We start from the raw sequence: 56,369 nt of genomic DNA on the forward strand, positions 1-56,369 counted from the left end.
CGGGTGCTGCGGGCCAGCTCGGTCTTCCACTCGCCCTTTTGATCTGCGAGCTCGATCCTGAACTCCGTGAGCTCGCCTCTGATCTCAGACTTGAACTCGGAGAACTCGGACTTGATGTCCGATTTGAACTCGGCGAACTCGCCTCTCAGTCCGGCGAGCTCGGACTTGAACTCGGCGAAGCGAGTGTTCATCTCAGCTCTCAGACGCTCTTCGAGAGCGGCAAGGTCATCTTTGGTGGCGATCTGGTGCCACACGACAGGAGGGAGGCTCTCCATCAGCGTCTCAGCCTCCTCCTCCCCCAGGACCTCAATCAGGCGCCTCATCAGCGCCCAACGCACCTTCTCATCAATCGGTTCGCTCGCCGGCACAACCAGCCTCCTGGCTCTTCGATCCTTGGAGGGGGAACGCTTCGCCATCCCCGAGCAATGGTCCTACCCTACCGGTACCCCAACCCCGCCTCAACCCCGTTGCTGAGGCGTGGGGTTCCGGCAAGTGCCGCGGTTTGCTAGGAGCCCGGCAGGGGCTGTCCGGTGCCGTTGGAACCCGTCTGGGTGGGCTGCGTTGAGGGCTCGGCGCAGGCGTCGTCGTCCAGGTCTTCGGCTTCGTCGCCGGGGAAGACCCGATTGGCCAGCTCCCTACAGGCCGCGGCAAGGGCGTTTCTGAACTGGGCTCCGCTGGCGAATGCTGCCAGGGCGGTTTGGCGGGCCACGGCCTCACGGCGGGTGTAGGGCAGCACGCAGATGTCGGCTATGCCGTCACGAGGGGGAATGTCGTAGGGATAGGTAACGGCCCCGCCCAGGCTGTGGTTGACGCAGAAGTCGGGGCCGGTGACCACCGGGCCAGAGAAGAAGTTTGGATAGGCCACCAGGTTGGCGGGGGGCGGCGGGGGCGAGACCTGCCCGGTGGTGCAGACGTCGGCGTCGAGGGCGGCCTGGTTGTCGCCGAAGTCGTCGCCCGCGATCTCCCGGCAGGCGGTGCGAACCTCGCGGGCGAACTTGGTGGGATCCAGGTTGGCCAGCTGGGCTAGGGCGCTTTGGCGGGCCACGGCCTCTCGGCGGGTGTAGGGCAGCGAGCAGATGTCGGCTATGCCGTCGCGGTCTTGGTCTAGGGGATAGGTGACCGGGCCGCCCAGGCTGTGGTTCACGCAGAAGTTGGGGCCGGTGACCACGCCGGAGAAGTAGCGGCCCACCACAGTGATGGTCACTTCATCCTCATCGGTGCGGCCCTCTCGGTCGGTGACGGTGAGGGTGAAGGTGAGCCGCACGCTGGTGAGGTCGATGAGGTTGGGGGCTTGGAAGCGGGGGCGGGCGGTGCGGCTGGCGGTGAGCGGGTTGGGGTATACGCCGGCGGTGGGCCAGAAATCGCCGAGCGCTCTCAGGTCGGCGGCACTCACCGGGGTGACCCGGGCCGGCGGGGTGACGGCGATGCTGGTGAGCGCCCAAGAGAAGGTGAACAGGTCGCCGGGATCGGGATCGAAGCTGGCGGTGCCGTCGAGCTCGACGCGGGATCGGGTCTGCGCCCGCTGGTCGGCGCCGGCGTTGGCCACCGGATCCTCGTTGCGGCCCAGCACGGTGATGGTGACGGAGTCGGTGTCGAACACGCCCCAGACGTCGGTGACGGTGAGATGGAGGATGATGTCGATCTGGCCACCCCGCAGCTCGGGGACCTCGAAGGAGACGATGGCCTGGTCGGGGTTGACGAGCTCCACGGTGGCCTCCTCCACCGGCTCGCCGTCGTCATCCACCTCGATCCACTGGAAGGTGATGGCGTCGCCGTCGTTGTCGAAGCCGGCGCCGTTTACCCTCATGACGCCGGTTCCGTCGGTGCCGCCTTCTTTGCCGTCCTCGCTTATGAGGTCGTCGGGGGCTACCGCCGAGGGGGCGGCGTTGTCCACCACCACGAAGGTGATGGTGGCGGTGGCGGTGCGGCGGGTGGAATCGGTGACGGTGACCGAGACGGTGTGGGTGGCGCCTACGGGACCGGTGCTGGGGGCGGTGAAGGTGGCCTGGGAGGTGGTGCCGGCCCGGTTGGAGGGGTTGGGGGTTATGTTGCCCCTCCACTGGTGGGTGAGGCTGCGGGCCTGGTTGCCGTCTTTGTCATCGGCGGTGGCGGTGAGCACCACGCTGTCGCCGGGGGCGACCACGAAGCGGGGGTCTTCGCCTTCTTGAAAGGCGACCTGGGCCGGTTGGCTGCTGTCGCGCAGCTCGACTTCAACGGTGGGGGCGGCGGGCTGGTCGTGGACGGTGATCTGCACGGTGGCGAAGTCGGTGGCGCCGTCGTTGTTGGTGATGGTGACGCGATAGTGGGCGACGGCGGTGCGGTTGTTGTCCAAGTTGTCGGGCAGCATGATGGTGACGGTCTCGCCGTACAGATCGCCGGGCTCGATGGTGAACGCCGGATAGTTGGGGCGGGCGGTTACCTTGCGCCACTCGTAGCTGAGCACCGATGAGCCGGCCCCGGTGCTGTTAGAGGCGTCGAGCACTAGACGGGCGCCTTCTTGCACGTCCCACTCGTCGTCTTGGTTGCCGCGTTGGCCGGGGCGGTCGATCACCGCTTCGATGGTGTACTTCTCGTCGGTCTGAATGCGGCCGTCGCCGTCGAGGTCGGTGGGATTGGGGTTGAGCAGCTTGGCGGAGACGTCGATCCTGGCCTCGGGCTGCTGGCTGAGGGTGACCCGCACGATGTCGCGGTCGCTGTCGCCGTCTCGGTCGGTGACGGTGAGCTCGAAGTCGATGTGATAGGTGCCGTATTGGTTGACGAGGTTGACCGGAGGCACCTCGAACTCGGCGGTGCGGCCTGAGGGGCTGCCCGTGGGGGTGAGCCTGATCCATTTGTAGTCGCTTGTGACCACTCTCCATCGGTAGGTGAGGGTGTTGGGCAAGTCGTCGAAGTCGAAGCTGCCGCTTCCGTTGAGCCTGCCCTCGCGGTCGACTCCGGGGATGACCGAGAAGTCGTTGCCGGCGTCGGCCACGGGGGGCCGGTTCTGGGCCTGGGCCGAGGGGGTGAGGACGGTGACCAGGAGGGTGGCGGCCAGGATGGCGCTGAGGGCGCGCTTGGTGAAGGTGGGGCAAGTGGGGAAACGGGGCATACGCCACGAGGATACTTGCGGGTGCCTTATATATAGGCGCGCTCGCTGGATTGGAATCTGCTGTTGCCGGACGGACTTTGGCTCAGCTGTTGGGTAGGGCGTCGCCGTGGGCCTCGCAGGAGGCGATGTAGTCCGCGGTCACGCCCTCGAGATTGAACAAGGCTTCTTCAGCAGTAGCACCCCAGGCCCGGCAACCCGGAAGTACCGGAACCTCGGCAAGGAACATGTCCTCAGTTTCTTCGGACGGTGCTCGCAAGGTGTAGGGCAGCTTGTACTGCTTGGCCATCTCTAACTCTCCGGCAATGCGGCAGAACTCACATCTTGAAGATACCGCGCCGAGCGGCAACTTAGAAGCGGCGGATCGGTGTTCTGGGGATTCTCAAGTCAGGAGGAACCAGCTTCTTGGGGAGAGGAGGAGGCGGGCACGCCGTCGGGGTAGGGGAGGGTGTTGTTGGGGGTGGCGGGGGTTCTTGGGCCGTCGAAGAGTATTCCGGTGAGGTTGAGGGGGTCGCAGGGAGCCCGTCGGTGAGCTATTCGGACTCACCTGCCTCGGCTAGTGCTCTCCGGGCAACTTCGGGGTTGCGGCGGACTGCGGCGCTCAGTTGAAGGTCGAACCAGCGCTGGCGATGTTCTTTAACAGCCTCCTGCCATCCGTCATGCGGGATTGCGAGTTCCTCGATGATCATGGATTCGATGAGGTCCTCCAAGGTCGGGCGGAATCGCCTGCCTCCGGTGGGCCAATGAAAATCTGGTAGCCGGCGCTCCACTCCCATGGCATCGGCAAGTGGGTTCACAGGGCTCTCCGTCCCGTGGATGTGGACATGAGCTGCTGGATATGCCAATTCGTTTTTCGCGAGCACAGGTTCGCGGTTGTAGTCGTACCGGATAATTGGGTTTTGTAGGTCATCGGTCAGATGAAGCTCGACACGGCTGCTGGTGGTTGCGATGTGGACTCTCTCAGGGTCCAATTCAAGACGGTGGAGAATCACCAAGAAGCACTTGGGATCGGCCTGGCTGATCGTGACTGGGATGGGTTTCGTCGCGTGGGGCGCCTGCTTATTGATTTGAAAGCCGACCCAACCCTGTCTTCCACCGGGATACAGCACAGCTGTGATGGGGATGCCGTTGGTAATCGTTCGGTTCAGCAGGTCTTGAATTTGGTCGGCAAATTCCCGGGCCAGCCGGGCAAGATCAGCAGTTTTCAATTTGCGGAGCGATCATGAACCAGGTGAGCCGAGCCTTGTGCGACGGAAAATCGTCGTCTCTTGCACAGGTCTCAAGCTCTTCGTAGCTCATCTGTAGCTCCGCAAGTGCCAAATCAGTCCCTTGCCGCAGGTCTTCCTCAGTTACAAAAACGACCGACTCGTCCCCAGGCGCGACCAGGTCTGTTGGAGTGCTCATCTAACCTTCCTCCATCTTTGGGACATCTCAAGCATACCGGCCATTCTAAAGAGAGGTGGTGACAGATTCTCTGTCGACTTGTTGGTTGGTTCTAGCCAGAAGATCCGGGCACGCCGTCGGTGTAGGGGAGGGTGTTGTTGGGGGTGGCGGGAGTGGGGCGCTCAGCCACCTAGTTGGAAGAGGGGGTGTGTTTTCGCAATCGGTGTGGCACAATTGTGGTCATGTCAAGCGAGTCGTTGCGCACAGTGCGAGATCGGTTCTCCGAGTTCATCGAACGGGTGAATACGCATCATGAACGGGTGGTAATCACCCGCAACGGCTCGCCAGCCGCGGTGCTTGTGAGTCCCGAGGATCTCGAGTCGCTTGAGGAGACCTTGGAGATACTGGGAGACGAAGAGGTGGTGGCGCAGCTTGCCGAAGCACACCGCGCTTATCTGGAGGGCGACGTTGTCCGCGGGGTTGAGGCCGTTAGGGCACTGCGCCCCTCGTGAGCGACTCTTCGTTTGAGCTGGTGGTGGCCCGGCCGGCGGCCAAGGCAATCGCCAACGAATTGCCCGAGTCGGTGGCCTCCGCCGTGATCGAGTTGATTACCGGGCCATTGCTGGAGAATCCCCGGCGAGTGGGCGTGGCGCTGAGGAACGAGCTTGAAGGGCTGTGGAGCGCCCGGCGGGGCACCTATCGAGTGCTATATCGGGTTGAAGAGACGAAACGAGAGATCGTGGTCTTGCGAGTGGGCCATCGTCGAGACGTGTACCGATAGAGCAGCTATCGCGACTCCTGGGGATCTCCCCTATTGGGGCGAAGGCACTCCATCTATGTAGGTGAGGGTGTTGTTGGGGGTGGCGGGGGTTCTTGGGCCTTCGAAGAGGAATCCGGTGAGATTGAGGGGGTCGCAGGCGGCGATGGTTGTTTGCTGGCCGGTGAGGGGGTGGCGGCGGACCTTTTGGAGTTGGTCGGCGGCGGCGGGGAGGGCGAACTGCTCGCCGCTTTGGCCAGCTACGAAGCGGCCGCCTCTGACGATGCCGCGGTCTTCGAAGCGGCGCAGGGCCTTGAGGATGTCTCGCCACGGGGTTGCGGTGGGGGTGGCGGGGTGGTGGGCGAGGCTGCGGAACACCACGCCCCAGCAGGCCAGCAGTTGCTGGGCGACGGCCTCGGCCAAGTCGTCGGCGGGGAGCTCTTCGGGTGGGGGAACCAGGGACCAGCGGCCGGGGGCGGCGTGGGTTTCGCGAGACGCGCCATTGTTAAAGGTGCGATTCATGCGCATGGCCCGAGTGCGAAGGGCTTGGGAGCGCAGGTTCTGGCCCGAGCGATGGCGGGTAGGTCGACGGCTGCTGCGGTTGAGCAGGGCCCGCACCGCGGCGAAGCCGTCGGCGGTGAACAGGCCGAGGGCGACGCCGTTCCACAGGGCTCTTTCGATGTCGTCGGGCAGGCGGTGGGTGGCGCCGGCCAGATCGGGCAGGAAACTGGCGCCTTGGGACTGGAGGATGTCGGCGATTTCTTGGACGGGGCCGGCTTCGGGGGGCTCGGGGCTGTTGGTGCGGGCGGCGGCCAGGAGCCAATGGAGGTCTTCTCGGAACACGAGGGTGATGGGGGTGGCTTTGCGGGGAGCCATTGAGTTGGCCTTGGCCGGCGTGTTGGGGGGCGTTAGGCGGAGCCAGGCCAGCTCGCCGCGGTAGCAGAGTTCGTCGAGCCACAGGGGGTCATAGTCGGGGAGTCGTTTGGCAATGATCTGCTTTTCCCAGGCGCCGGCGGGAAGGTCGAGGCCTTGGAGCTGCTCGAGGACTTTGGCGAGGCCGGGGCGGCCTCGGACTGTGCTGTCTGGAGTTAGGTGGTGGTAGTCGAGGAGGAAGCGCATGAAGTCTTGGGGGGAGGCGGCTTGTATAGAGGCGCGTTTTTGTCTTCGAGATAGATAAGACATTCGTTGGAGGAGTCTTCGGGAGCACCATGTTTCTGTTCCCCCGGTGTGCCGGCGGGTCCTGTCACCGGAAGCGGCCTGGCCGTCGGAGCGGCCAGGTCCGCCACCGGCGCCACCCCCCGTCACACCTTCGGTGGGAGCACCCCCCTTTTTTGTTGGAGAGGGGAGGTGGTCAGCGCGCATTGCCACCCCTTCGGATTCGAGGGCGGCCAGTGCTTGATTGACCGTCGGAAGGTCTAGGGCTGTTTTGTCTGCAAGTTGTTCGGGGGTGGTGGGGCCGGTGGCTTCTAGGTGGCCTCGGATGGTTTCGGTGGCTTTTTCGGGGGTTAGGGCGGTTTCGGCAAGTTCGGTGGTGGTCCAGAGGGGGTTTTCGTCTTGGTTCTTTAAGGTGCAGACCCGGTTTTTGGATTTCAGGGCTTCGTAGAGCTCTTGCCAGGTGGGGTTGGGGCGGGTGACTACTTGGGTGGTCAGCAGGTCGTGGAGCTCATCGGGGGTTCTGGGGTCGGGGGTTATCTCCTCGACTACTTGGGCGATGGCATCGGGGGCGATTTGAGAGAGGGTTGAGGCATCCAGGGTGGGGGGCTGTTGGTCGCTTCGGGGGCGCAGGCCTCGGGGGACGGTGACGGCGTTGGTGCGGCGGTCGACGATCTCGGCGTCGTCCAAAAAGGCGTAGGGGCGGGCGTTGACTATTTCGTGGCTGAGGGGGGAGGGCTCGGCGGTGTCGCAGAAGTGGGTGCGGACCGCGCCGGAGCGGATGTCGGTGAGGAGTTTCTTGAGGCCGTCAACGTCGAGGGCCTCATGGAGGGTGTCGTAGAGGGTTTGGCGCACCAGCAGGTGATCGGGGATCTCGATGGGGCCGGCCACGTTCTCCTGGCAGGCCGCCGCACCGGGGAACACGGCGGCCATGATGTCGTCGGCCTCCATGCGCTGGATGGGGGGCGGGTTGCGCTTTCCGCCCCGGCTGCGCAGCACCACCAGGGCCCGGTTGAGGTTCCACCGCCAGCGGGCGGCGAACATGGGCGAATCCAGCACGGCCTGGGTCAGCACCTCCTCCACCGAGTCAGGGTGCAGGAACTGGGGGACGTCGCTGAGGGGGAAGCTGTGGTGGGGGCCGAGCGACAAGATGATGGCGTTGTCGTTGGCCGCCGCCTGAAGCTCGAAGTCGAAGCGGCGGCAGAGGCGCTTGCGCAGCGCCAGCCCGAAAGCTCGATTGATGCGCCCCCCGTAGGGGCTGTGGACCACGAGCTGCTGGCCGCCGGTGTCGTCGAAGAAGCGCTCGAACACGATGTTTGTGTGGGTGGGGACGGTGCCTAGGGCGGCTTGGGCCGCGGCGATGTAGGCCACGGCCTGCTCGGCGATCTCGTTTGTCGTGTCGTGGGCTTGGGCGAATTGGGCGGCGGCTTCCAGGGCGCCAGCTTCGAAGGCTTCAGTGTCGAGGGGGTCGGCGTTCGGGGCTTGCGAGAGGAGGCTGTATATATAGGCGCGCAGATCGGACACCTGCTGGGACAGCTCGGCGGTGCGGGCGGGGGCCTCGCCCAGCCAGAAGGGGACGGTGGGCGGGGCGTCGCCGGCGTCGATCACCCGCACGGTGCCGGCGGCCACCTGCTTGATGCGCCAGGAGTGGGAGCCCAACAAGAAGATGTCGCCGGCCATCGACTCCACCGCCCAGTCTTCGTTGACCGTGCCGATGAAGGTGTCGTCGGGCTCGGCCACCACCCGGTAGTCGCCGTTCTCGCCGATGGCGCCCCCGGAGGTGAGAGCGGCCAGCCGGGCCCCCCGTTTGCCCCGCACCTCCTGGTTGATGGAGTCGTGGTGGAGGTAGGCGCCCCGGGGGCCTCGGCCGGTGACCACTCCTTTGGCGGCCTGCTCAATGGCCTCGTCGAACTGGTCTTTGGTGAGGCTGGCGTAGGGGGCGGCCTTGGTGAACATGTCGTAGAGGCCGCCGGTGGTGTGGTTGTCGTCGGCGGCGGCCTCGGCGATGAGCTGCTGCACCAGGATGTCGAGGGGGGCTTCAGGGGGGCGAACGGCGTCGAGCTGGCCCTGGTTCACGGCGTGGATGAGGGCGAGGCACTCGATGAGCTCGTCGCGGGTGAGGGGCCACAGGCGGCCCTTGGGGGTGCCGTGGCGGCTGTGGTTGGAGCGGCCCACCCGCTGGAGGAAGGTGGCGATGCTGCGAGGGGAGCCCACCTGGCATACCAGCTCCACGGGGCCGATGTCGATGCCCAGCTCCAGAGACGCGGTGGCCACCAGGGCTTTTAGGTCGCCAGCCCGGAGGCGGTGCTCGGTACGGATGCGACGCTCGGTTGACAGGGAGCCGTGGTGGGCGGCCACCGCGTCTTCGCCCAGGCGCTCGGCCAGCTGGTGGGCGATGCGCTCGGACATGCGGCGGGTGTTGACGAACACGATGGTGGTGTGGTGCTCGCCGACGAGGGTGGCCATGCGGTCGAGGATCTGGTCCATCTGGGCATGGGAGACCACGGCGTCGAGCTCGTCGTCGATCAGCTCCAAGGCGATGTCGAGGTTTCGCTGATGGCCGGTGTCGACGATGGTGCACTGGGTGGCGGGTTCGGCGGCGCCAGACTCGGTGGAGCCGGCGCCGTTGTCGGACCGGTTGGCGGGGACGCCGGTGAGCAGGTCGGCGATGGTGGCGATGGGGTGCTGGGTGGCCGACAGGCCGATTCGGGTGGGGCGGACGTCGGCGGCGTGCTCAAGGCGCTCGAGGGTGAGGGCCAGGTGGCTGCCCCGCTTGTCTCGGGCGGTGGCGTGGATCTCGTCGACGATCACCGTCTCCACGGTGCGCAGCACCTCACGGCTCTTGGCCGCGGTCACCAGCAGGTAGAGCGACTCGGGGGTGGTGACCACGAAGTTGGCCGGCTTTTTGATCATGGCGGCCCGGGTGTGGGCCGGGGTGTCGCCGGTGCGCACCGCCACCGTAAGCGGCGGGGGCTCATGGCCTTGTTCCCGGGCGATCTCGGCGATCTCTGCTAAGGGGCGCTCCAGGTTCTCGGCGATGTCGGTGGCCAGCGCCTTGAGCGGCGACACGTACACCACCTGGCTGGTCTTGGCCACCGTTTGGCCTTGGGCGTGGCGCTTGTAGAGGTTGTCGATGGCGATGAGGAACCCGGCCAGGGTCTTGCCCGACCCGGTGGGCGCGGCGATCAGCGTGTCTTGGCCCGAGGCGATGGCCAGCCACCCCTGGGCCTGGGCCTCCGTCGGCCCGTCCGGAAACCGCTGCTCAAACCATGCCGCCACCGCGGGGTGAAACTCAAAGCCGACGTCGGCCAACACACCGGCCTCGGCGTGGATCGGGGAAGCCACGGCGTCAGACTACCGGCAGCCTGTGACAGCGTTTATCGGGTGGTTCTCGTTACCACCATTGGTCGAAGTGGCGGAGTGATGTTTGGGCAGGTTGAGAATTGCGGGGGAACCAAGCCATCTCGCGGGTGCCGCCGGGGGTGGCTGAGCGGTAGTCGATGCCGTCGAGGTTGGCGTCGAAGGCGGCTTGGCCAATTTGTTGGCAGATCGCGTGGGAGATGACGGCTCCGTTGGCATCGTGGGGGTAGGTGGCGGGCAGGCCTAGGGCGGCGAGCCCGTGGGAGGTGTGGGCATCGGCGGCTTGTCCCGAGGGGACATTCACCTCGACAAGTTGAGGTGCAGTGGCCGGGTCAAGGGATTCAGGGCTGAAGGGCAAACCTTCGAATTGTCGGCGAACGTTGGCCCGGGCAGTGTCTACATCGTGGTTCAAATAGAGGCAGGAAAGACCCGGCGGGTTCCATCGCCGTCCAGGGGGACGTGACGAGAATGATGGGTCGAGCGGGTCGGCCCATTCTGGGTCGGCGACGCGGAAATATTGGCCACCTATTGGAGTGATTTGCACGGTCAGGCGACCCGGCTGAAGTCGAAGCTGTCTTTGGTGGATTGCAGCAGCCATTCGTGCTCGTCGTTGGCGATCAAATCGAGCATGGTGCGCCCTTCGTAGGCTTCGGCTGGCCGTCGCACAACTTCTTCGGGCAGGCCGGGGAGAAGGCGGTACCGAAGGATGTCGGCGAGTTCGGCGATTGCGCCGATCTTGGGGGCTCGATCAGCGGGAGGACCAGCGAGCAGCCACTTGTCGACCGCCTGGCGGCTGACTCCCATGAGGTGGCCGACGTCGCTCTTCGACAGATTGAGGATTTCCATAGTCCGCCGCAATGGCTCGCCGCCCTCTTGGTCCTGTTGCGCTTGGGCTAGGGCCTTGCAGAAGCGAGAGAAGAAATACTCGTCGATATCGTCGCGGGGCCGCACGCACTCCTGTCGCAGCCCTCCAGCGAGACCCCTCAACTTGTCGACCAGCGCAGTGGCCACACCGAGCCCGTCGTCTGATGGGATTGTCCACGGCAGCGTGTCTGTGGTTTTCCGAAGCTGCTCATACAGGAAAAAGAGAGGGGGATGAGCATCGGGCCGACGTGCCTGAAGGTTGGCCAGCCATTGCGCAGCCATGTCGATGTAGGAGTCGAAGCGTCGAACCGTGGCCAAGTCGTGCGAGCTCTGGACCCGGGGAACGAGTTGATCGAGTGCGGCGACGATGTCGGGTATCTCCTGGGCAGCTCTTTTTGATGCGGTGGAGAGATCCGCTTCCAGCAGATCTTCGAGGTAGAGCACATCGCCAGCGTATCGCAACCAAAACGCAACTACAATAGGATTCGGTTGCTACTGCGACATCTCAGCAGGGTGTGACATGCTCGGCGGGTGGGATCGACTTGGGGTGGACGGATGTTGGGGAAGCCAAGGAAGAAGCTCTCGCCGAACTGGAATCAGTTTTGCGCGACTGGGCTGCCATCAAACTCGCCGAAGGCGACGATGACATCCCCCCAATGAAAGGCATTCATCTCACCCCACTCCCATGACCGGCAGGCCGGTCCCGGTCAGCTTGGCGGGAAAACGAGAATCGACTAAACGGTGAATGTGTGTATAGTTAGGCGTATGCCAAGGATGCAGGTTTATTTGCCGGATGATCTACATGCGGCAGTCAAAGAACACGGTTTCCCCGCTTCTGAAATGTTGCAGAAGGCCGTACGGGATGAGATTCGACGGCTTGAGCTGATCAAGGCCGGGGAGGAGTACTTGGAGGAGCTGCGGGCCGAGGTGGGGCCATCTACCCCAGAAAGCGAGGCCTGGGCCAAGAACCTCATAGACCAGGCTTTAGGACACTCTGAGCAGACCGCCAGCTAGTGGCCCTCGTAGTCGATTCGGGCGGGGTCTCGTTTCTCGCCAGCACAACACTGCAAGCCGCTGATGTAATTGGAGGGTTCCAACGTGAAGGGCTATGGCCGCCGATGGTGCCGTCGCCGGTGTTGGTTGAGTGCTTGCAGGGCCACGCAGGAAGAGATGCAAGGGTGAATCTTCTGCTCAAGTCCTGCGATGTATTGGAAGTGATTGACGTAGGGCTAACCCGGCGGGCGGGCTGGTTGCGAACCCGGGCGCAGAAGGGGTCGGCGGTGGATGCTCTGGTGGTTGCTGCGGCAGAGCCGGGAGGCATGGTGCTGACCTCTGATTACGACGACCTGCGTGCATTGGCGGCATTCGCCCGAAACGTGCGCATTATTGGCATTTAGGAGACGACGCCGGTGGGGTCTGTTTGGGGTGGACGGATGTCGGGGCGTGACTATGACGCCCGGTGGGAGCGGCTGGAGGCTGAGGGGCACAATCCGCATGGGGAGGCTGATTTTGTGGACTTGCTGTTGGGGGGCTCTGGGCGGGTGTTGGACGCGGGCTGCGGGACGGGGCGGGTTGCCATTGAGCTGGCCCGGCGGGGGTATGACGTGGCCGGGGTGGACATCGACGACGAGATGATCTCGGGGGCTCGGGCCAAGACGCCGGAATTGGCATGGCACCAGTTGGATTTGGCCTCGTTTGATTTGGGCGAGTCGTTCGACGCGCTGGTGATGGCGGGGAACGTGCTGCTGTTCACCGGGCCGGGGACAGAGGCCGCGGTGGTGGGGCGCTGTGCCGCGCACCTCTCCCCCGGCGGTGCGTTCGTGGCAGGGTTCCAGCTGCGGGGCGGGGGCTACTCCCTGGCGCAGTACGACGCCGACTGCGCAGCGGCAGGCCTTGCCTTGGCGGAGCGGTACTCAACGTGGGAGCGAGGGCAGTGGGCGGGCGGCGACTACGCGGTCTCCGTGCATCGCCCCATATAAATATAAGAGGCGCGCGGCGCGGGGCGCGAGACTAGGAGGGTGCTGGGCGGGCCGGAGATCATCACCTTCTTGTTGTTGGCGCTGGGGGGTGCGCTGGCGGTGGGGAACATCGCCGCGCTGATCAATCCTGAGGGGCCCCGCAAGCGCCGGACGGGCCGGCCCGACATACCACCGCCGCCGGGCGCCCCTGATGAGCCTGCGACCCCGAAGGTGGGGCGCAGCGTGGTGATGATTGTGGTGGGCCTGGTGATCGTCATCTGGGCCATCGCCAGCCTTATCGGGGGGTGAGACTTCCCGGCCCTGTCACCCCGGCGAAGTAGGGTCGGGAGGGTTATGGCGTTGTTGGATGTGACGGGGGTCACGGTGCGGTTCGGGGGGGTCACCGCGCTGCGGGACCTGTCGTTCACCGTGGACGAAGGCAGCATCTGCGGGCTGATCGGGCCCAACGGGGCGGGCAAGACCACCTTGTTCAACGTGGTCAGCCGGGTGTACGACGCCCAAGAGGGCGCAGTGGCGTTTGAAGGCGCCGACCTGCTGGCCCGCCCGGCCCACGCCATCAGCGGTTTGGGCATCGGGCGTACCTTCCAGAACCTGGCCCTTTGGCCGGGCATGACCGTGATGCAGAACGTGATGGTGGGCGCCCACCACCGCTCCAGCATCGGCGCCCTGCGGGCCGCGCTGCGCTGGGGGTCGGGCCGGGAGGAGGCCTCGCTGGCCCAAACCGCGTGGGATGCGCTGGAGGAGCTGTCGCTCACCGACGTGGCCTTCCACCCCGCGGCGGGGCTGCCGTTCGGCACCCTGAAGCGGGTTGAGCTGGCCCGGGCGCTGATGGGCCGGCCCCGGCTGCTGATGCTGGACGAGCCGGCCACCGGCCTGACCCAGACCGAGGTGGGCGAACTGGCCGACCTGTTGGTGGCGCTGGCCCAGCGGCACTCGCTGACGCTGCTTTTGGTGGAGCACCACATGGGGATGGTTATGGGGGTGTCCAACAAAGTGGTGGTGTTGGACTTCGGGGCCAAGATCGCCGAGGGAACCCCCGCCCAGGTGCAGAACGACCCGGCGGTGGTGGAGGCCTACCTGGGGGCCGAGCAATGAGCAGGCCATATCTGGAGGTGTCTGGGCTGAAGGCGGCCTACGGCGACATCCAGGTGCTGCACGGCATCGACTTCTCGGTGGACGAGGGGCAGATCGCGGTGATCTTGGGGGCCAACGGGGCGGGCAAGACCACCACGCTGCGGGCGCTTTGCGCCATGGTGTCGACCGAGGGCTCGGTGCGGCTGGCCGGCGAGGAGCTGTCGGGGCGGCGCACCGCCGACATCGTGCGCCGGGGGGTGGCCCATGTGCCCCAGGGGCGGGGGACGTTCCCCGATCTCTCGGTGGAGGAGAACCTGATGGCGGGGGCGTTCGTGCGCACCGACGCGGAGGTGCGGGCCGATGTGGAGCAGTGGTTCCAGACCTTCCCGGTGCTGGGCGAGCGGCGCAATCAGGCCGCCGGCAGTCTGAGCGGGGGCGAGCAGCAGATGCTGGCCATCGCCCGGGCGCTGATGCTGCGGCCGTCGCTTTTGCTGTTGGACGAGCCGTCGCTGGGGTTGGCGCCGATGATCACCCGATCGCTGTTCGAGCAGCTCACCGCCATCAACGCCGCCGCCGGGACCACCATGCTGGTGGTGGAGCAGAACGCCAGCCTGGCCCTGGGGGTGGCCGATGTGGCCTATGTGCTGGAGGCCGGGGAGGTAGCCCTGTCGGGCCCCGCCGACGAGTTGGCCGCCGATGACAGTGTCCGCCGGGCGTACCTGGGGTATTAGCGATGCAGGTATTGGCCTCTGTGCTCGGAGTGTTCGACATCACCCTCGACAAGCTGTCCAACGGGGAGCTGTGGCTGGCCCAGTTCTTTAGGGGGCTGAGCGACGGGGCCACTTACGCCTCGGTGGCGCTGGCGCTGGTGATGATCTACAAGTCCACCGGGTTCATCAACTTCGCCCAGGGCTCGCTGGCCCTTCTGGGGGTGTACCTGGCCTACATCTTCAGCGTGGAACAGGGCTTGCCGGTGGCCGTGGCGGTGGTGTGCGCCATGGTGGCCAGCTCGGCGGTGGCGATGTTTGTTGAGCGGGTGTTCATCCGGCCGTTCCCGCCCGACCACGTGCTGCCCCTGGTGATCGTGACGCTGGGGCTTTTGTTGATCATCGACTCGGCGGTGGGGATCGTGTGGGGGTTCCGCACCCGAAGCCTGCCCAGCATGTTCCCCAGCGGCGCGCCCATCGAATGGGGCATCGCCCAGCTCACCTGGCGCACAATTGGCAACCTGGGCACGGTGTTCGCGGTGGTGGGGCTGCTGTATCTGCTGCTGTCGCGCACCAAGATCGGATTGGCGTTTCGGGCGGTGTCGTCGAACCTGGAATCGGCCCGGCTGGTGGGCATCCGAGTGGGGCCGACGCTGGGGTTCGGATGGGCGCTGGCCGCGTCCATCGGCACCCTGGGCGGGGCGCTGGTGGTGCCCGAACTGCTGCTCGAGCCCTCCATCATGCTGCGGGTGCTGATCTTCTCGCTGGCCGCCGCGGCCCTGGGCGGTTTGGACAGCTTGGTGGGGGCGGTGATCGGCGGACTGGTGGTGGGATTGGCCCGCAACCTGCTGGTGACGTTCTTGGACCTGAGTGAGCTGGCCCTGGCCACCGCGGTGGCGGTGATCTTGGTGGTGCTGCTGGTGCGGCCGACGGGGCTGTTCGGATCGACCCGGGTGGAGCGGGTGTGATGCGCGCCATGGGCTCGGTGGCCGCGGGCAGCCGCCAACACCGGCGACGCCAGATCATCGGCTGGGTGCTGTTTGCCCTGGTGGTGGCGCTGATTCCGTTTCTGATCGCCGAAACCTACAGCCCGACCATCTTCGGCAACCGCTACACGTTCGGGCTGGGCAACCTCAGCCAGGCCATCGCCTTGATGGTGGCCATATTGGGGTTGAACATCGCCACCGGCTACAGCGGGCAGCTCTCCTTGGGCCACAGCTTCTTCGTGGGGTCGGGGGCGTACCTGACCGCGGTGCTGGTGAACGAGTTCCACTGGTCGTATCTGTCGACCCTCGGGGTGGTGGTTCCGGGGCTCTTCGTGTTCGGCGTGCTGTTCGGGATCCCCGCCCTGCGCATCCAGGGGCTGTATCTGGGGCTGTTGACCTTTGCGGTGGCCGCGGTGTTCCCGTCGATCATCCGTCTTGATGAGATTAAGGACCGCACCGGGGGGAGCAACGGGCTTTTGATCGAGAGCGATTTGGAGCCGCCGACGTGGGCGCCGCTGGACACGGTGACCGGATGGCTCCATGCCATTCCGGGAGTGGGGTCGCGGGTGCCCGACGGGCTGACCGGCCGCCAGGAGGAGGCGGTGTACAAGTACTTCCTTTTGGTGATTGTGGCGCTGGTGTGCTTCTGGCTGGTGCGCAACATTCTGGCCAGCCGGGTGGGGCGGGCCCTGGTGGCTATTCGGGACAACCAGCTGGGTGCGGCGGCCAACGGCGTGAATCTGGCCGCCTACAAGACGCTGAGCTTCGGGATCAGCGCAGCGGTGGGCGGGGTGGCCGGGACCATGCTGGCCATGCATTCGGGGTTCGTGGGGCCCGACGAGTTCGGCTTCTCGATGGCCATTCTGCTGATCGTGGGACTGATCGTGGGCGGCGCGGGAACGCTGCACGGCGCGGTGGTGGGCGGTTTGGCCATCCAGTTCGTGCCGGTTTGGTCGAGTCAGACCCAGACCCTTCCCGGCACCGATGTGGCCTTGGAGGGGCCGTACGGCACGGCCATTCTGGGCGGGCTGCTGATCGCCATCATCTTTGCGCTGCCCGGTGGTGCGGCCCAGGGGTTCCGCCGCATCAAGTCCCGGCTTATGCCGGTGGCCCCCCAGCCCCCAACAGGATCGACTGGATGAGCTCTTCGGGGCTGTAATTGTCGCTATATCCGCGTAGGGTTACGGGGCTGCTCCAAACGGAGAACCCATCCAAGAAGGGACAACCCCATGACGAAGTCTTGGCGAATCTTGCTCGCGCTTTTTGCTGTGTTCGCGCTAGTGGCCAGTGCCTGCGGCAACGACGGCGATGACGCACCGGTGAGCGAGCCGGCGCCGGCCGCTCCCGAGGACGAGCCCGCGCCCGAGCCCGAGGACGAGGACGAGCCCGCGCCCGCGCCAGAGCCCGAGGACGAGGATGAGCCCGCGCCCGCTGCTGAGCCCGAGGACGAGGATGAGCCCGCGCCTGCGCCTGAGCCCGAGGAGCCGTCTGATCCCAACATCGTGGAGTTGGGCGGCGGCGCGATGATCGACATCACCGAGTGCCCCGACGAGTGGGACAACTATCAGGGTGTTACCGATACCGAGATCCGCTTCGGCAGCAGCCTGCCCCGTTCGGGCGCGCTGGCCGGGTTCGGCACCATCAGCGACGGTGTGCAGCTCTACTTCGACCACGTGGGCCCGATCGACGGCCGCAACGTGGTGATGGTGAGCCGAGACGACGGCTACGTCGCCGCCCGCACCAAGACCAACGTGGAAGAGATGATCGACGTTGAGAATCTGTTGGGATTTGCCGGGATTCTGGGCAGCCCCAACAACCTGGCCGTCCACGACCTGTTGAACGAGAACTGCATTCCCCAGCTGCTCAACCTGACCGGCCTGCCGGAGTGGGGCGACCCCAACAACTACCCGTGGACCACCGGGGCGCTGATGTCTTATGAGACCGAGGCCCGGATCTGGTGCCAGCACGTGGCCGATGAAATCGGCTCGGGGGCCACGGTGGCCATCTTGTCGCTAGACAACGACGCCGGGGAGGCCTGGCGGGTGGCCTTCAACGAGTGCGCTCCCGGCTTGGGCCTGGACGTGGTGGACGAGGTTCAGCACGACCCGCAGGCCGATTCCGTAGGCCCAGATGTGACCACCCTGGCGGCCAGCGATGCCGACGTGCTGCTGGTGGCCTCATCGGGGGCCTTCTGCGTCCAAGCGGTGCTCCAGACGGCCACCATTGCGTGGGAGCCGCTGGTGCTGGTGGCCAATGGGTGCCAGCGCATCGCCCTGTTCTGGGCGCCTATAGGGCCGCTGGCCAACGGGATCCGCTTGGTGAACACCCAAAAGGACCTATCTGATGCCTCGCTGGCCGACGACGAATGGGTGCAGTTTGTGCGGGGCGCACTGGAGAGCCAGGGTGTTGACCCCGATGCTGAATCCCACGCCCTGGGCTACATCTTCGGCGAGATCCTGCACGAGGTTCTGCTGGACGCGGTCGACATGGACGGCGGCATCAACCGCACCAACTTGATGCAGGCCATGTGGCAAATGAGCTTCGACTCCAGGGGCGCGATCGGCAACACGCCGCGGGCCATGGATGGAGCCAACGACTCCTACATGGTGGAAGCCGGGCGCATCGAAGAATTGGTGGTGGACGAAGACGGCGCCCGCTACGTGCCCATCAGCGACGTGATCGACTACGAGGGCGAGACCGGCACGTTCGCCCCATAACCGACTAGATCGAAGCGACCCCCGTCCGGCTCTACCGGGCGGGGGTCGTTTTGTTTTCGGCTAGGACACGGTGATCGGCACCGAGGAGTAGCCGGCCACGTTGGACATCTGCACTCGGCGCAGTCCTTCTTCGTTGACCTCGAAGGCGGGCCAGCGGCGGGCTATCTCCTCGATGGCCACCCGGCTCTCCAGGCGGGCCAGGGCCGCGCCCAAACACACGTGGAGGCCGTGGCCCAGGCCGACGGCCAGGCCGGGCTCGCGGGTGATGTCGAAGCGGTCGGGATCGTCGTAGCGGCGAGGGTCGCGGTTGGCCGCCCCGGTAATCAGGAAGACGGGCTTGTCCTTGGGGATGGTCACCCCGTGCCATTCGGAGTCGACGGTTGAGTAGCGGCCCTGGTACTGGGAGGGCGCCCAGTAGCGGAGGATCTCCTCCACCGCGTTTCCTATGACGGAGGGGTCGTTCAGCACCTTGGCCCACTGGTCGGGGTGGCGACCGAACAGCACCACTGCGTTGCCCACCAGCTTGGTGACCGTCTCGGAGCCAGCGGCGGCCAACAGCGTGCCGAATCCGGCGATCTCGGCGTCGTCGAGGTGGGTGGTCTGTCCGTCCTCGGTCTCCACTTCGGCCTCGATCAAAGCAGTCAGCATGTCTTCGGCCGGCTCAGCCCGCTTCTGCTGGGAGAGCTGGAACAGGTACATGCCCTGGGCCATGCCCGCCTCGGCGGCGGCCCGACTGCCCATGGCCGAGCCCTCCTCGCGGTGGAGCATCTCGTCGGTCCAGTGCCTGATCTGCTGGCGGTCTTCGGCGGGCACCCCCAGGATGGTGGAGATGATCTCGACGGGGAACGGGGCGGCAAACTCCTCGAGGATGTCGAACTGGCGCCGGCCCATGAGCGGGTCGAGGTAGCCGCTGATGATCTCCCGGACCAAGGCCTCATAGTTGCCAATGGAGCGGGGAGTGAACGAGCGGGACACCAGCTTGCGATAGCGGGTGTGCTCGGGCGGGTCCATGGAGATGATCGACCCCATGTCTGAGGGCTCGCCCGACGAGAGCTGCTCGTAGGTCTGGCCGTGGGTGGAGGTGAAGGTCTCGAAGTCGCGGTGAGCGGTCACCACGTCGTCAAAGCGGCTCAGCGCGTAGAAGTCGTACTGCTCGCTGTAGTAGCAGGGGGCGTGATCCCGCAGGTCGGCGTAGGTGTCGTAGGGATCGTCGAAGAAATCCCGGCTAAACGGATCGAACTCAACGGTCTTGGTGTCCATATTCCCAGTATGGACTATGTGCCACTGGTGTCAAACAGTGCGGTGCCGATGGCGTCGGCGGCTTCGGCGGAGGGACCCTGCCAGGTGATGGTGCCGTGGTCTAAGAGGATGGCCCGGTCGCACAGGGCAAGGGCGTGGCCCATGTGCTGTTCGACGATCAACAGTGCGGTGCCGGCCTCGCGGATGCGGGCGAGGGTGGCGTAGACCTCGTCGGTGACGATGGGGGCCAGGCCCAGCGACAGCTCGTCGGCGATGAGCAGCCGGGGGGTATCCACCAGCACCCGGGCCATGGCCAGCATGCGCTGCTCGCCGCCCGACAGGGTGCCGGCGATCTGACGGCGGCGCTGGGCGATGGGGGGAAACAGCTCGAAGGCCCGGGTCAGGGCGTCGCGCACCCCGGAGCGGTCGTGGGTTCGGGAGAAGGCCAGGGTGAGGTTCTCCTCCACCGTGAAGTCGGAGAACACGGCCCTGCCCTCGGGTACGTGGACCACGCCGGCCTTGGCGTAGCGGTGGGTCCGCACCTTGGTGAAGTCGTTGCCGTCTACCATCACCTCGCCCTCGGTGGGCACCACCAGGCCGCTGGCCACCCGGGCGACGGTGGTCTTGCCCGCGCCGTTGCGGCCCAAAAGGGCAACGGTCTCGCCCTCCCCCACCGACAGCGACACGTCGAACAGCGCCCGGAACGGCCCGTAGGCGGCGTTGACGTGGCGTAGCTCCAGCGCCGGGATCACCAGGGGGGCGGGGGTGGCGACGGTGTTGCCGTTTCCGTTGGCCATCTCGGCGGCGGGGCTGGCGGTGGTGTCGCCAGGGCCGGTCATTGCGTGCCTGCCACGAAGTCGCCCAGGTAGGCGGCCCGAACCTGGTCGTTGCGCATCACATCGGGAGTGGAGCCATGGGTGATGAGCTTGCCGAAGTCGAGCACGTAGGTGCGCTCGGTGAACGAGGCCACCAGCTCCACGTCGTGCTCCACCAGCAGCAGGCCGAAGCCCTGCTCGGCCTGGATGCGGGCCAGGGTATCGGCCAATGCGTTGGTCTCGTCGCGGTCGAGGCCTGAGGAGGGCTCGTCGAGCAGCACCACCCGGGGCTGGGTCATGAGGGCCCGGGCCACCTCCACCAACCGGCTCTGGCCCAGGCTGAGAGCCTCGATGGGCTCGTCACCCATGCCCCCCAAACCGAGGCTTTCCAGCAGGGCGTCGCAGCGCTCCATTTCGGCGGGCTTGGGCAGGCCGAGGCCGAGCACGTCCTTCCACAGGGCGCCGGTGCCGCTGCGGATGCGGTGGGCGAACAGCAGGTGGTCGCGCACCGACGAGCCGCTGAACAGCTCCACCCGCTGGAAGGTGCGCCCGATGCCCAGGCGGGCCCGGCGGTAGACGGGTAGGCGGGTGATGTCTTGGCCGTCGAAGCTCACCGATCCGGCGTCGGGGCGCAGCAGACCCAAAAGGCAGTTGAACAGGGTGGTCTTGCCCGCGCCGTTGGGACCGATCAGGCCGACCCGCTCCCCCGCGTCGAGCGCGACGCGCACATCGTCGACGGCGGTGATGCCGGCGAACCGCTTGGTGATGCCGTCGGCCACCAGCAGGCTCATGGCTCATCTCCCGCGTCGGTAGCGGTGTCGACTCCAGGGCCGGCGGCGACCACGGCCGGCTGGCGGCGTCCGAAAGCCCGTTGCATCAGGGCCTGCGAGCGGCGCTTGCCGTGCTCGAGCAGACCCTCGGGGTGGCGGGCGAAGGAGATGGCGGCGAAGCCGAACAGTACATACCGCCACGCCCCATGCAGCCCCAGCCAGCGGTCGAGCACTAGCTCGGGGAATATCACGAAGGCGACGCCGGCCTGGATACCGCCCTCCACGGTGCGGGCGCCCAGCACCACCACGATCACCAGCCAGAACAGACCGGTCTGGGGGTCGAAGTTGGCCTCGTATCCCACCAGCTTCTCCTCCATGGCCAACAGCCCTCCGCCAATGGCGGCGATGGCGGCCGACACCGAGAACACGATGACCCGCGACCGCCAGGAGATGATCCCGATGGACTCGGCCGCGGTCTCCGAGCCCCGCAACGCCCGCAGGGCCATGCCGGTACTGCTCTCGCGGATGAGGATGACCAGCACCCCCACCAGCACCAAGATGGCGATACACAAGATCAGGAAGTTCTCCCGGCTGGAGAAGTCGACGCCCAAGAACTCGGGCCGGGGCACGCCCCGGCCGTGGAACAAAGAGCCGCCCACCCAGCTGTACTTCACCAACACGTCGTGGAAGAACAAGGCGAAGGCCAGGGTGGCGATGGCCAGCCAGATGCCGCCCAGGCGCATGACCGGAATGCTGAGCACCGCGCCCACCGCGGCGGCGATGGCCGCACCCGCCACCATGCCCACGATTACCGAGATGTCCCAGCGCTGGGCGAACTGCATGGCCCCGAACGCGCCGATGGCCGCAAAGGTCACCTGGCACAGGGCGATCTGGCCGCCGAGGCCGGTGAACACCACGATGGACAAAAAGATGATGGAGAAGATCACCGAGTGGGTGATGCGGGAGATCCAGAAGTTGTTGGCGTAGGCGAAGGTCCAGATGCCCACCGCGGTGAAAAAGGCCAGGGCAATGATGCGGGTGTAGATGGTCATGCCTCGACCACGACTGGTGGCGGCCAGCGCGGGCGGGGGCGGAGACACACCGAGCAGCGGGTCGGCGCCGGCGGCCTGGCGGCGGATGGCGGGCCAGAACACGATGATGGCGAACAGCATCACGTAGGGCAGAGCCGGTCCTTGCAACTCGGCCAAGATGACGTTGTCGCGGGGAACGTGCGTGCGCATCTGGGTGGTGACCACCCCCAGCGCCAGGCCCCCGAACATGGCGGCGGGCAGGCTCACCAACCGGCCCAGTGCGGCCGCCGCCAACGCGGAGATCACGATGGGGAAGAAGCCGGTTGGCTCCAAGACCGTGCCCAGCGACGAGGTGGTGGGCACCAGTAGCACCCCGGCCAGGCCGGCAAAGAAGCTGGACAGCATCCACGAGCCCGACGACACCCAATCGGCGTTGACCCCATTGAGCTCGGTCATGCGGGGGCTCTGCACCACCGCTCGGATGCGCAGGCCCAAGCGGGTGTAGCGGAACAGGGCGGCCAGGGCCAACGCCGCGGCCACCACGATCACGAACGCGGCGATCTCGTCGCGGGTGACGGGGTAGCGGCCGAACAGGCGGTAGACGGTGGTGCCGTCGGGGATGATGCCCACCGCTCCGAAGGGCTGCTCGCGGTTGTAGTCGACGATGAGCTTGAACAGCTCGGGCAGCGCCACCAGCAGGCCGAGCGAGATCACCAGCTTGGCCACCGCGGAGGAAGCGTGGACGTGGCGGAATATCAGCCGCTCCAACAGCAGGCCGAGCAGCGGGGCCACCAGCACCACCGCCACCAGCACGGCCGACCAGATGGGCCAGTCGCGCCGCACGTGGAGCTCGAAGTAGGTGGCGGCGCTGATGAATGCCTGGGCGCCGAAGGCCAGGTTGAATACCCCGGAGGTCTTGTAGGTGAGCACGAAGCTCATGGCCACCAGGGCGAAACCCGCGCCGATAGGCAGGCCTTGGAAGAACGCCCGGATGGTTTCTTCCAGGACCCCGGTGGCGAGGACGCTGGCGGTCATCGTCGGCTCAGCCTCCGCTCAGCAGGGCCTTCAGTTCACAAACGAGAAGGCTTCGGGATCATGCCAGTCTTCCCGGACAACCTCCCAGCACAGCCACGGTTTGCCGGGCTCGCCGGTCCACTGCTCGAAAGCGCCGTCCACGATCTCCACGGCGTTGATGCAGCGGTATTCGTAGTCGGCATCGGGATTGTTGTTGGGCAGGGCGATTTGGCGGCTGAAGTCGATCGGGTTGGTCAGGCCGTCGTGGCTGTAGTCGTCAAAGCCCCGCACCGCATCGACCAAGGAGGCCCGGTCGAACTCGGGGCCGGCAGCCAGTAGGCCGTCATAGAACAGATGGGCGTTGAGCCAGCCGACCATGGTCTGCTCCTCGAGCTTGATGTCGGCGGTGTAATCGAAGAACGCCTGCTGGAGGTCGCTGTCGATGTTTGCCTCGAACGGCACAAACTGGGTGAACACCAGGTCGCCTTCGAACAGGTCGGCGTTGGCGGCCACAAACTCGTGGTTGTAGGTGTTCGGGTGATACATGACCACCTGATCGCGGTAGTCCTGCTTGACCAGCTCCTGGGCGATGGTGCGCATGCCGTTGAGGTCGAGGCAGGTGTAGATGATGTCGACGCCCTTGTCCTTCATCTCCGACACTTGGGGGGCGACGCCGCCGGCCAGGCCGAATTCGATGGAGGTGTCGAAGAACTCCACGGTCATGCCCCCGGCCTCGGCGCTGTAGTGCTCGATGGAGTCTCGGGTGCCCTCGGCGCAGATCTTGGAGTTCTCGCTGTTGCCGTAGCCGAAGATGCCGGCCTTGGCGGCCCCCACATAGGTGGCGATGTAGGGGAACAGCTGGTGGATGCAGCCGATGCAACTGGGGGCGATGTGGCCGAAGATGTTGCGCCGGTCGGCGAACTCGTTGTGGATGTTCCATCCGAACGTGGGCACTCCGGCGTCGTTGAGGGTGTCGGCCCCGAAGAACAGCAGGGTGGCCACGAAGGCGGCCAGCGAATCATCCTCTTCCACCATGGCCAGCGACTCGGGCAGGTTCTGGAAGAGCTGGTCGTCGCGCTTGGTGGCCAGCACCAGCTCGCGCCCGTAGATGCCGCCGGTGTCGTTGATGAAGTTGAAGTAGGCCTCGATGCCGTCGTTGTAGGCCCCGATGTTGGTGCCCAGCGCGTTGTTGCTGATGGTGACGATGGAGGTGACCTTGATCTCGTCGTCGTTCACCCCGGGCACGCCGGAGATGGGCACGAAGGTGTGGCGGTGCTCGGGCTCCTTGGGCTCCTCGGGCTCCGGTTCAGCCTCGGGGGCAGGGGCGGGCTCGTCATCGGCTTCCTCCGGGGCGGGCGCGGACGCGTCGTCGGGGGCATCTTCGGGGGCAGGGGCGGGCTCGTCATCGGCTTCCTCCGGGGCGGGCGCGGACGCGTCGTCGGGGGCATCTTCAGGAGCTGGCGCCGCGGTGGCGGCAGGGGCACCCCCTTCGTCGTCGTTCCCGGCGTTGCCGCAGGCCGTGGCCACCAGAGCCAGCACGGCGAGCGCAGCGAATACCAGCTTCCACCAACGAGCAGTCATCAGATCCCCCTAGACGTCTGTCCCGGTCAAACTAGCCCAACCAGACCGGTTATGGCAGGGCGGTCAGTGGCTGGTGCGATAGTCGCCGAACTTGGAGTCGCGCTCCGACAGGGTGGTGGTGAGGCCCTTCTTCTTGATCGAGCCCACGAAGTCGGCCATAGCCTGGGTGTGGGTGCCCAGCGCGCACAGCTCGGTGCCGGCCCGGATGCCGGAGCGCATGCCCATGTGCTCCATCTGGCGGTGGACCACCCGCTTGTTCATCTGGAGCAGCTCGATGGGCACCTGGGCGATGCGCTCGGCGATGTCGAGCACGGCGTCTTCCAGCTCGTCTTCGGGGTAAGCGGCGTTGGCCCAGCCCCGCTCCACGGCCTCGAGGCCGGTCACGTAGTCGCCGGTGAGCATCATCTCCATGGCCTTGCGCATGCCGAGGAACCAGGCGTGGAAGTGCATGTCGGGTACGCCGAACCGAACCGCGGGATAGCCCATTTTGGCGTCCTCGGCCATGTAGACCAGGTCGCAGCCGGTGGCCAGCTCGCTGCCCCCGGCCAGGCAGTAGCCGTGGACCTGGGCGATGACCGGCTTGGCCAGGTCCCAGATGCTCATCCAGCCCTCGGTGACGTGGCGGGGCCACTGGCCCTCGCCGCCGGGGGTGTAGAAGGGCAGCTCATAGCCCTCGTTGCCCCCGCTCAGGTCGTATCCGGCAGAGAACGACGGGCCGGCGCCGCAGACGATGCTGACCTTGATGTCGTCGTCTCGATCGGCCTCTTCCAGTGCTTCGAGAACGGCGCCCCGCAGCGGGTGGATGAGGCTGTTGCGCTTTTCGGGGCGATTCATGGTGACGCGCCGCACGTGGGGGCGGGGATTGTCGATCAAGACGATGTTGTCGCTCATGGCCGACAACCGTAACCTGCGGGCCGATGTTTGCTCTCACCGCAGCAGGCCCGGTTTTTCGGCCATGAGCGAGCCCCGGATCATCGCTTCGACCAAGGGTGCCCGGTGACCGTGGCGGTGGGCACCGACGCCGACCCACCGGCCTTGGTGGCGCCGTTCGTGGCCGAGCAGCTTGCCAACGCCACGCTGGAACGCTTCAACGACCTGACCCATTTCGTTTCGGGCCTCTCCAAGACCAGACCCGCATCGCTGCCTCTATCGCCGCTGCCCTATTCTCGAATTGAGACGGTATTGAATTATGGAACTCCACAAACTGCCCAGCAGGCTGAAGGCCGCGTACCGCGGGTCGAACGTAGGCGATCGGGTGCAGCACTTCGAAGGATGGACTGATCGAGCGCAAGCCGAGGACGTCGACCCCACCGTCTACAACCACGCCGATACCGTCAAGGAGTACTACAACCTTTGCAGCGAGTTCATGGTGTTCGGCTGGGGCGAATCCCTGCACTTCGCTCCCCTGTCGCCCCAAGAGACCCTGGAGGACTCCAAGATCCGGCACCAGCGGCTGATGATCGAAAAGCTGGAGCTGAGCGAGGGCATGACGGTGGTGGATGTGGGCTGCGGCATCGGCGGGCCGATGCGCCGGGTGGTTCGTGAAGCCGGTGTGCGGATAGTGGGAGTGAATAACAGCGAAGTCCAGCTGGAACGGACGAAGGCGTTGAACGCGGCGGCCGGGATCGAAGACATGGTCGATTACCTCGCATGCAGCTTCATGGACATGGGCGCCGCCGCCGACAACACGTTCGACCGGGGTTACACCATCGAAGCGACGTGCCATGCCCCGGACAAGGCTGGCGCGTTCGCTGAGATCTACCGCGTGCTGAAGCCCGGCGCTCTGTTTTGGGGCCAGGAAATGTGCATGACCGACAAGTTCGACCCTCAAGACGACCAGCACCAGGCCATCAAGCGGGATCTGATGCACGGCATCGCGCTCAAGGACATCGCCACCACAAACGAGGTGGATCGGGCGCTCGAAAAGGCGGGATTTCAGATCATCGAGGGTAAGGACCGAGGCGTGGTGGAGGGTGATCTGTCGACACCGTGGTATACGCCCATGGAAACCAATCGGGGCACCCGGGGCAGCGACCTGCGCCGGATTCCGCTGAGCCGCAAGGTGATGCACGGGGCGTCGAGACTGGCCCAGGGGCTGGGAATCATCCCTAAGGCCTCCGCCGACGTTGTGGAGCTGCTCGATGAAACCGCCAAGGCCTACGTGGCCGGGGGCAAGACCGGGATATTCACACCGCTGTACTGCTTTTTGGTCCGCAAGCCCGAGACGGGGTAGCGAACCGCCGCGGTACCGCCGGGCTAGAGGATTGCCCCCGACTCCTTCATGGCGGCGATGTCGTCCCAGGCGATGCCGGCTTCGAGGAGGAGGGTCTCGGTGTGCTCGCCGTGTTCGGGGGCTCGGTCGACGGTGACGGGCTGCTCGTTGAACATGGCGGGGTTGGCCACGAGCTGGACCTCTTGGCCGTCGCCGGTGGTCATAGCCGGGAGGTAGCCGTTGGCGATGGCCTGGGGGTCTTCGTAGAGCTCGCTGAGGGTCTGGAACGGGATCCACACCCCTTTGAAGTCGGCCAGGGCCTCCTTCCAGTAGGCCAAGGGCTGGGACTCGAACACCTCGTCGAGGAGGGCGACGCACTCCTGGTTGTTGTCGGCCCGGGCGGCCATGTCGACGAACTTGGGGTCGTCGATCAGCTCGGGGCGGCCGATGCACTCGCAGAGCTGGGCCCAGTGCTTGTCGGCCTGGAGCAGGATGAAGCTGAGAAAGCGGTCGTCGGATGTGCGGTAGGTGTTGACCACGGGGTTGGGGGTTTTGGTGCGGTCGTGGGGCGGGAGCCGGTCCATGCCGAAGAGCTTGCCCGCGATGACCAGGGGCGACAGCTGCCACATGGCGGTGGCCAGCAGCGACACGTCGACAATGGAGGGCTCGCCGGTAGAGGCCCGCTGGTAGAGGGCGGCGGCGATTGCCCCGGCGGTGGCCATGCCCCCCATGACGTCGCCGAAAGCGGGGGCGGGCTGGCTCATGGGCCAGCCATCGGGGCGGGCCGGCAGGGTGGCGCCCATGCCGCCCCGGGCCCAGAAGGAGGCACCGTCGTAGCCGCCCTTCTCAGCGTCGGGGCCGTGGGGGCCCTGGCCCGAGCCCCGGGCAATGATGATCTGGGGGTTGCGCTCCCGCAGATCGTCGGTGTCGATGCGGAGCTTGCGGCGCACCGGGGGCATGTAGTTGGTGAGGAACACATCGGCGGTCTCCACCAGCTTCATCAGCATCTCCCGGCCATCGGGGTGGGCCAGGTTCAAGCCGATGGAGCGCTTGCCCCGGTTGGGCTGCTCGATCATAAAGTTGACGCCGCCGGCGCCGCCGGGGACCAGGCCGGAGGTGATGAGACCCCGCTGGGGGTCGCCGGTGACCGGGTGCTCCACCTTGATGACGTCGGCCCCCCAATCGACCAGCACTGAGCCGCCGGAGGGGACGAACATCCAGCTGGCCACCTCGATGACACGAATGCCTTCGAGGGGGCGGCTGGGCGGGGCTGTGTTCTCGCTCACCAGACCAACTCCAGGTTGTCGATTTGGCGGATGCCTTGGCTGAACTCCAACTCCAAGCCGTCGGCCAAGCGGTAGTGGGGCACCCGGGCGTGCCACTCTTCGAGGGCTACCCGCAACTCCATGCGGGCCAGGTGGGACCCCAGGCAGCGGTGGACCCCGGCCCCGAAGGCGATGTGCTTCTTGGACTCCCGATCGAAGTCCACCTCATCGGGCGTGGGCCAGGCCCGCTCGTCGGTGTTGGCCGAGCCGATGAGGACGTGGATGCGGGTGCCCGCGGAGATGGGGCAGCCGTTGACCTCGGTATCGACGGCGGTGAGGCGGGCCGCGCTGGCCACCGGGCTCTCGTAGCGCAGCATCTCCTCCACGGCGTGGGGTATCACCTCGGGCTCGTCCACCAGCCGCTGGCGATGGCCGGGATTCTGGGCCAGAAACGCCACCATGCACTCCAGGGAGGCCGATACGGTGTCGAGCCCGGCCAGGAAGAACAGGTAGCCGATGTCGACCACGTCGTCGCGGCTTAGGGGCTGGCCCTCGACCTCGGCGTCGATGAGGGTGGACAGGAAGTCGTCTTCGCGCTGGGCCATGCGGGCCTCCACCACCTCTTCAAGGGCGGCGTAGATCTTCTGGCCGGTGGCCTTCACCTTCTCCCGGCGCTCTTCCATGGAGCGGGCTGGCGGGCGGATGATGCCGTCTTTGAGGGCGAGGAACTCGTCCACCCGGCTCACCGGCAGGCCCAGCAGCTCCAAGAAGATGGTGGAGGGCAGGGGCTCGGCGATGTCGTGGTGGAAGTTGCAGTGGCCCTGGTCGGCCACCTTGTCGATGAGGTCGCGAATCAACTCCCGCACCCGGGGTTCGTGTTTGGCCATCTGCTTAGGGGCGAACAGCGGGTCGAGCGCCTTGCGGTGCTTGCGGTGGTGGGGTGGGTCGATCTGGAGGGGCACCAGGGGGCGGATGTTGCCGATCTCTACCGCGCCGGGGTCGGAGGAGAAAACCTCGGGGGTTTGGAAGGCCCGCATCACGTCCTCGTGGCGGCTCAGGGTGATCGCTCCAGACTGGCTTCGACCGCCCAGTTCGGTTACTGGGGCGTTGTCGCGGATCTCCCGATAGGTGTCGTGGGGATTGCGGGCCACCTCGGGCGGCTCGAGCGAGTATTTCTTGGCGTCGGTCATCAGGTCTCCTCGGTCAGGATGATGGCGTCTTCGGGGCAGTTCATGAATGCCTTGCGGGCCTGGTCGGCCAGCTCGGGGGGCACTTGGCGCTCACCGGTGGGCTGGCAGTAGCCGTCGTCGTCAGCGTCAAACAGGTCGGGGGCCAGCATGTAGCAGCGCCCGTGGCCCTGGCAGAGCTCGGTGTCGACCCGAATGCGCATCAGCGCGAAGCGTAGGCCAATCGGCCCGTGCGGCTCGCAGCGGCGGTCATGGGATGGGGAGGACGCCGAGGCCGTCGGGGAAGTTGAGGCCGTAATCGATGGTCTCGGGGGCCATGGGCTGGTTGTCGGCGTCGAAGCGGATGCGTCGCACGGTGCCCTGGCCACCCGTGGGGCCGATGTTTCCGTCGTTGAGGGCCAGAGCCAAGTCGGCGTAGTAGAGAGTGCCGTCGGGGCCCACGGCGATGCCCAGAGGGGAACCGGTGCTGATCGGCTCGAGGCCCAGCCCCTCGCCTTCGGGCGGCGCCAGCACGGTGCGCAGATAGTTGCCGTCGCCGTCGTACTGGTTGATGACGCCGGTGAGCGTGTCGGATACGTACCACCCGCCGCGGCCGTCGGCGGCGATGCCGGTGGTGAGGCTCACACCGTCGCCCACGGCGATGAACAGCTCGACGGTGACCGCATCGGGGTCGCACTCATCGGCAGAGCGAGGCAGGTTGGAGAAGCGCTGCACCCCGATGGTGGGGGCGCGGGCCGAGGCCAACAGCACGTCGTCGCCGTCGGCGGCCAGTTGCTGGGCGGTGGCGATGTAGTCGGCCACCACGCAGCGGGCTCCGTCGTAGGGCGGGAACCACACGGTGAGCTGGCCGGTGCCCGGTCCCGATGCCTGGTTGCCCACGTCGGTGGTGAGCAGGCGGCCGTCGGGCAAGAAGGCGCAGCCATAGGGCTCGGGCTGGCTGTCGGCCGACTCGAAATCGGGGGTGAGCTTGCCGACCTGGATGGCGGACAGGGTGCCGAGTGAGTCGCCGTCGAGATCGAAGATGCCGAATCCGGCGGGGATTTCGGGCTGGCCGGTGTCCTCGCCGGCAATGAAGCGGCCGTCGTCGGTGAAGCACACCTGGCCGTTGATGTCGCGGCCGTTGGGATCTTCTCGGGCGTTGGTGATGAGGCGTTGAATGCCGCCGTTGTCGCCGTATACCACCAGGTTGTTGCCCTGAGGACTGAACACCAGGTAGGTGGGCGGGTCGAGGGGCTCGGTTTGCAGCGGCGGATTGAAGCCGATGCTGGCCACCAGGCGGTCGAAGCCGTCGGCGGGGCCAGGAATGGTGGTGGTGTCGTTTAGGGCCAGCAGGCTGATGCGGTTGTAGGAGGCGCCGGGGCGGGGCACGGTGCGGGCGGTGCAGCCGCCCTGGTCATCGAGCACGCACAGGTAGCCGCCCGAGGGGCGGTCGTCGCGCTCGGACACCAGCACGCCATAGGCCGAGGCGCCGACGGCGGCGGCATCGCTCCCCTCTCGGAGCCAGGCGGCGGGGTCGCCCAGGCCGCTGGAGGTGACGGTGAGCTCGAAGGGATCGGTTTGGATAGACAGAGTGAGCTGGGGGTCGGTGCCCGGCGGTGGGGTCTTGAAGTCGAAGCCGACGTCGCAGGGGGCGTCGATGCAGCGGCCCGACGCTCCCACCAGGCGAACCTGGCCGGCTTCGGGCTCCGGCTCCTCTTCGGGGGCGGTTTGCTCGGCGGCCTCCACATCGGGAGCGACGGTGTAGCGGAACACCCCGGAGGTCTCCGACGGGCCCGCTGAGCCCGGCTCGCGGAAGCCGGCCACGGCCCACATGTCGTCGCCCACGATGGCCACTCCCCCGGAGATCAGCCCGGTGAGCTCGTCGGACCACAGCACCTCGCCGTCGTCGAGGCGCAGAGCCCGCAGGGTGAAGTCGAGCGAGCCCACGAACACCACGCCGCTCACCTCGGTGGTGGGCGAATAGGTGGGACCGACGGCCTGCTGCTGCCAGACGATGTCGCCGGTGGCGGCGTCGAAGGCGTGCATGCAGGGGCAGTCGGCCACCCCGGTGCCGCCGGCGATAATCCCGTCGGCGTAGGCGGCGGGGCCGATGAAGCCGCCGCTGGAGAAGTTGGGGCGGATCACGTTGTCGGCGGTGGCCCGGGTGCTCCACACCAGCTCGCCGGTGTCGCGGTTCACCACGTAGAACACGGCGTCCTTGTTGCCCAGGCCGACCAGGTCTTGGCCGTTGGCGCTGAACAGCACCGGCACGCCGGCAAAGTCGGAGTCGTCGTTGTTGGGCGGGTGGGGCTGGAAGCTCCAGGCTGGCTCGCCGGTGTCGATGTTCACCGCGAACAGGGCCTCGGTGTAGGGCCCCCACCCGTCGGGGGAGGTGGGGCAGTTGGCGCTGCCGGCGAACATCAGGCGGCGCTCGAGGTCGACCGAGGGCGAGCCCCAGACGCCTCCGCAGCCCCGGTGGTCGCCGCCTTCGAGATCGAAGTGCCAGAGCTCTTCGCCGGTGGCCAGGCTGACAGCCACCACGCCAGCGGGGAAGGGGGCGTTGTGGGTGTCGAAGGTGGCGATCACCCGATCTTCCACCACGATGGGGGTGGTCTCGAACTCGGTGGGCCAGCCAGGCTCGCCGCGGGCGTGGGTCCAGATCACGGTCCCATCGGCGGCGTTGAGGGCGTGGATGGTGCGCCCGGCGTTGAACACCACCGCGGGAGTGCCGTTGATAACGGTGTAAGAGGCCGACGAGGTGATCTGCCCGGCGTAGACGTTGTCGTGGTACTCGGAGTCGTAGTGCCAGAGCTCGGTGCCGTCGGCGGCATCGAGGGCGTAGAACCGCCCGGCCCAGTCGCCCACGTAGAGCGTGCCGTCGACCACCACCGGGGCGGCGGTGACCACGTCGCTGGTGTTGAAGTACCAGATGCGGCGGAGACTGGCGGCGGTGTCGGGGTTGATCCCGCTATCGCAGGGGTAGGAGAAGGTGCGGTCGATGCCGTGGCCCCACATCGGCCAGTCGCAGGTGGGGCCGGTGGGAGCGGGAACGACGGGTTGGGCCGTCGGGTCTGGGGTGGGGGCCGCAGCCTCGGTGGGCTCGGCAGTTGCCGCGGGGGTTGCGGCTGGGGTGGGGGCCGCGAGCTGGTCGTCATCGTCGTTTCCGCAGGCGGCCGCGATGAGGGCAAAGGCAAGCAGAATGGCGACGAGCCGCGGTAGCCGGATCATGGCCTGATGATCGTAACGAAACCTGCCACTGGGTGAGACGGCGACGGACCTTGAGTGGGAGACTGAGGGCGAATGACCGTTGATACCGCACCGGCCGAAGTCCAGGCTCCCAACACGGCCGAACGCCGATTCAGCCAGTCGATGGTGGTGTCGGGAACCCGGTGCCTGCTGACCTATCTGGTGCTCCCGTTTCTGCTGCCGGTGCTGGGCGTGGCCGACACGGTGGGGCCGGCCATAAGCCTGCCCATCGGGCTGGTGGCCATCGTGTTCAATGGTCTGAGCATCCGACGGTTCTGGGGGGCCGACCACCGGTTTAAGTGGCCGGTGAGCACGGTCAACGTTCTGGTGATCGGATTGCTGTGCTACCTGACAGTCAGTGACATCGTCGAGCTCGCCGGCTGAGCCCGACGATTCCGCTGCCCTCAGCCACTCCAAAGTGGCCAGCAACCCGCTGGTGCGAGGGCTGTGGGTTGTCGGCGGGCTTTTGTGTGTAGCAGTAGGGGCAATCGGGATCATTGTTCCCGGCCTGCCGTCGACGGTGTTCTTCATCATGGCCGCAGCGGCGTTTTCTCGTTCCAGCGAGCGAATGGAGCGCTGGGTCTTGAACTTGCCCGGTGTGGGCAAGCTGGTAGCCGACTATCGGTCTGGGTTGGGGATGCCGTGGCGAGCGAAAGTCATTGCCGGAACCATGATCGTGGTCGCGGTCGGGCTGAGTACGGGCCTGGCTCTCAGCTCATGGACGTGGCGGGGCGTCGTGATTGGGTTGGGCCTTGTGGGGTTGGCGTACATCTTTGGGCGAGTACCCACATCTAGACCCGACTGAGAATAGATTTCAAAGATTTTCAATCTATTTTCGTCTAATTCAGGTAAGATCAAAATGGAGCCGGGGCGGGGCCTAAAGCTTTCGTCCGCTCTGCCCCCCGCCCCGGCTTCTATTGGACAGTGTAGCCCCAGCACTTGGCCTTGTGCACTAGAGATTCGCAATCTCGTGTTCGATGCGGGATTCGATGTAGGCGCGGGCGTTGGCTATGCGGGTGGGGAGGTGCATTGAGGGGAAGAGGCCGTCGGAGGGCTTGTAGCTCTTGAGGATCTGCTTGGCGATGGTGTCTTTGTGGACCTCGGTGGGACCGTCGGCGATGCCCATGACCGGGCCGGACAGCCACATGGAGGTGAGGGGCATGAGATTGGACACGCCCAGTGAGCCGTGGGCGTGCATGGCCCGGTACACCACGTCGATCAGCACCTTGGGGGTGGCCACCTTGACGCCGGCGATGTGCTGGCGGACCTTGGCGTAGTCGCCCTCGTTGTCGATCAGCCAGGCGGTGTGGAGCACCTGGAGGCGGAACTGCTGGATCTGGATCCAAGAGTCGGCGATCCAATGCTGGATGGACTGCTTCTCGCCAATCAGTGAGCCCTTGGTCTCCCGGGACAGCACCCGCTCGCACATCATGTCGAGGGCCCGCTGGGCCACCCCCACCGAGCGCATGCCGTGATGGACCCGGCCGCCGCCGAGGCGGGTCTGGGCGATCTTGAAGCCCGACCCCTCGTCGCCCAGCAGGTTCTCGGCCGGCACCCGCACGTCGTTGAAGCGGAGGTAAGCGTGGTCGCCATCTTCGAGGTCCTCGGTGCCCAGGCCCACGTTGGCCACCACCTCGATGCCGGGGGTGTCGGTGGGCACCAGCATCATCGACGAGCCCCGGTACACCGACACGTCGGGGTTGGTGATGAGCATGACGATCATGAACCGGGCGTACTTGAAGTTGGAGGCGAACCACTTCTCGCCGTTGATCACCCATTCGTCGCCGTCGCGGTGGGCCCTACAGGTGAAGTAGTTGGGGTCGGAGCCACCCTGGGGCTCGGTCATGGCGTAGGTGGAGGAGATTTTGCCATCGAGCAGCGGCTGGAGGTAGAGCTCCTTCTGCTCGTCGGTGCCGTAGTGGGCGATGATCTCGGCGTTGCCCGAGTCGGGGGCCTGGCAGCCGAACACCACCTGGGCCCACAGCGCCCGGCCCAGGATCTCGTTCATCAGGGCCAGCTTCACCTGGCCGTAACCGAGGCCGCCGAGATGGGGGCCCATGTGGCAGGCCCACAGACTGTTGTCTTGCACCTGCTTCTGAAGGGGCGCTATCAGGGCATTGGCCGTTTCGTTGGTGCGGTCGAAGGGGTTGACCTCGCCCCGGAAGTAGAGATCGATGGGCTCGATCTCCTCGGTGACGAAAGTGTCCATCCAGTCGAGCTTCTCTTGGAATTCGGGTTCGACCGAAAAATCGATGGCCATGGGATTACCGCACTCTCTGGGTTGGATTTACAGTGGTTCAATATGAAGTTCGAGATGACTCCGGGCGAGATTTTAGCGGCCGCCCGAGCCCCCGAACCCGGTGACGAAGGGTACGACCCGTTCGACGCCTTCGACCAAGCCCAAGGGGCCGAGCACTCCATCAACCCCTACGACGTGTACACCGAGCTGCTGTCCCAATGCCCGGTTCACCGGGGCAGCGTGTCGCAGATGCTGGGGGCGGTGAGCGTGAGCGACCTTATGGCCGGAGACCGGGACATCGTGAACGTGCTGTCGTACGACGGGGTGGAGGCGGTGCTGCGGGACGGGGCCACGTTCTCATCGGCGGGCTACGCCGAGTCGATGGGGCTGGTGATGGGCCACACCATCTTGGAGATGGACGAGCCCGAGCACGGGCGGTACCGCAAGCTGATCCAGCAGGCGTTCACCCGCCGGGAGATGGAGCGGTGGGAGCACGAGATCGTGAACCCGGTGCTGGACCACTACATCGACGCCTTTGTCGACCGGGGGCGGGCCGACCTGGTACACGAGCTGATGTTCGTGTTCCCGGTACACGTGATCGCCATCGCGCTGGGGCTGCCGGAGTCTGATCTGCCCGCCTTCTACCGCCGGGCGGTGGAGATCACGAACATGGCCTCTCAGATCGAGCGGGGGTTTGCCGCGTCGCAATGGCTGTACGACTACCTGGAGCCGGTGGTGGAAAATCGGCGGGCCGAACCGCAGGAGGACCTGATCAGCTTGTTGGCCCACGCCGAGCTGGACGGGCAGCGGCTCACCAACGACGAGATCATCGCCTTCTGCCGGTTGCTCCTGCCGGCGGGGGCGGAGACCACTTACAGGGCGGCCAGCAACATGATGGTGGGGTTGCTCTCGAATCCGGACCAGTTAGACGCAGTGCGGGCCGACCGGTCGCTGGTGACCGCCGCGGTGGAGGAAGCGCTGCGGTGGGAGGCGCCCCTGACCGGAATTTCCCGCACCGCGACGGCCGATGCAGTGGTGGACGGCATCGAAGTTCGGGCGGGGACGGCGGTGAACACCTCCCTGGGCTCGGCCAACCACGACCCCTCCCGCTGGGACGACCCCGAGGTGTTCGACATCTTCCGCCAGCCCAAATCGCACATTGCCTTCGCCACTGGGCCGCACCTGTGCCTGGGCATCCACCTGGCCCGGATGGAGATGCGGGCGGTGCTGGAGCACCTGCTCGACCGTCTCCCCGGCCTGCGCCTCGACCCCGACGCCGAGCCTCCCAATATCGCCGGCCTGGCCTTCCGCGCCCCCGCTACCCTCTCGGTGCTGTGGGAGGTTTGAGCCGCTAGAGCTTGGTGGTTTGGGCCAAGGCGGCGGCGTCTCGGGCTAGGTCGAGGACGACGCGGCCGAAGGCCTCCATGCGGGGGTTGTCGGCCCCGCCGGCTACGAAGCGGGCGTAGCCGCCCTCGAGCACGATGGCCAGCTTGAAGCGGGCCAGGATCACGTAGTAGTCGATCTCTTCCACGTCGCGGCCCGACATGGTGGCATAGCGGTCCAGCAGCTCGTCGCGGAAGGGCAGACCCTCGTAGTCGACGTAGCCCACCGAGGGGCGGCTGGCCTCGTCCTCGGGCCAGTTCATCACCACCCAGGCCAGGTCGAGCAGCGGGTCGCCCACGGTGCCCATCTCCCAGTCGACGACGGCGGCCATACGGGCGGGGGCGCCGTGGTGGAACATCACATTGGCGAACTGGTAGTCGCCGTGCATGATGCCGGGCGTATAGCTGCGGGGAGTGCGGCCTCGGAGCCAGTCGCCGGCGGTATCGAGGCCGGGGATGTCGCGGAACTTGAACCGGTCGAGGTGGGCGTACCAGCGGTCGACCTGGCGCTCGTGGAAGCCGTCGGGGCGGCCCAGTCCCTCGAGCCCGTTGGCCTGCCAGTCGACCTTGGACAACCGGGCGATGGCGTCGACCAGCTCATAGGCCAGGGCAGGACGGGCGTCCATGTCGGAGGCGAACGGCTCGGGCCAGCCGGGCTCACTGATGGGCGACCAGCCGTCGACGAAATCCATGAGGTAGAAGGCCGCTCCGATGATGCTGGTGTCGTCGGTGCCGCCCGCGGCCCGAGCGTGGGGGACGTCGGTGTCGGCCAACGCGGAGAGAATGCGGTACTCCCGCATCATGGTCTCGTTGCGGCCCTCGGGAACCTTGCGGGGCGGTCGCCGCAGGGCCCAGCGGTGCTCACCCCGGCATACCTCGAAGATCTCGTTGGAGGCGCCGCCGGAGATGAACCGGCTGGTGACGGGCTCGCACTGGCCGGGGAGGCCTTGGGCGTCCATCCACTCCCCCAGGGCGACGGGCTCGATCAGGCCTTTGGTGCGCTCGGCCTCGGAGGCCTCGTCGGTGTCGGTGCGCGAGAAGACGCTGGAATCCGTGGCTGACTCGGCTTGTTCGCTCATGCGGCAGGGCGAAGGGTGAGAAGCTCTTTGAGGTTAGTCATGCTGCTGGCCTCAAAGTGAGAAGCTCTTTGAGATTTTCAGACATGACCTTGCGCTGGCCTTCGGGGCTTTGGTCTTCGACTTCCTTGAAGAAGTCAAGGGGTTGGGCGAGTCCTTCGGGGTGGGGGAAGTCGGATCCGAACAGCACCCGGTCGATGCCGATGTCGTCGATGAGGCCGGAGATGTCCTCCTCATAGAACGGGCTCACCGAGATGTGGCGACGGAAGGTCTCCACTGGGTCTTCGCCAAACTCCTGGGGCATCTTGCCGTAGGCCTGGGACAGCTCCGACAACAGCGGGGCCACCCAGGTGGAGCCGTTCTCAATGCAGGCCACCCGCACGTCGGGATGGCGCTCGAACAAGCCGTGGCAGATCATCGCCGCGATGGTGTCGAAGATGGGCCGGCCGTGGCTGATAACCGTGCGGAAGGCGGCGGGCTTGAACGGCAGGAACTCGTCGCGGCCGCCCTCCCAGTCGCTGGCGTAGGTGTCATAGCCGGAGTCGGAGGCATGGCAGGTGACCAGGATCCCGGTTTGCTCCACCGCATTCCAGAAGTCGTCGAACTCGGGCAGTCCCATAGAGCGGGAGCCCCGCACAGCGGGTACCGGGGCGGGGCGGATCAGCACGGCCCGAGCCCCGTTGTCCACGGCCCACTCCAGCTCTTCGATGGCCCGGCGGGGGTCGGGCAGGGTGATGATCGGGGTGGGGAAGATGCGGTCGTGGTAGTTGAACGTCCATTCGTCCAGCATCCAGCGGTTGAAGGCGGTTATGGCGGCGTGGGTGAGCTCGATGTCGTCCTTCATCCGCTCTTCGAGCAATGAGGCCAGGGTGGGGAACAGCAGCGTGGCGTACACCCCCTGCTCGTCGAGCAGCTTGACTCGGTCGTCGGGGTGGCGGAAGGCGGGAAGACAGCGGATGGGTCTGCCGGAGAACTGGCGCAGGGTCTTGCCTTCGGGGTTGTTGCCCCGGTGGTACTCCTCCCAGGCGCCAGGAGGGGCGACCACCTCGAAGGTGGGATTGGGGATGTACTCGCTGATCTTGTTGTTGATGGCGATCTTGGTGCGGCCCTCGATGTCCACGTACCGGATGGCGCTGCTATAGCGCTCGGGCAGGTGGCGGGTGAAGGCGTCGATGGGCTCGTAGAGGTGATTGTCGGCGTCGTAGGCGTGATAGTCGAGGGTCATGGCTCCTCCGGGGAGAGGATTTCGGGGGTTGATTCGGTGACGAGGACCGTGTCGCGAGCATATTCCTCGCCGGTGTGGGCGCTCACGCTGAGCACCATGTGTTCTTCGAGGACTTCGCTTGCTCCGTAGCGGGCGTTGATGACCGGGGGCTCGAATCCCATGCCGCTTCCTCGCACCAGCCATTCGCCGTCGGGGGCGGCTCGGCGGAGGTCTTGGCCGGTGGCGCCGGGAACGCATGCCGCGATGAGAGCGGCGTGGGGGCGGGCGGCAGGCGAGGCGGCGCTGGCGGTGCGGCCTAGGCCGCCCTCGTAGTGGGAGCGCAGGCAGCTGAAATCGACGATGTTGCCCTCGACCAGGGGCTCGGCGGCGGGAGTGGACGATCCGGCCAGGGCCATGGCCTCCACCCCGGCGCCCAGGCGCTGGGCATCGGTGCCGGAGTGGGTGAGGGCGGCGGCTACGGCTCCGGCGGCCACGGAGCAGGCCGCCCGGATGGCATCGACCTCGGAGGGCATCTTGGTGCGGCGGGCCTGGAGCAAGACGTCGTCAACGGGGACGACATCGGCGTTGGGGGCCACCGCGCTGAGCAGCCCCGCCATGCCCGGTGACCAGGCGTCGACCCCCACTCGCTGGGCGGTGGCCATGCCCGGGTTGGCGGCCAGGCGCTGGTAGATGATCGCCCCGTTCCAGGTGATGCCGTGGAGGTGGTCGATATCGATGTCGTCGGGGACGCCCTCGTCCCAGGTGGACAGCAGGAAGATCTCGCCGGTGGCGACATTCAGGGTGCAGACCGGTCCGAACGGGCGGGTTCCGGCGGTCCAGAGCTGGTGGGCGCCGGTGATGTAGTTGATGTGGTCTTGTCGGCCGGCGACCAGCATGTCGATGCCGGCGGCGGCCAGGGCTTCGACCGCTCGGGTCCGGCGCTGGAGGTGGAGGCTCATGTCGGCACCTCGATGAGGGACGAAGAGTGATAAGTCATCGCGGCACTTCGAAGGGGTCGTAGGGATGGCCGCCGCCCAGGGGGATCCAGCCGTTTTCGGTGACGGCCACGATCTCCTCGGCCCGGTAGCCGCCGGTGCCGTCCTCCCAGATGGCGGGCTCCAGCACCATGACCATGCCGGGCTCCAGGGTGTTGGCGGCGTCGAAGTCCGGGCCGTTGTCGGTGCCCAGGAAGGGCATCTCGGCGCTCTCGATGCCCACCCCGTGAACGAGGTAGAAGTGGGGCATCCACGGGCGCTCGCCGTCGGGCTGGTGGGCGGCATCGGCCGCGGTGGCCGCGGCGCACACGTCGGCGAAGGTGGCGCCGGGGGAGATGGCGTCGTAGGAAGCGTCCATCACCGCCAGCCACCGCTCGAAGCAGCTCTGCTCGGCACCGGTGGGCGGGCGGCCGACCGTCCAGGTGCGGCCGAAGTCGGAGGCGTAGCCGTGGTAGTCGCTGCCGGCGTCTACCCAGATGAGGTCGCCCTCGGCGTAGACGGGGTCGCCCGACCAGGTGGGGAAGGCCAGATGCCTGGTGGTGGTGCGGGGGCCGTCGGCCATGCGCCGGGCCATGGGCTGGAAGATGACGTCGATCATGTTGGCGTCGATGCCCTCTTCCCGGAGGCGGCGGAGGAACACCGCGGCCAGCTCGCTGCGGCGCACGCCGGGGACCAGGGCTTCTTGCACGGTGGCCATGGCCCGGCTGGTGCGGGCTTGGGCCTGGTGGATGCAGGCCAGCTCGTCGACGGTCTTGCGGAGCTTGACCGCGCCCATGGTGTTGGCGGCGTCGGTGATCTCGGCGGCCGACAGCACGCCGGTGCGGCGCATGGCCCCGGTCATCAGATCGATGCCGACCCGCCCGCTGCGGGCGTGTTGGCCGAGAATGGCGTCGAGCTGGACGCCGAGGTCGGCGGCCCCCTCGTCGATGTCGGGCCACACCGCCGGATGGGGATCGACGTCGAGGCCATCGGGATCGCCGCCCAGAAGGCAGGGCTGGGGGTGGTCGGCGAGCACCACGGCCACGGGACGGTTGGCCGAGGCGTGGGTGGCGTCGACGCCCTTGGGAAGGCAGTCGGTGGCATAGGCCACGTGAGGGGCGTGGAGCAGCACCAAGGCGTCGAGCCCGTCGACGGCCATCTGGAATTGCAGCTTGGCGTAGCGATCCCGCCGCAACCGCCCCACGTCGAGCTCCAACTCAGGGGCGGCGCTGGCGATGGGCATGGTCAGATGATGCCGTCGGCTCGCAGGGAGGCCAACTCATCGGGGGTGGGGTTGCACAGCTCGGTGAGCACTTCGTCGGTGTGCTGGCCGAGGCGGGGGGCACCGGCAGGGACGGGCGGGGGCTGGCCGTCGAAGCGGGGGAAGGGGGCTTGTTGGGGCAGGGAGCCGACCACCGGGTCGTCGATGGCAACGAGGTCGCCGCGGGCGATGACGTGGGGATCGTTGGCGATGTCGGCGGCGTCGTAGGCGGTAGCCGCCGGCACATTGTGGGCCACACAGCGGGCTTCGATGTCGGCGGCATCAAGCTGGGCGGTCCAGTCGCTCACGATCTGGTTGATCTCGCCGCCGTTGGCGACTCGGGCGCTGGTGGTGGCGAATTTTGGATCCTCTACCAGCTCGGGACGGCCCATGGCCGCGCACAGGCGGGCGAAATTGGCCTGTGTGGCCGCGGTGATGCACACCCAACGGCCGTCGCGGCTGGGGTAGTTGTTGATCGGAGCCGAGTGGTCGACCCGGTTGCCGACGCGGTTTCGCACTAGGCCGAGGTGGTGGTAGGCAGCGTGGGTCCACTCCATGATGCGCAACACCGAGCCGTACAGGTAGGCGTCGATCACCCCACCTTCCCCGCTACCGCCGATGTCGCGGTCGTACAACAGGGCGGTGGCAGCCTGGGCGGCGAACACCCCGGTGAGGTAGTCGGCGACGGTGACGCCGGGTCGGACAGGGGCACGGCCGGACTCGCCGGTGAGGTGCAGCAGGCCGCCGAAGGCCACGCCGTTGCGGTCGAGACCGGGGAGCAGCGACTTGGGGCCGTCCTGGCCGTATCCGCTGATGCGCACGGTGACCAGGCGGTGGGGCAGCACCTCGGGGTGGATGTTCCAGCGCTCCAGGGTGCCGGGGCGGAAGTTCTCGCACAACACGTCGGCGTGGGCGGCGAGCTGGTGGAACAGCTCCTGGCCCCGGGGCTGGCGCAGATCGAGGGTGACCGATTTGCGGCCCCGGCCCTCCACGGCCCAGAACAGCGAGTAGGGGTGGTCGCTCCCCTCCCCTGGCTCCCCCTCCCCGTCCTCGCCGGGGTTGGCGTAGGGACCGAGAGTGCGCAGGGGATCGCCGGTGCCGGGCTGTTCGATCTTGATGACCTCGGCGCCTTGCTCGCCGAGGATGCCGGCGCAGAACGGGGCGGCGATCCGGGTGCCCACGTCAAGCACCCGCAGACCGGCCAGCGGCTTACGCATTCCGGTGCCCGTTCATTGGAACTGAGGGCGACTTAGCCATCCCGGTGCTCGGCGAAGACTTCCTTCATCGACGACTTCTGCATGCGCCGGTCCAGCGCGCCTAGAGCGGTGTCGGTGTTGTGCATCCAGTGATGGGCCATGAAGTGGTAGTCCCAGGAGTCCCTCTGGCCCATGAACTCCAGCGTCTTGTTGATAGACCGCTTCACCACCGCAGCGGTGGCCGGGGGGACTTGGGCGATGGCCTCGGCCATCTCGTACACGACAGCGGTCAGGTCGTCACGGGGCACCACCCGGTTGACCATGCCCAGGCGCTCGGCGTCGGCGGCGGAAATGGTCTGGGCGGTGAGCAGGAACTCCTTGGCCTTGCGGGGGGGCATCTCCCAGGGCTCGATGAGGATCTCCACCGCGGCGCCGGTCATGCGCAGCACCGGGTTCTGGAAGGAGGCGTCGTCGGAGGCCACGATCAGGTCGCACATGCAGGCCAGCATCACGCCGGCGGCGATGCACTTGCCGTGAACGGCGGCGATGGTGGGCTTGGGGAAGTCGCGGATGCGCAGGCACCGGTCGAAGTACATGGTCTTCTCGTGGTGGAACTTGCCCTCGGGGGTGGCCCGCATCTGCCTCCACTTGTCGGGCTCCACATCGCCCACCAGGGCCTTCAGATCATGGCCGGCGGAGAAGTGGCGGCCATTGGCGGCCATCACCACCACCCGCACCTCGTCGTCGGCCTCGGCCAGGTCGAAAGCGGCGTCGAGCTCGTCGATGAGCTGGGTGTCCTGGGCGTTGGCCACATCAGGCCGGTTCAAGGTGATGGTGGCCACAGCCTCGTCGACCCTGTATTCGATGGTGTCGAAATCGGTGCTCATAAGAACTCCTAACGAGGTTCCCTCGGCAGACCCAGGGTGCGCTCCCCGATGATGTTGCGCTGGATTTCGCTGGTTCCGGCGAAGATTGTCGCAGCTTGATAGTACAGCCAGGATCGCTGCCAGCGGCCTTCGCCGGGGTTGTGGGAGTCACCCCGCCACAGGGGGCCAGCGGCACCCAGCACATCCATGGCAGTGCGGTGCAGGCGCTGGCTCATCTCACTCCAGAAGAGCTTGGCGGTGGCCGACTCCGGGCCGTGGTCGCGACCGTGGGCCAGCCGGGACAGCACCCGCCAGTTCTGAAGCTGGAACAGGCGGACTTCGATGTAGGAGTAGGCCAAGGCCTGGCGGATCACGGGGTCTTGGTTTCGGCCGGTTTCGGCGGCCAGGCGGAACAGCTCTTCGAGGAGTTGGAGGTGGATGACGAGCTGGCGGGGATTGGTGCCCCGCTCCACGCTGAGAGTGGACTGCGACACCCGCCAACCGTTGCCGAGCTCGCCGATCACCTGGTCGTCGGCCACGAACACGTCGTTGAGGAAGACCTCGTTGAAGTCGGACTCATCGGTGATCTGGCGCAGGGGGTGGATGTCGACCCCGGAGGCGTGCATGTCGACCATGAAGGCGGTAATGCCCCGGTGCTTGGGCTCGTCGGGGTGGGATCGGGCCAGGCACAGGCCCCAGTCGGCGAACTGGGCGTAAGACGTCCACACCTTCTGGCCGCTGAGCCGCCAACCGCCGTCGGCGGGGGTGGCCCGGGTGGACAGCGAGGCCAAGTCGCTGCCGGCATCGGGCTCGCTGAACAGCTGGCAGAAGAGCTGCTCGGCGGGGAGGATTGAGGGGAGCCAGCGCTGCTTCTGCTCGGCGGTACCGTGGGCCAGGATGGTGGGGCCGATCAGATTCACGCCCAAGCGGCCCACCAGCTCAGGGGCCCGGGCTCGGGCCAGTTCCTCCTGGACGATGTAGTGATCGAGTGGACCGGCCCCCCGGCCGCCGAATTCAACCGGCCAGGACACGCCGACAAGTCGGGCTTCGGCCAGCGCAGCCTGCCACTTGCGGAGGAAGGCGACCTCTTCTGCCAGGTCATCGAACAGCGGGGGCAGGCCCTGGCCGTACTCCCAGGGCAGATTTTCTTGAAGCCACTGCCGGCATTCGTGTCGGAACGCTTCTTGCTCCGGTGTGGGGGCTAGGTCCACGTACCGTCAGGCGGCGGTGACGAGGATGCGCTCGCTGGCGAAACCGCCGATGCCGACGTGATTGCCGTCGATCTCCACCGTGGTGGTGCCGTCGGGGGAGGAGGCGGTGATGACCCCTTCGGCACCGGGGACCACCGAAGAGCCCTCCAGGAAGTCGAGCAATCCTTCGGTGAACTCCAGCTCCTCGGTGATGCGGGTGACCACGAAGCGCTGGCCCACCTCGATCTTGGCCAGCGCCTTGGTCGGGGGGGCCTGGTAGTCGGAACCGGGGATGGGGTTGCCGTGAGGACAGGTGGTGGGGTCGTCGAGCACTCGCATCATGGCCTGCTCCACCAGGGGCGAGATGACGTGCTCCCACTTGCCGGCCTCGGCGTGGGCGTCGGCCCACGACAGACCCAGCACCTGGGTGAGGAACACTTCGGCCAGGCGGTGGCGGCGCACCACCCGCTCGGCCAAGTCCATCCCGTCGGGGGACAGTTCGATGGCCCGGCCCTTGAGGGTGACCAGGCCCTCGGCCTCCAGCCGGTGGATCATCTCGGACACGGCGGGGCGGGACACCTCGAGGCGTTCGGCCACTCGGGCCTGGATAACGTCGACGTCGTCTTCGGCCAGCTCGAAAATGGTCTCGCAGTATTCCTCGAAGGCCGGATGCCACTCGGGGGTCTCGTAGTGAGCCACGACCGGAAGTCTACCCAGCGGAGTCTTCCAACAGCCGGGACAGCTTGGACTTGTCGGGTTTGCCGGAGGCCATCGTGGGCATGTCGTCAACCGCGATGATGCGCTCGGGGGTCATAAAGCGGGCCGCGCCGGCCTCGGAGAACCAGCGGCGGCACTCGTCGAGGTCGAAGGGGCCGTCGGCCACCACGAAGGCGGCCACCCGCTCGCCAAGGCGGTCGTTGGGCTCCCCCAGCGCCACCGCCTGGCTCACCGCGGGGTGGGACTCGAGTATGGCCTCAACCTCGACGGCGTCGATGTTCTCGCTGCCCCGTATGATCTTGTCGCCCAGCCGCCCGATGACGGTGAGGTAGCCGTCGGCGTCGATGGCACCCAGGTCGCCGGTGCGGAACCAGCCGTCTTCGGTGAAGGCGGCCGCGGTGTGGGCGGGGTCGAGATAGCCGACGGTCACTTCGGGGCCGAACACCTGGATTTCGCCATACTCGTCGATCCTGATCTGGGTGGGGGCGAATGGGCGGCCGTCGGTGTTGGCCATGCGATCAGGATCGTCGGCGGCGGTGCAGGTGGTGACGGTGGGGGCCTCGGTGGAGCCGTAGGCCCGTTTGACGACGCACCCGAAGGCGTCTCGGGCCCGGTTCACGAAGGAAGGGGTCACGCTGGAGCCGCCGATGGACAAGAACCGGAATGAAGCGGTGCGACTGGGACTGAAGTCGGGATGGTCCATGAGGTCGTTGAAGAAAGTGGGAGGGCCGATCATGTATGTGACCTGCTCTTTTTCGATGAGGGCCAGCGCCTCGCCCGGATCCCAGCGGGTCATGAGCACGGTCTTCATCGGCACGGCGCCGGGGACAAGCACCCCGTGAAGCAGCCCAGCGACGTGGGCCAATGAGGCGGGGAATAGAACGGAGTCTTCAGAGGTGAGGCCCTGGAAGGAGATGGTCTGGCGGGTCTTGTAGGCCAGGGCGGCCTGGGTGTGGACCACGCCCTTGGGCACGCCGGAGGAGCCGGAGGTGAACATGATGAGAGCTCGGTCGTCGGGTCGGTTTTGGGCGGTGCGGCGGTGGGAGGCATCGCCGGCTACGGGATGGTCGGATGGGTCCAACAGGCGGTCGATACCGAGCGCGGCGAAGGCGTGGGATCGCTGGCGGCCCTCGTCGGCATACAGCAGAGGAACGGCCACCGCACCGGCCTGCCAGCACGCCCGATAGGCCACCACGGCCTCGGGGCTGGTGGGGAGTTGGAAGGCGGCGGGCTGGCCCGATTCGAGTGCGGACGCGGTTTGAGCAGCCCAGGCGAACACCTCGTCGGAGGACAGGCGGCGGTCGCCGGCCACGATGAGGTCGTCTCGCCGGGGCACGACCGTGAGCATCTCGTGGATCATGGGTCGTCTGCGAAGCGCTCGGCCAGCAGCGCTCTCACGCCCGTCAGGTTGATCTTGCCCGAATCGAGCCAGGGCAAGTGGTCGGGGGTGTTGTAGACCGCGATGTGGCGAGGGACCTTGTAGGAGGCGACCCGCTCTGCGACATATTTCCTGAGCTCTTCGGCGGTAAGGGTCTGTCCCGGCCGCAGCACCACCGCGGCGGCCACGTCTTCGAGGCGGTCGGGGTGGGGCACGCCGCACACGAAGGCGTGGGTGACCTCGTCGGGCTCTTCCAGCACCAGCTCGATCTCTCGGGGGGCGATGTTCATGCCCGACGACTTGATGAGGTCGCCCATCCGGCCGGTGAAATAGAAGTAGCCGTCGGCGTCGAAGTAGCCGCTGTCGCCGGTGCGGTACCAGCCATCGGGGGTAAAGGTGTCGGCTCGGTCCACTTTGTACAGCCGGGACATGAGGGCGTAGCCCCGCACCCACACCTCGCCCTTCTCCCCCGTCGGGCAGTCTTCACCTGTCTCGGGATTCACAATCCGGTGCTCCATGCCGGGCACCGCCCAGCCGAACGAGCCCCGCTTCTCCTCGGGCAGCCGGGAGCCCATCACGCCCAGGGTGTGGGGGCCCAGGGTCTCAGTCATGCCCAAGGAGTTGACCCGCAGTTCGGGATCGTTGATCTGCATTTCGGGGGGAAGGAGGGAATAGAGACTGCCGCCCCGCACCGAGGAGAGGTCGCGTTGGGTGAAGTCGGGATGGTTGACGAGCAATTGGGCCATGTGGGGCCAGCCGAAGACCAAAGTCACCCTTTCCCTCTCGATGAGGGCCAGGGTGGCGCCGGGCTCGAATCTCTCGTCAAAGACCAGGCAGGTTCCGGCGTAGATCGAACCCACCAGTGACATCACCATGCCTCCCACCCAGAACAGGGGCATGGCGGTGTAGATGCGGTCGCCGGGTTCCAAGTCCCGAAACTGCCACAGATTGTGGGCGTGGCAAACCACCGCTCCCTGGGTGTGGACGGCCCCTTTGGGCGACGAGGTGCTGCCCGACGTGTACACCACGGTGAATTCGTCGGTCGGACCCACCTGGAATTCGGCGGCGGCCAGCACTTCGTCGCTGACGGCTTCTCCGGCGGCCAGCAGATCGTCCATCGGCGCAGCCCACGGAGCGTCGCACCGGCCCCAGACCCACACCGAGCGCAGAAGAGGGTGCGACGGGGAGGTGATGACCGGGTCTTGGCCGGGGGAGACGACTTCTTCGAGTCGGGCCAGATAGTCGTGGCCCAGGAATCGGGACACAGTCAACAGCACCTGCACATCGGCGTGGCGCAGTACCCAGTCGAGCTCCCGAGACTTGTAGTAGGTGTTGGCCAGCACGCCGATGGCCCCGATGCGCCCGATGGCCAGCCAGGCGGCGATCCAGTCGGGACTGTTGGGGGCTAGGAGCCCCACCCGAGTGCCCTTGCCCACACCAATGGCCAGGAGCCCCTTGGCGATGGCCGCTGAGGCGGCCTCGGCGTCGGCGAAGGTCATCCTCCGGTCGTCGAGCACTCCGAGTTCCCGGGGGCCATGGGCCTCGACCGCGGCCCGGATCATCTGGGGAACGGTCGGTTCGAATGGCGGGAACTCGACCGGCTGGGTACCGGGGCCGGGCTCGGCGGTGTTGGGCATCTATGGGCTCTGGGAAGGGGCGATGACCGATTCGCCGTAGCGGCGCATGGTGTCGAGGGTGGCCTCGATGTCATCACCAGGAAGGTTCACCGTGATCCACGTCACTCCCAACGCTTCCAGGTCGGCCAGGGCGGCGATGTGAGCGTCGGCATCGAAGTCGGGGCCGGCCGGTCGGCCGCCGACGTGGTTCAGATAGCTGACGTCGATGTCGGCCGGATCGCGCCCCGCCTCGTCGACATAGGTCCACAGCTCGTCGAGCAGGGCCGCCAAGTCATCCAGGGTCTCCAGCGGCGGGGTCCTGGCCGTGGTGGCCAGCGCACGAGGGGCGGGAAACGGGGTCCAGCCGTTGGCGACGGTGGCCACCCGCCGGCGGGCACGCTTGGAGTTGCCCCCGATCCAGATGGGGGGATGGGGCTTCTGCACCGGCTTGGGGTTGGCGGTCTGGCCCAAAGCGGTGAAATTGCTGCCCTCGTAGGCGAAATCGTCGGTGGTCCAGATACCGATCATGGCCTCAATGGCCTCGTCGAAGATCTGGTTGCGGTTGTTGAAGTCGACGCCGAGGGCCTTGAACTCGCCCTTGAGATAGCCGGAGCCGGTGGCGAAGATGAACCGCCCGCCGGAGAAGGCGTCGATGGTGGCGATGGCCTTGGCCATGATGAACGGGTTTCGGTAGGGCACCACGACGATGTTGGGGATCAGCTTGATGCGGTCGGTCACGGCGGCGCAGAAGGCCAGGGCGGCAAACGGGTCCACGGCATCGTGGCCACCGGCATTGAGCCAGCGGTCGGTGGGGGCGGGGTGGTCGGTGAAACCCAGTCCGTCGAAGCCGGACTCCTCGGCGGTGCGGGCGAAATCCACCACGCCCTGCTTGGTTGTCAGCCTTTGGTCCCACGGATGGGCCACCATCGGAAACGTCACTGCGAACTTCATGGGTCTCCTTTTCGTGCGCGCCCTACTGTGCAGCACCGCTCCGGGCGTCGCAAGCGGCCCGCCATTGCGGATAGCGGCGATCGCAGGCCTCGGCCCAGTCGGACCGGGGCTCGACCCGGTGACCGGTGCGGGCCCAGCGGCGGGCTTGGGCCAGGTCGTTGGATTCCAGACCGGCGCTGATGCGGGCCATCCAGGCCGCTCCTTTGGCCGCGCCCTCGGGCACGGCAGTGACGTCCACCGGCAGGCTGGTGGCGTCGGCCAGGGCCTGCATCCAGCGCTCCACATGGGTTCCCCCGCCCACGGCCACGATGCGCTCGGGGCTGGTGCCGGCAAGGTCGAGATGGTGGCGAACGACGAAACCGGCGGCCTCGTAAGCGGCGGCCAGGACGTCGGCGGGACCGTGGCCCACATCCAGACCCACCAGTGCGGCCCGCAGGTCGGGATCGTGGCGAGGGGTGCGCTCGCCCCGGATGTAGGGCACCCACAGCGGCATGCGGTCGGGGTGGGAAGGCTCGTCGGCGGGATCGCCGGTGAGAGCTCGCACCCGCTCGAGGAACAGGCCACCGGCATTGCTCGGCCCGCCGATGGCGGCCAGGCCAGTCTGGAGATGGGGAATTGTCCACAGTCCCTCGGCCTCGGGCCACCCCTCGGCCACCGCCCAGGTGATGAGGGTGGTGCCGCAGATCACCAGTACGTCGCCGGGCGAGTCGGCCCCGGCCACGAGTTGCTCGGCCAGTGCGTCGACCGTGCCGGCGGCTACCGGCGCATCGCCCCGATAGCCGACAGGGGTGGAGTCCATGGCCAATTGGGGGAGCTTGGCGGGGTCGCACCATTGGCCGTCCCAGCCGTCGGTGCCGAACACCGGCAGGCAGGTCATGGCGGTGATGGCGTCGATGACGGCGGCGCCGCACAGCGCCTGGCTGGCCGCCGCCTGGGCGGGCCAATAGGCGTGGGCGTGGGGCACAGCCTGTTCCAGCGAGCGGAGAAACCCGACGAACTCGCCGTCGGGATGGTGGCCCCGGTGATCGCCGTACAAGATGCCCGGCGAGACGGGCGTCCCATCGGAATCGACCGCGGCCAGCGACGGGACCATGGCGGCCAAGCCGATGCCCGCCACTCGGTGACCAGCCGAAACGGCGTCGCAGGCCTCGACCACGCTGGTGCCCCAAACCGCGGCGGCATCGTGTTCGAGCACCGCTGGGGTGGGGGCGTTGACGGCGTGGGGTATGCGGGCGCGAGTCTGCACGTCGCCGTCGCCGTCGACGGCCACCGCCTTCACCGAGGTGGTGCCGATGTCGATGCCCACCGTCACCTGAACTGCCTCATCCACAGCCATCAACCCTACGCTTGTGGCGTGAGCAAACCGAGGGCGCTGGTGACCGCTCCGCTGCGGGGGCCAGGCTTGGACCGGCTGCGGGATGTGGCCGACGTGGAGTTCGATCCGTGGATCGAGCACCAGCCGATTCGGCTCTTGGGGGCCGATGACCTGGCCGCCCGCCTGGCGGAGATGTCGGCCGACCTGTTGGTGTGCGAGGCCGACGAGTGCAAAGGGCCGGTGTTCGAGCACCCGCTGCGGGCGGTGGCCTCCACCCGGGGCGATCCCACCAACGTGGATGTGGCCGGGGCCACTGCGGCGGGCATTCCGGTGCTGCACGCTCCGGGGCGCAACGCCGACGCAGTGGCTGAGATGGCGGTAGCGCTGATGTTTGCCGTCAACCGCCGCGTGATCCTGGGCGACCGGGACATGCGGGCGGGCACCGTGTTCACTGACACCATCCCTTATCAGCGGTATCGGGCGTGGCAGATGGCCGGGCGCACCGTGGGTCTGGTGGGGCTGGGGGCAGTGGGGCGAGCAGCCAAATGGCGGTTCGAGGGCCTGGGGATGAAGGTGATCGCCCACGACCCCTATCAGCCCGACGCCGACTGCGAGCTGGACGAACTGCTAGCCAGCGCCGACGTGGTGTCGATGCACGCCCCTGTGCTTCCGGAAACGGCTGGAATGATCGGCGCCGACCAGTTTGCGGCCATGCGGCGGGGGTCCATCTATGTGAACACCGCTCGGGCCGCGCTGCACGACACTGAAGCCCTGGTGGATGCCTTGGCATCGGGGCATCTGGGGGGCGCGGGCCTCGACCATGTGCGGGGAGAGATCCTCCCGGATGGCCATCCGCTAACCAAGCTCGACAACGTGGTGCTGACACCGCACATTGGCGGTGCCACCTACGACACCGAGGTGAATCAGACCGACATGGTGGTGGAGGACATTTGCCGGCTCTTGGCCGGCGAGCGCCCCCACCGCCTGGCCAACCCGGAGGTATGGCGATGACCGACCGCGTCGACATTCGAGCTCAAGTGATGGCGGCCGCTCAGGCGATGGACGCCGCGGGGCTGGTGGTGGGCACCGCGGGAAACGTGTCGGGGCGCGCCGAGGACGGGATGATCTGGTTGACGCCGTCGTCGCTGCCCTACGACCAAGTGAGCATCGACAACCTGGCGGCGGTGGACCTGGACGGGAACCTGCAAGAGGGCACGTCTCGGCCGTCCACCGAGAAGGAAATGCACCTGGCCTGTTATCGAGCCTTCCCCGAGGTGGGCGGGGTGGTGCACTGCCACCCGATTCACGCCTCGATGTTCGCGGTGGCCCACAAGAGCATTCCCGCGGTGATCGAGGAGGTCATCGTGTATCTGGGCGGGAACGTTGCGGTGAGCGACTATCGGACCACCGGTTCCGATGAGCTGGGCGAAGAGGTGGTGCGCCACCTGGCTGACCGCTCAGCGGTGCTGATGGCCAACCACGGAATGCTGTGCATCGGCGAGTCGCCCGACCACGCCCTGCACGCCGCCCTAGTGGCCGAGCACACCGCCCGCATCGTGTGGGGCGCCAGCCGCCTCGGCGATGTCGTCGAATTGCCCGACAAAGCCCGCTCCGACTTTGAAGGCGTCTACGCCTACCTCCGCCGCGAGACCTGGTCGGCCACGTAGCGGTCAGACGGAGACGAGTTCGAGGGGGACGATTTCTTCGAGGCTGATGGGGCGGTCGGCGACGCCTTCGAAGGCATCGTTGGCCGAGTAGACCTCTTCGCCGGTGAGCCGGGCCTCGGGGTCGTCGAGGTCGACGGGCCACACGATGCCCATACGGGACTGGGCGACGTAGTAGGAGTCCACGTCGGGTACCTCAATGCCCATGGCCTCGAGCGTGCGGCCGGGGTAGGCCATGCGCATCATCCCCTCGGTGAACACGGCGTCGTCGTCGACGATGACCCGGTCGCAGTCGAACTCCAACCGGTGGGCGCCGGTCTGCACGATGCTGCGGTCGTAGAAGCCTCGAATTGCGTCGCGGTCACCGCCGGGGCTGGCGATGGGATCGTCGGGGTTCGACCAGATGATGTACTGGGGCTTGTCGCTGAGGGTGGCCACCACCCCCTCGATGTCGGCCTGGGCCTCGCACTTCATGTGGGCCAGCACCAACCCCAGTACATGGCGCCTCCGGGGATCTGTCTCGGCCTCCAGCCGCTCTTCCACCAAGCGCCACGTCTTGTTAGGGTTCATCTTCATCGGTCTCGCCTTTCGTTCTGCCCAGACGATAGAGGTTCAACACCTCCAGCGTCACAAGCAGAGGCTTCGAGTAGCTGACCATTAGTGTGCCTAGCCGATGAGCGATCGGGAGTTTGCCGGCAAGACGGCCATCGTCGGGATTGGCAGCAGCGACTTCGCCCAGTTGTATCGCTCGACCGATCCTGAGCGCACCGGCGAGGCGCTGGCCACCGAGGCCATCGCTGCGGCCATTGCCGATGCCGGGATGGAGAAATCGCAGATCGACGGGCTCATCACCGGAGGTCTGCCCCACTACGAGCCGGTGGCCTACCGCACCGGGCTCACCGACGTTCGCTTCGTGGTGGACTACCCGGGGGCCGGGCGCATGTGCGCCATGGCGCTGATGCACGCCGCCACTGCGGTACACCATGGATTGGCCGACTACGTGGTGCTGTTCAACTCGGTGGTGTTCCGCTCCCAGGGCGTCAAGTTCGGGGCCCAGGGCCAAGGGCTGCTGTACGACACCATCTACGGCATGGCCTCGCCGGGAGCGCAGTATTCGCTGGCCTTCACCCGCTACCAGGCAGAATACGGGGGCACCGAGGAGCAACTCGGCGCCATCCCGGTGGCCATCCGCTCCCATGCCCGGTTGACTCCGGGGGCCATCATGCAGGCCGAGATGACCGTCGACGAATACCTGGCCGCCCGCTACATCGCCCAGCCGCTGCGGCTGTTCGACTACTGCCTGATCAACGACGGGGCGGTGGCCTACGTGGTGACCACTACCGAGCGGGCCAGGGATCTGCCCCATCCGCCGGTGCTCATCGCCAGCACTGCGGGCCGGGCCAATTTCCGGGAGTGGTACGTGGACCTGGGGTTCTGGGACGAGGCCTGCCGGTCGATGAAGGCCGACCTGTTCGACCCGCTGGGTGTGACTACAGACGACATCGACTGCCTCCAGGTGTACGACAACTTCAGCGTGTCGGTGCTGTGGGGGCTGGAGGGATTCGGCTTCGCCCCCCGGGGCCAAGGATTGGAATGGGTGCAGAACGGCCGCATCGCATTGGGCGGGGAGCTGCCGGTGAACACCAGCGGGGGGATGCTGAGCGAGTCGTACCTTCAGGGGTGGAACCAGCACGCCGAGGCGGTGCGCCAACTGCGGGGCCAGGCGGGCGAGCGCCAGATCCCCGACTGCGACTGGTCGCTGTACTGGTGCCTGTCGGCTTTGCCGGGGGCGTCGCTGTTGTGTCGGGACGGACTGCTGTGAGCAAAGGGGGCGGCTACGCCAAGCCGCTGCCAACGGTGACCCATGAGGATCGGGAGTTCTGGACAGCAGCCCGCCAGCACCGCTTCGTGCTGCCTGAGTGCCGGGCCTGCGGGCACGTGTGGTTCCCGCCCTATGCCTCCTGCCCGCTTTGCCTGTCGTTCGACCGGGGGTGGACTGAAGCGTCGGGTCGGGGCACGGTGTGGGGCTTCACGATCATGAGGCAGCCCTACATCCCGTCGTTCGAGCCGGAACTCCCCTACAACGTGGTGCTGGTGGAATTGGAGGAGGGACCGATGGTCTACTCCAACCTCGTCGGGATTGACAACGACGACATCGCCTGCGGCCTGGAAGTGGAAGCGGTGTTCGAGGACGCCACCGACGAGATCACCCTCATCAAGTTCCGCCCCGCCTGAGGGGGTGGGACTAGATGCTGGCTGGTCAGATGCTAGTCAGGCCGTGGGAGTGGCCGGCGGTGTAGCCGCCATCGACGGGCAGGGCGACGCCGGTCACGAATGAGGAGTCGTCGGAGGCCAAGAAGAAGGCTGCTCCGGCGATCTCCGAGGGGAGGCCCCAGCGCTTGAGTTTGTGCTGGTCGCGAATGCTGTCGGCGATGGGCCCGAGATGGGGAATGACCGACTGGAACATGGGGGTGTCGATGAAGCCGGGGCAGATGGCGTTGGCCCTGATATTGGCCGGGCCGTAGTCGTTGGCGATGTTCTTGGTGAGCAGGATCACCCCGCCCTTGGATGCGTTATAGGTGCTGCCCCCCTCGCAGCCTTCGAGGCCCTCGACGCTGGCAATGGTGATGATGCTCCCCGAGCGGGCCTCCACCATGGGCTTGAGGGCGGCCCGGCACGACAGCATGGTGCCCTTGAGGTTGATGTCCTGCACCCGGTCCCACTCCTCGACATCGAGGGTGTGAACCTGGCCGCCGCCAGCCACCCCGGCCGCGGTGACCAGCACGTCGAGCCGTCCGTGGTCTTTCATGATCTGGGCGACCAGCTCCTCTTGGGCGTCGGCGTCGCGCACGTCCACCAGATGGAAGCTGGACGCGGGGGCCGTTTCTTCCACTGCCTTCCAACCGTCGCTTTCGGCGATGTCAGAGCCGATCACCACGGCTCCCTCCTCGGCGAACCGTTCTGCGGAGGCCAGGCCGATGCCCGAAGCCGCTCCGGTGACCCACGCCACCCTGCCTTCTAACCGTCCCATCTCTGACACTCCTTGCTGTTATGCCACCAGGCGGACGCGTTGGTGTTTGACGGCCCCCAGGTGCAGATGGCCGTGGCGCTCGGGCTCGTCGACCAGTTCTAGGCGGGGCAGAATGGGCAGGATGGCTTTGAGCATGGCTCGAAGCTCCCAGCGGGCCAGATTGGCGCCCAAACAGAAGTGGACACCGTGGCCGAAGGCCATGTGGTGGTTGGGGTTGCGGCCCACGTCGAATCGGTAGGGATCGTCGAACACCGCATCGTCCCGGTTGGCCGACGGGTAGAACACGCCCACGGTGTCGCCCTCTCTGATGATTTGGCCGTGGCGCTCCACGTCAGCGGTGGCGGTGCGGGCGAACTGGATGACCGGGGATGTCCACCGCAGGATCTCCTCCACCGCCGGTTCGATCAGCGACTCATCGGCCAGGAGGCGGTCGATCTGGTCGGGGTTCTGGAGCAGGGCGGTCACACCCGAGGTGGTGGCGTTGCGGGTGGTCTCGTTGCCCGCGCCCAGTAGCAGGGTGATGTAGCCGGTGAGCTGCTGGATGTTGAGCGGGCAGCCGTCGACCTCACCCTGGACCACTGCACCGGTGAGGTCGTCGCGGGGCTCGGCCTGGCAGTCTTCGATAATCGACCCGATATAGGCACTGAATTGCTTGCCCATCCGAAACCTCAGCTCGTCGAAGGTCTCGCCCGGCTCGGCCCACCGCATGTGCTCCTCGTCGTTGAACCCCATCTCGGTGAACTTGTGGACCTTCGACCAGTCCTCGACGTCCAATCCCATAAGATCGCAGATGGTGGCCAGGGGCAGCTTGACGGCGTAGTCGAGCACCAGGTCGGCCTCACCGTTGCGCTCCAGCACCTCCACAAACTCGCCGGTGAACCGGGCGGCGTACTGGGCCAGGTGCTCCTCGTGTTCACGCATGGCCCGGGGGGTGAAGCGTCGAGCGGTGAGCAGGCGGAACCGGGTGTGGCGGGGTCGGTCCAAAAACACCATGTCCATGGGCTCGTCGAGGTCCCAGCCCAGTTCGGTGAGCCGCCGTTCCCGGCGCTCCCACATGCCCTTGTCGTCTTCGATGGAGGCCAGGCGAAGGCGGGGACCGCCGTTGATGAACAGCTTGTCGTTGGACGACACCCAGTGGATGTCCTCGTGGCGGGTGATGGCCCAGAATGGCTCGATGTCGGGGCGCTCGTACCAGTACACCGGGGCTTCGGCCCTCAGTAGATCCCATGCCGCCCACGGATAGCCGTGGTCGCGGTACAGATCGGTGGAGTGAATGTCGATCTCGTCGAGCGACAATGCCCTGGCGTCTGTGATGGTCATGCTTTGCTCCCCCGTGCTTTGCTGACAGGGACATATTGGCAGAGCGGCCATCAGCAGCCCTAAGCGTTACCTCCGGAGCCCTTCCCACAAACGGGAGCGGAGGGGTTCGGGGGCGACGAGTTGGAAGCTCTGGTCGTCTAGGCGGGCGAAGCCTTCCAACGGGTGGCCGGGGCGCCACCACAGGGCGTTGGGACTGACCGAGTTGGGGCCGGCCAGATACCGGATGTAGCTGGCCGCCAACATGGTTGCGGAGTCGTCCACGAACTGCTCGTCGAGCTCCACGGGACAGACCATGACGGTGTGGGCCGCGGGCACAGTCACCACCGCGCCCATATCGCCGATGTCGGGAACGGTGCGGCCAAAGTCGAGAAGGTGTCCAGTAACGAACAGGGTGTCGCCGGTGAGAATCTGGAATTGCTCGGGAGCATCGTCCCCCTCCAAGGGGTTCAGCGGCTCGTCCATCAGGGTATTGGCCAGCGCTGCTGCCATTACCTCGCCCTGCTCCACGCCCCATTCGCTGAAGTAGCTGCGGTCTACCGGGCAGGCGGCGCCGTCCAAGTCCACCGACAGACAGGCTGACAGTCCC

At 66.7% G+C, this 56,369-nt stretch carries 55 protein-coding genes (1 of these 55 running past the window's edge); 20 read left to right on the top strand and 35 right to left on the bottom strand.

From position 1 onward, the window contains the following. The 5 genes from OXG30_00020 to OXG30_00040 form a co-directional block, all read right to left on the bottom strand. Positions 1-416, bottom strand: a 416-nt coding sequence (locus OXG30_00020; protein ID MCY4133294.1) for a hypothetical protein, incomplete at its 3' end; no start/stop codon positions are given. Between the two features lie 89 nt (positions 417-505). Further along, a complete protein-coding gene (locus OXG30_00025) occupies positions 506-3,088 on the bottom strand; it encodes a hypothetical protein (protein ID MCY4133295.1) in 2,583 nt (860 codons plus the stop codon). Between the two features lie 82 nt (positions 3,089-3,170). Then, positions 3,171-3,374 carry a hypothetical protein gene (locus OXG30_00030; protein MCY4133296.1) on the bottom strand — a complete coding sequence of 68 codons (204 nt, stop codon included), beginning with the start codon at positions 3,372-3,374 and terminating at the stop codon, positions 3,171-3,173. Between the two features lie 244 nt (positions 3,375-3,618). Further along, positions 3,619-4,293, bottom strand: coding sequence for a hypothetical protein (locus OXG30_00035; GenBank protein MCY4133297.1), 675 nt, complete (start codon positions 4,291-4,293; stop codon positions 3,619-3,621). After that, complete coding sequence (locus OXG30_00040) at positions 4,280-4,489, bottom strand: hypothetical protein (GenBank protein ID MCY4133298.1); 210 nt, start codon at positions 4,487-4,489, stop codon at positions 4,280-4,282. The genes OXG30_00035 and OXG30_00040 overlap by 14 nt, the downstream gene beginning before the upstream one ends. Positions 4,490-4,710: 221 nt before the next feature. On the opposite strand from OXG30_00040, the gene OXG30_00045 reads away from it, so the two are divergent. Then, positions 4,711-4,980, top strand: a complete 270-nt coding sequence (locus OXG30_00045) for a type II toxin-antitoxin system Phd/YefM family antitoxin (GenBank protein ID MCY4133299.1) — start codon at positions 4,711-4,713, stop codon at positions 4,978-4,980. Beyond that, complete coding sequence (locus OXG30_00050; GenBank protein MCY4133300.1) at positions 4,977-5,249, top strand: type II toxin-antitoxin system RelE/ParE family toxin; 273 nt, start codon at positions 4,977-4,979, stop codon at positions 5,247-5,249. Before OXG30_00045 ends, OXG30_00050 begins: the two co-directional genes overlap by 4 nt. 30 nt (positions 5,250-5,279) lie before the next feature. On the opposite strand, the gene OXG30_00055 is transcribed toward OXG30_00050, so the two are convergent. Genes OXG30_00055 through OXG30_00065 form a run of 3 tightly spaced genes read right to left on the bottom strand, consistent with a single transcriptional unit; the run spans position 5,280 to position 11,045 of the window. Next, the gene (locus OXG30_00055; protein ID MCY4133301.1) at positions 5,280-9,722 is read right to left on the bottom strand and encodes a DEAD/DEAH box helicase; all 4,443 of its coding nucleotides are present in this window, start codon (positions 9,720-9,722) and stop codon (positions 5,280-5,282) included. Between the two features lie 49 nt (positions 9,723-9,771). After that, the gene (locus OXG30_00060) at positions 9,772-10,335 is read right to left on the bottom strand and encodes an RES family NAD+ phosphorylase (protein ID MCY4133302.1); all 564 of its coding nucleotides are present in this window, start codon (positions 10,333-10,335) and stop codon (positions 9,772-9,774) included. Further along, positions 10,284-11,045 (bottom strand): helix-turn-helix transcriptional regulator, encoded by a 762-nt coding sequence (locus OXG30_00065; protein MCY4133303.1) that lies wholly within the window; start codon positions 11,043-11,045, stop codon positions 10,284-10,286. The genes OXG30_00060 and OXG30_00065 overlap by 52 nt, the downstream gene beginning before the upstream one ends. A gap of 396 nt (positions 11,046-11,441) precedes the next feature. Here OXG30_00065 and OXG30_00070 point away from each other — a divergent pair, with 396 nt between their 5' ends. From OXG30_00070 to OXG30_00110, 9 genes are all read left to right on the top strand, one after another. Further along, positions 11,442-11,615: a hypothetical protein gene (locus OXG30_00070; protein ID MCY4133304.1), complete on the top strand. Its 174-nt coding sequence runs from the start codon at positions 11,442-11,444 to the stop codon at positions 11,613-11,615. Positions 11,616-11,779: 164 nt separating this feature from the next. Beyond that, positions 11,780-11,998, top strand: a complete 219-nt coding sequence (locus OXG30_00075) for a hypothetical protein (protein MCY4133305.1) — start codon at positions 11,780-11,782, stop codon at positions 11,996-11,998. Between the two features lie 36 nt (positions 11,999-12,034). Then, a complete protein-coding gene (locus OXG30_00080) occupies positions 12,035-12,580 on the top strand; it encodes a class I SAM-dependent methyltransferase (GenBank protein MCY4133306.1) in 546 nt (181 codons plus the stop codon). A 39-nt stretch (positions 12,581-12,619) separates the two neighbouring features. Continuing rightward, the gene (locus OXG30_00085) at positions 12,620-12,868 is read left to right on the top strand and encodes a hypothetical protein (GenBank protein MCY4133307.1); all 249 of its coding nucleotides are present in this window, start codon (positions 12,620-12,622) and stop codon (positions 12,866-12,868) included. Positions 12,869-12,913: 45 nt separating this feature from the next. Next, positions 12,914-13,675: an ABC transporter ATP-binding protein gene (locus OXG30_00090; protein MCY4133308.1), complete on the top strand. Its 762-nt coding sequence runs from the start codon at positions 12,914-12,916 to the stop codon at positions 13,673-13,675. Beyond that, a complete protein-coding gene (locus OXG30_00095; protein MCY4133309.1) occupies positions 13,672-14,385 on the top strand; it encodes an ABC transporter ATP-binding protein in 714 nt (237 codons plus the stop codon). Before OXG30_00090 ends, OXG30_00095 begins: the two co-directional genes overlap by 4 nt. A 2-nt stretch (positions 14,386-14,387) precedes the next feature. Beyond that, the gene (locus tag OXG30_00100) at positions 14,388-15,329 is read left to right on the top strand and encodes a branched-chain amino acid ABC transporter permease (protein ID MCY4133310.1); all 942 of its coding nucleotides are present in this window, start codon (positions 14,388-14,390) and stop codon (positions 15,327-15,329) included. Continuing rightward, positions 15,329-16,489, top strand: coding sequence for a branched-chain amino acid ABC transporter permease (locus OXG30_00105; GenBank protein MCY4133311.1), 1,161 nt, complete (start codon positions 15,329-15,331; stop codon positions 16,487-16,489). The genes OXG30_00100 and OXG30_00105 overlap by 1 nt, the downstream gene beginning before the upstream one ends. A gap of 87 nt (positions 16,490-16,576) precedes the next feature. Next, positions 16,577-18,064, top strand: coding sequence for an ABC transporter substrate-binding protein (locus OXG30_00110; protein MCY4133312.1), 1,488 nt, complete (start codon positions 16,577-16,579; stop codon positions 18,062-18,064). 60 nt (positions 18,065-18,124) lie between these two features. On the opposite strand, the gene OXG30_00115 is transcribed toward OXG30_00110, so the two are convergent. The 6 genes from OXG30_00115 to OXG30_00140 all read right to left on the bottom strand — a co-directional run bounded on the left by OXG30_00115 (position 18,125) and on the right by OXG30_00140 (position 25,405). Then, entirely contained in the window at positions 18,125-19,324 is a 1,200-nt protein-coding gene (locus tag OXG30_00115) for a cytochrome P450 (protein MCY4133313.1), read from the bottom strand. A gap of 14 nt (positions 19,325-19,338) precedes the next feature. Then, positions 19,339-20,142 carry an ABC transporter ATP-binding protein gene (locus OXG30_00120; GenBank protein MCY4133314.1) on the bottom strand — a complete coding sequence of 268 codons (804 nt, stop codon included), beginning with the start codon at positions 20,140-20,142 and terminating at the stop codon, positions 19,339-19,341. Continuing rightward, positions 20,139-20,909, bottom strand: coding sequence for an ABC transporter ATP-binding protein (locus OXG30_00125; protein MCY4133315.1), 771 nt, complete (start codon positions 20,907-20,909; stop codon positions 20,139-20,141). The genes OXG30_00120 and OXG30_00125 overlap by 4 nt, the downstream gene beginning before the upstream one ends. Beyond that, the gene (locus tag OXG30_00130; GenBank protein MCY4133316.1) at positions 20,906-22,954 is read right to left on the bottom strand and encodes an ABC transporter permease; all 2,049 of its coding nucleotides are present in this window, start codon (positions 22,952-22,954) and stop codon (positions 20,906-20,908) included. Before OXG30_00130 ends, OXG30_00125 begins: the two co-directional genes overlap by 4 nt. A 30-nt stretch (positions 22,955-22,984) precedes the next feature. Next, a complete protein-coding gene (locus tag OXG30_00135; protein ID MCY4133317.1) occupies positions 22,985-24,514 on the bottom strand; it encodes an ABC transporter substrate-binding protein in 1,530 nt (509 codons plus the stop codon). Between the two features lie 63 nt (positions 24,515-24,577). Next, entirely contained in the window at positions 24,578-25,405 is an 828-nt protein-coding gene (locus tag OXG30_00140; protein ID MCY4133318.1) for an enoyl-CoA hydratase-related protein, read from the bottom strand. A gap of 105 nt (positions 25,406-25,510) precedes the next feature. On the opposite strand from OXG30_00140, the gene OXG30_00145 reads away from it, so the two are divergent. Together OXG30_00145 and OXG30_00150 are read left to right on the top strand one after the other, a co-directional pair. After that, complete coding sequence (locus tag OXG30_00145) at positions 25,511-25,795, top strand: hypothetical protein (protein MCY4133319.1); 285 nt, start codon at positions 25,511-25,513, stop codon at positions 25,793-25,795. Further along, positions 25,770-26,747: a class I SAM-dependent methyltransferase gene (locus OXG30_00150; GenBank protein ID MCY4133320.1), complete on the top strand. Its 978-nt coding sequence runs from the start codon at positions 25,770-25,772 to the stop codon at positions 26,745-26,747. The genes OXG30_00145 and OXG30_00150 overlap by 26 nt, the downstream gene beginning before the upstream one ends. Before the next feature lie 23 nt (positions 26,748-26,770). On the opposite strand, the gene OXG30_00155 is transcribed toward OXG30_00150, so the two are convergent. The 4 genes from OXG30_00155 to OXG30_00170 are packed head-to-tail and all read right to left on the bottom strand — an operon-like array spanning position 26,771 to position 32,385. Then, positions 26,771-28,012, bottom strand: coding sequence for a CoA transferase (locus OXG30_00155; GenBank protein MCY4133321.1), 1,242 nt, complete (start codon positions 28,010-28,012; stop codon positions 26,771-26,773). Next, positions 28,009-29,181, bottom strand: coding sequence for a cytochrome P450 (locus tag OXG30_00160; GenBank protein ID MCY4133322.1), 1,173 nt, complete (start codon positions 29,179-29,181; stop codon positions 28,009-28,011). Before OXG30_00160 ends, OXG30_00155 begins: the two co-directional genes overlap by 4 nt. Beyond that, a complete protein-coding gene (locus OXG30_00165) occupies positions 29,181-29,381 on the bottom strand; it encodes a ferredoxin (GenBank protein ID MCY4133323.1) in 201 nt (66 codons plus the stop codon). Before OXG30_00165 ends, OXG30_00160 begins: the two co-directional genes overlap by 1 nt. Positions 29,382-29,427: 46 nt before the next feature. After that, positions 29,428-32,385 (bottom strand): PQQ-binding-like beta-propeller repeat protein, encoded by a 2,958-nt coding sequence (locus tag OXG30_00170; GenBank protein ID MCY4133324.1) that lies wholly within the window; start codon positions 32,383-32,385, stop codon positions 29,428-29,430. 72 nt (positions 32,386-32,457) lie between these two features. On the opposite strand from OXG30_00170, the gene OXG30_00175 reads away from it, so the two are divergent. After that, on the top strand, positions 32,458-32,787 hold the full coding sequence (locus OXG30_00175) for a hypothetical protein (protein MCY4133325.1): 330 nt from the start codon (positions 32,458-32,460) through the stop codon (positions 32,785-32,787). Next, positions 32,762-33,208: a YbaN family protein gene (locus tag OXG30_00180; protein MCY4133326.1), complete on the top strand. Its 447-nt coding sequence runs from the start codon at positions 32,762-32,764 to the stop codon at positions 33,206-33,208. The genes OXG30_00175 and OXG30_00180 overlap by 26 nt, the downstream gene beginning before the upstream one ends. Before the next feature lie 147 nt (positions 33,209-33,355). Here the strand turns inward: OXG30_00180 and OXG30_00185 are convergent, their stop codons facing one another. Then, entirely contained in the window at positions 33,356-34,663 is a 1,308-nt protein-coding gene (locus tag OXG30_00185) for an acyl-CoA dehydrogenase family protein (protein ID MCY4133327.1), read from the bottom strand. A gap of 42 nt (positions 34,664-34,705) precedes the next feature. Here OXG30_00185 and OXG30_00190 point away from each other — a divergent pair, with 42 nt between their 5' ends. Then, positions 34,706-35,989, top strand: coding sequence for a cytochrome P450 (locus tag OXG30_00190; GenBank protein ID MCY4133328.1), 1,284 nt, complete (start codon positions 34,706-34,708; stop codon positions 35,987-35,989). Positions 35,990-35,993: 4 nt separating this feature from the next. Here OXG30_00190 and OXG30_00195 read toward each other — a convergent pair whose 3' ends face one another. From OXG30_00195 to OXG30_00250, 12 genes are read right to left on the bottom strand one after another with little or no spacing between them, the layout of a single operon-like run. Then, positions 35,994-37,103, bottom strand: a complete 1,110-nt coding sequence (locus tag OXG30_00195) for a phosphotransferase family protein (GenBank protein MCY4133329.1) — start codon at positions 37,101-37,103, stop codon at positions 35,994-35,996. A 37-nt stretch (positions 37,104-37,140) separates the two neighbouring features. Beyond that, the gene (locus OXG30_00200) at positions 37,141-38,325 is read right to left on the bottom strand and encodes an amidohydrolase family protein (GenBank protein ID MCY4133330.1); all 1,185 of its coding nucleotides are present in this window, start codon (positions 38,323-38,325) and stop codon (positions 37,141-37,143) included. Next, a complete protein-coding gene (locus tag OXG30_00205) occupies positions 38,322-39,263 on the bottom strand; it encodes an aminopeptidase P family N-terminal domain-containing protein (GenBank protein MCY4133331.1) in 942 nt (313 codons plus the stop codon). The genes OXG30_00200 and OXG30_00205 overlap by 4 nt, the downstream gene beginning before the upstream one ends. 34 nt (positions 39,264-39,297) lie before the next feature. Next, positions 39,298-40,521: a M24 family metallopeptidase gene (locus OXG30_00210; GenBank protein MCY4133332.1), complete on the bottom strand. Its 1,224-nt coding sequence runs from the start codon at positions 40,519-40,521 to the stop codon at positions 39,298-39,300. Between the two features lie 2 nt (positions 40,522-40,523). Continuing rightward, positions 40,524-41,756, bottom strand: coding sequence for a CoA transferase (locus tag OXG30_00215; protein MCY4133333.1), 1,233 nt, complete (start codon positions 41,754-41,756; stop codon positions 40,524-40,526). Positions 41,757-41,788: 32 nt separating this feature from the next. Next, positions 41,789-42,622 (bottom strand): enoyl-CoA hydratase, encoded by an 834-nt coding sequence (locus OXG30_00220; GenBank protein MCY4133334.1) that lies wholly within the window; start codon positions 42,620-42,622, stop codon positions 41,789-41,791. 8 nt (positions 42,623-42,630) lie between these two features. Continuing rightward, on the bottom strand, positions 42,631-43,812 hold the full coding sequence (locus OXG30_00225) for an acyl-CoA dehydrogenase family protein (protein MCY4133335.1): 1,182 nt from the start codon (positions 43,810-43,812) through the stop codon (positions 42,631-42,633). 6 nt (positions 43,813-43,818) lie between these two features. Further along, complete coding sequence (locus OXG30_00230) at positions 43,819-44,490, bottom strand: metal-dependent transcriptional regulator (protein MCY4133336.1); 672 nt, start codon at positions 44,488-44,490, stop codon at positions 43,819-43,821. A gap of 10 nt (positions 44,491-44,500) precedes the next feature. Next, positions 44,501-45,868 (bottom strand): AMP-binding protein, encoded by a 1,368-nt coding sequence (locus tag OXG30_00235; GenBank protein ID MCY4133337.1) that lies wholly within the window; start codon positions 45,866-45,868, stop codon positions 44,501-44,503. Continuing rightward, a complete protein-coding gene (locus tag OXG30_00240) occupies positions 45,865-47,523 on the bottom strand; it encodes a class I adenylate-forming enzyme family protein (protein MCY4133338.1) in 1,659 nt (552 codons plus the stop codon). The genes OXG30_00235 and OXG30_00240 overlap by 4 nt, the downstream gene beginning before the upstream one ends. After that, on the bottom strand, positions 47,524-48,453 hold the full coding sequence (locus OXG30_00245) for an LLM class F420-dependent oxidoreductase (GenBank protein MCY4133339.1): 930 nt from the start codon (positions 48,451-48,453) through the stop codon (positions 47,524-47,526). A 22-nt stretch (positions 48,454-48,475) separates the two neighbouring features. Further along, a complete protein-coding gene (locus OXG30_00250; GenBank protein MCY4133340.1) occupies positions 48,476-49,789 on the bottom strand; it encodes an FGGY-family carbohydrate kinase in 1,314 nt (437 codons plus the stop codon). Between the two features lie 18 nt (positions 49,790-49,807). Here OXG30_00250 and OXG30_00255 point away from each other — a divergent pair, with 18 nt between their 5' ends. Both OXG30_00255 and OXG30_00260 read left to right on the top strand, forming a co-directional pair. Next, the gene (locus OXG30_00255) at positions 49,808-50,779 is read left to right on the top strand and encodes a 3-phosphoglycerate dehydrogenase (GenBank protein MCY4133341.1); all 972 of its coding nucleotides are present in this window, start codon (positions 49,808-49,810) and stop codon (positions 50,777-50,779) included. Continuing rightward, positions 50,776-51,435: a class II aldolase/adducin family protein gene (locus OXG30_00260; GenBank protein ID MCY4133342.1), complete on the top strand. Its 660-nt coding sequence runs from the start codon at positions 50,776-50,778 to the stop codon at positions 51,433-51,435. Before OXG30_00255 ends, OXG30_00260 begins: the two co-directional genes overlap by 4 nt. Before the next feature lie 3 nt (positions 51,436-51,438). Here OXG30_00260 and OXG30_00265 read toward each other — a convergent pair whose 3' ends face one another. Further along, a complete protein-coding gene (locus OXG30_00265) occupies positions 51,439-52,008 on the bottom strand; it encodes a nuclear transport factor 2 family protein (protein MCY4133343.1) in 570 nt (189 codons plus the stop codon). A gap of 97 nt (positions 52,009-52,105) precedes the next feature. Between OXG30_00265 and OXG30_00270 the strand changes: the two genes are divergently transcribed. Both OXG30_00270 and OXG30_00275 read left to right on the top strand, forming a co-directional pair. Continuing rightward, positions 52,106-53,254, top strand: coding sequence for a thiolase family protein (locus OXG30_00270; protein MCY4133344.1), 1,149 nt, complete (start codon positions 52,106-52,108; stop codon positions 53,252-53,254). Further along, positions 53,251-53,667, top strand: coding sequence for a Zn-ribbon domain-containing OB-fold protein (locus OXG30_00275; protein MCY4133345.1), 417 nt, complete (start codon positions 53,251-53,253; stop codon positions 53,665-53,667). The genes OXG30_00270 and OXG30_00275 overlap by 4 nt, the downstream gene beginning before the upstream one ends. Positions 53,668-53,692: 25 nt before the next feature. Here the strand turns inward: OXG30_00275 and OXG30_00280 are convergent, their stop codons facing one another. The 3 genes from OXG30_00280 to OXG30_00290 form a co-directional block, all read right to left on the bottom strand. Then, on the bottom strand, positions 53,693-54,463 hold the full coding sequence (locus OXG30_00280) for an SDR family NAD(P)-dependent oxidoreductase (GenBank protein ID MCY4133346.1): 771 nt from the start codon (positions 54,461-54,463) through the stop codon (positions 53,693-53,695). Between the two features lie 18 nt (positions 54,464-54,481). Continuing rightward, complete coding sequence (locus tag OXG30_00285) at positions 54,482-55,783, bottom strand: cytochrome P450 (protein ID MCY4133347.1); 1,302 nt, start codon at positions 55,781-55,783, stop codon at positions 54,482-54,484. Positions 55,784-55,849: 66 nt separating this feature from the next. Then, positions 55,850-56,369 carry the 3' portion of a hypothetical protein gene (locus OXG30_00290; protein MCY4133348.1) on the bottom strand. The gene runs 380 nt beyond the window's last position, so only the last 520 of its 900 coding nucleotides appear in the window; the start codon falls outside the window, past its right edge; its stop codon occupies positions 55,850-55,852.

The organism is bacterium (genome assembly GCA_026708015.1).
Classification (GTDB): Bacteria; Actinomycetota; Acidimicrobiia; order Acidimicrobiales; family Bin134; genus Poriferisocius.

What these genes read in the sequence shown, in the direction of transcription:
- OXG30_00025 (MCY4133295.1), bottom strand. Translation starts at nt 3,088, where the DNA reads ATGCCCCGTTTCCCCACTTGCCCCACCTTCACCAAGCGCGCCCTCAGC.
- OXG30_00030 (MCY4133296.1), bottom strand. Translation starts at nt 3,374, where the DNA reads ATGGCCAAGCAGTACAAGCTGCCCTACACCTTGCGAGCACCGTCCGAA.
- OXG30_00040 (MCY4133298.1), bottom strand. Translation starts at nt 4,489, where the DNA reads ATGAGCACTCCAACAGACCTGGTCGCGCCTGGGGACGAGTCGGTCGTT.
- OXG30_00045 (MCY4133299.1), top strand. Translation starts at nt 4,711, where the DNA reads ATGTCAAGCGAGTCGTTGCGCACAGTGCGAGATCGGTTCTCCGAGTTC.
- OXG30_00060 (MCY4133302.1), bottom strand. Translation starts at nt 10,335, where the DNA reads ATGGCTGCTGCAATCCACCAAAGACAGCTTCGACTTCAGCCGGGTCGC.
- OXG30_00070 (MCY4133304.1), top strand. Translation starts at nt 11,442, where the DNA reads ATGTTGCAGAAGGCCGTACGGGATGAGATTCGACGGCTTGAGCTGATC.
- OXG30_00080 (MCY4133306.1), top strand. Translation starts at nt 12,035, where the DNA reads ATGTCGGGGCGTGACTATGACGCCCGGTGGGAGCGGCTGGAGGCTGAG.
- OXG30_00090 (MCY4133308.1), top strand. Translation starts at nt 12,914, where the DNA reads ATGGCGTTGTTGGATGTGACGGGGGTCACGGTGCGGTTCGGGGGGGTC.
- OXG30_00095 (MCY4133309.1), top strand. Translation starts at nt 13,672, where the DNA reads ATGAGCAGGCCATATCTGGAGGTGTCTGGGCTGAAGGCGGCCTACGGC.
- OXG30_00100 (MCY4133310.1), top strand. Translation starts at nt 14,388, where the DNA reads ATGCAGGTATTGGCCTCTGTGCTCGGAGTGTTCGACATCACCCTCGAC.
- OXG30_00105 (MCY4133311.1), top strand. Translation starts at nt 15,329, where the DNA reads ATGCGCGCCATGGGCTCGGTGGCCGCGGGCAGCCGCCAACACCGGCGA.
- OXG30_00110 (MCY4133312.1), top strand. Translation starts at nt 16,577, where the DNA reads ATGACGAAGTCTTGGCGAATCTTGCTCGCGCTTTTTGCTGTGTTCGCG.
- OXG30_00115 (MCY4133313.1), bottom strand. Translation starts at nt 19,324, where the DNA reads ATGGACACCAAGACCGTTGAGTTCGATCCGTTTAGCCGGGATTTCTTC.
- OXG30_00120 (MCY4133314.1), bottom strand. Translation starts at nt 20,142, where the DNA reads ATGACCGGCCCTGGCGACACCACCGCCAGCCCCGCCGCCGAGATGGCC.
- OXG30_00125 (MCY4133315.1), bottom strand. Translation starts at nt 20,909, where the DNA reads ATGAGCCTGCTGGTGGCCGACGGCATCACCAAGCGGTTCGCCGGCATC.
- OXG30_00130 (MCY4133316.1), bottom strand. Translation starts at nt 22,954, where the DNA reads ATGACCGCCAGCGTCCTCGCCACCGGGGTCCTGGAAGAAACCATCCGG.
- OXG30_00135 (MCY4133317.1), bottom strand. Translation starts at nt 24,514, where the DNA reads ATGACTGCTCGTTGGTGGAAGCTGGTATTCGCTGCGCTCGCCGTGCTG.
- OXG30_00140 (MCY4133318.1), bottom strand. Translation starts at nt 25,405, where the DNA reads ATGAGCGACAACATCGTCTTGATCGACAATCCCCGCCCCCACGTGCGG.
- OXG30_00160 (MCY4133322.1), bottom strand. Translation starts at nt 29,181, where the DNA reads ATGACCGACGCCAAGAAATACTCGCTCGAGCCGCCCGAGGTGGCCCGC.
- OXG30_00165 (MCY4133323.1), bottom strand. Translation starts at nt 29,381, where the DNA reads ATGCGCATTCGGGTCGACACCGAGCTCTGCCAGGGCCACGGGCGCTGC.
- OXG30_00170 (MCY4133324.1), bottom strand. Translation starts at nt 32,385, where the DNA reads ATGATCCGGCTACCGCGGCTCGTCGCCATTCTGCTTGCCTTTGCCCTC.
- OXG30_00175 (MCY4133325.1), top strand. Translation starts at nt 32,458, where the DNA reads ATGACCGTTGATACCGCACCGGCCGAAGTCCAGGCTCCCAACACGGCC.
- OXG30_00185 (MCY4133327.1), bottom strand. Translation starts at nt 34,663, where the DNA reads ATGGCCATCGATTTTTCGGTCGAACCCGAATTCCAAGAGAAGCTCGAC.
- OXG30_00190 (MCY4133328.1), top strand. Translation starts at nt 34,706, where the DNA reads ATGAAGTTCGAGATGACTCCGGGCGAGATTTTAGCGGCCGCCCGAGCC.
- OXG30_00195 (MCY4133329.1), bottom strand. Translation starts at nt 37,103, where the DNA reads ATGAGCGAACAAGCCGAGTCAGCCACGGATTCCAGCGTCTTCTCGCGC.
- OXG30_00200 (MCY4133330.1), bottom strand. Translation starts at nt 38,325, where the DNA reads ATGACCCTCGACTATCACGCCTACGACGCCGACAATCACCTCTACGAG.
- OXG30_00205 (MCY4133331.1), bottom strand. Translation starts at nt 39,263, where the DNA reads ATGAGCCTCCACCTCCAGCGCCGGACCCGAGCGGTCGAAGCCCTGGCC.
- OXG30_00210 (MCY4133332.1), bottom strand. Translation starts at nt 40,521, where the DNA reads ATGCCCATCGCCAGCGCCGCCCCTGAGTTGGAGCTCGACGTGGGGCGG.
- OXG30_00215 (MCY4133333.1), bottom strand. Translation starts at nt 41,756, where the DNA reads ATGCGTAAGCCGCTGGCCGGTCTGCGGGTGCTTGACGTGGGCACCCGG.
- OXG30_00220 (MCY4133334.1), bottom strand. Translation starts at nt 42,622, where the DNA reads ATGAGCACCGATTTCGACACCATCGAATACAGGGTCGACGAGGCTGTG.
- OXG30_00235 (MCY4133337.1), bottom strand. Translation starts at nt 45,868, where the DNA reads ATGATCCACGAGATGCTCACGGTCGTGCCCCGGCGAGACGACCTCATC.
- OXG30_00240 (MCY4133338.1), bottom strand. Translation starts at nt 47,523, where the DNA reads ATGCCCAACACCGCCGAGCCCGGCCCCGGTACCCAGCCGGTCGAGTTC.
- OXG30_00245 (MCY4133339.1), bottom strand. Translation starts at nt 48,453, where the DNA reads ATGAAGTTCGCAGTGACGTTTCCGATGGTGGCCCATCCGTGGGACCAA.
- OXG30_00250 (MCY4133340.1), bottom strand. Translation starts at nt 49,789, where the DNA reads ATGGCTGTGGATGAGGCAGTTCAGGTGACGGTGGGCATCGACATCGGC.
- OXG30_00260 (MCY4133342.1), top strand. Translation starts at nt 50,776, where the DNA reads ATGACCGACCGCGTCGACATTCGAGCTCAAGTGATGGCGGCCGCTCAG.
- OXG30_00265 (MCY4133343.1), bottom strand. Translation starts at nt 52,008, where the DNA reads ATGAAGATGAACCCTAACAAGACGTGGCGCTTGGTGGAAGAGCGGCTG.
- OXG30_00270 (MCY4133344.1), top strand. Translation starts at nt 52,106, where the DNA reads ATGAGCGATCGGGAGTTTGCCGGCAAGACGGCCATCGTCGGGATTGGC.
- OXG30_00280 (MCY4133346.1), bottom strand. Translation starts at nt 54,463, where the DNA reads ATGGGACGGTTAGAAGGCAGGGTGGCGTGGGTCACCGGAGCGGCTTCG.
- OXG30_00285 (MCY4133347.1), bottom strand. Translation starts at nt 55,783, where the DNA reads ATGACCATCACAGACGCCAGGGCATTGTCGCTCGACGAGATCGACATT.